At 73.0% G+C, this 56,467-nt stretch carries 53 protein-coding genes and 1 pseudogene (1 of these 54 running past the window's edge); 19 read left to right on the top strand and 35 right to left on the bottom strand.

Annotated elements, in window-relative coordinates:
• Positions 1-190 precede the first annotated feature (190 nt).
• Positions 191-1,105, bottom strand: coding sequence for a GNAT family N-acetyltransferase (locus tag ACGFZ2_RS18575; RefSeq protein WP_393268842.1), 915 nt, complete (start codon positions 1,103-1,105; stop codon positions 191-193).
• A 92-nt stretch (positions 1,106-1,197) separates the two neighbouring features.
• On the opposite strand from ACGFZ2_RS18575, the gene ACGFZ2_RS18570 reads away from it, so the two are divergent.
• Positions 1,198-1,446: a DUF2630 family protein gene (locus tag ACGFZ2_RS18570; protein WP_393268845.1), complete on the top strand. Its 249-nt coding sequence runs from the start codon at positions 1,198-1,200 to the stop codon at positions 1,444-1,446.
• 46 nt (positions 1,447-1,492) lie between these two features.
• Here ACGFZ2_RS18570 and ACGFZ2_RS18565 read toward each other — a convergent pair whose 3' ends face one another.
• The 3 genes and pseudogenes from ACGFZ2_RS18565 to ACGFZ2_RS18555 all read right to left on the bottom strand — a co-directional run bounded on the left by ACGFZ2_RS18565 (position 1,493) and on the right by ACGFZ2_RS18555 (position 3,837).
• On the bottom strand, positions 1,493-2,428 hold the full coding sequence (locus ACGFZ2_RS18565; RefSeq protein WP_393454945.1) for a serine protein kinase RIO: 936 nt from the start codon (positions 2,426-2,428) through the stop codon (positions 1,493-1,495).
• A gap of 288 nt (positions 2,429-2,716) precedes the next feature.
• Positions 2,717-2,902: pseudogene (locus tag ACGFZ2_RS18560) on the bottom strand (HAD hydrolase-like protein); the annotation flags it as partial.
• Positions 2,903-2,967: 65 nt separating this feature from the next.
• A complete protein-coding gene (locus tag ACGFZ2_RS18555; RefSeq protein ID WP_393268850.1) occupies positions 2,968-3,837 on the bottom strand; it encodes a carbon-nitrogen hydrolase family protein in 870 nt (289 codons plus the stop codon).
• Positions 3,838-3,943: 106 nt separating this feature from the next.
• On the opposite strand from ACGFZ2_RS18555, the gene ACGFZ2_RS18550 reads away from it, so the two are divergent.
• From ACGFZ2_RS18550 to mug, 6 genes are all read left to right on the top strand, one after another.
• On the top strand, positions 3,944-4,516 hold the full coding sequence (locus ACGFZ2_RS18550; protein WP_350685345.1) for a helix-turn-helix domain-containing protein: 573 nt from the start codon (positions 3,944-3,946) through the stop codon (positions 4,514-4,516).
• A gap of 149 nt (positions 4,517-4,665) precedes the next feature.
• Positions 4,666-5,571: a TIGR04222 domain-containing membrane protein gene (locus ACGFZ2_RS18545; protein ID WP_393454942.1), complete on the top strand. Its 906-nt coding sequence runs from the start codon at positions 4,666-4,668 to the stop codon at positions 5,569-5,571.
• The gene (locus ACGFZ2_RS18540) at positions 5,568-6,386 is read left to right on the top strand and encodes a DUF692 domain-containing protein (RefSeq protein WP_393454939.1); all 819 of its coding nucleotides are present in this window, start codon (positions 5,568-5,570) and stop codon (positions 6,384-6,386) included. The genes ACGFZ2_RS18545 and ACGFZ2_RS18540 overlap by 4 nt, the downstream gene beginning before the upstream one ends.
• Positions 6,383-6,829, top strand: a complete 447-nt coding sequence (locus ACGFZ2_RS18535; protein ID WP_393268856.1) for a hypothetical protein — start codon at positions 6,383-6,385, stop codon at positions 6,827-6,829. The genes ACGFZ2_RS18540 and ACGFZ2_RS18535 overlap by 4 nt, the downstream gene beginning before the upstream one ends.
• Positions 6,830-6,884: 55 nt before the next feature.
• Positions 6,885-7,652: an SDR family oxidoreductase gene (locus ACGFZ2_RS18530; RefSeq protein ID WP_393268859.1), complete on the top strand. Its 768-nt coding sequence runs from the start codon at positions 6,885-6,887 to the stop codon at positions 7,650-7,652.
• Positions 7,652-8,299 (top strand): G/U mismatch-specific DNA glycosylase, encoded by a 648-nt coding sequence (gene mug, locus ACGFZ2_RS18525; RefSeq protein WP_393454936.1) that lies wholly within the window; start codon positions 7,652-7,654, stop codon positions 8,297-8,299. Before ACGFZ2_RS18530 ends, mug begins: the two co-directional genes overlap by 1 nt.
• 4 nt (positions 8,300-8,303) lie before the next feature.
• On the opposite strand, the gene ACGFZ2_RS18520 is transcribed toward mug, so the two are convergent.
• From ACGFZ2_RS18520 to ACGFZ2_RS18510, 3 genes are all read right to left on the bottom strand, one after another.
• Positions 8,304-10,280, bottom strand: a complete 1,977-nt coding sequence (locus ACGFZ2_RS18520) for an ABC transporter ATP-binding protein (RefSeq protein ID WP_393269046.1) — start codon at positions 10,278-10,280, stop codon at positions 8,304-8,306.
• Between the two features lie 112 nt (positions 10,281-10,392).
• A complete protein-coding gene (locus tag ACGFZ2_RS18515) occupies positions 10,393-11,160 on the bottom strand; it encodes an enoyl-CoA hydratase/isomerase family protein (RefSeq protein ID WP_393454990.1) in 768 nt (255 codons plus the stop codon).
• A gap of 47 nt (positions 11,161-11,207) precedes the next feature.
• The gene (locus ACGFZ2_RS18510; RefSeq protein WP_007462679.1) at positions 11,208-11,435 is read right to left on the bottom strand and encodes a helix-turn-helix domain-containing protein; all 228 of its coding nucleotides are present in this window, start codon (positions 11,433-11,435) and stop codon (positions 11,208-11,210) included.
• Positions 11,436-11,641: 206 nt separating this feature from the next.
• Here ACGFZ2_RS18510 and ACGFZ2_RS18505 point away from each other — a divergent pair, with 206 nt between their 5' ends.
• On the top strand, positions 11,642-12,241 hold the full coding sequence (locus tag ACGFZ2_RS18505; protein ID WP_393268866.1) for a cadmium resistance transporter: 600 nt from the start codon (positions 11,642-11,644) through the stop codon (positions 12,239-12,241).
• Positions 12,242-12,353: 112 nt separating this feature from the next.
• Here ACGFZ2_RS18505 and ACGFZ2_RS18500 read toward each other — a convergent pair whose 3' ends face one another.
• Complete coding sequence (locus ACGFZ2_RS18500) at positions 12,354-13,958, bottom strand: ABC-F family ATP-binding cassette domain-containing protein (RefSeq protein ID WP_393268868.1); 1,605 nt, start codon at positions 13,956-13,958, stop codon at positions 12,354-12,356.
• 244 nt (positions 13,959-14,202) lie between these two features.
• Between ACGFZ2_RS18500 and ACGFZ2_RS18495 the strand changes: the two genes are divergently transcribed.
• Positions 14,203-15,120, top strand: a complete 918-nt coding sequence (locus tag ACGFZ2_RS18495) for a neutral zinc metallopeptidase (protein ID WP_393454987.1) — start codon at positions 14,203-14,205, stop codon at positions 15,118-15,120.
• Between the two features lie 60 nt (positions 15,121-15,180).
• Here the strand turns inward: ACGFZ2_RS18495 and ACGFZ2_RS18490 are convergent, their stop codons facing one another.
• The 11 genes from ACGFZ2_RS18490 to ACGFZ2_RS18440 form a co-directional block, all read right to left on the bottom strand.
• Complete coding sequence (locus tag ACGFZ2_RS18490; RefSeq protein WP_393454933.1) at positions 15,181-15,831, bottom strand: acVLRF1 family peptidyl-tRNA hydrolase; 651 nt, start codon at positions 15,829-15,831, stop codon at positions 15,181-15,183.
• A gap of 34 nt (positions 15,832-15,865) precedes the next feature.
• Positions 15,866-16,492: a LysE family transporter gene (locus ACGFZ2_RS18485; RefSeq protein ID WP_393268872.1), complete on the bottom strand. Its 627-nt coding sequence runs from the start codon at positions 16,490-16,492 to the stop codon at positions 15,866-15,868.
• A gap of 372 nt (positions 16,493-16,864) precedes the next feature.
• Positions 16,865-17,251 carry a hypothetical protein gene (locus tag ACGFZ2_RS18480; RefSeq protein ID WP_393268874.1) on the bottom strand — a complete coding sequence of 129 codons (387 nt, stop codon included), beginning with the start codon at positions 17,249-17,251 and terminating at the stop codon, positions 16,865-16,867.
• Positions 17,252-17,503: 252 nt separating this feature from the next.
• Complete coding sequence (locus ACGFZ2_RS18475; protein WP_357701739.1) at positions 17,504-17,941, bottom strand: metal-sulfur cluster assembly factor; 438 nt, start codon at positions 17,939-17,941, stop codon at positions 17,504-17,506.
• Positions 17,938-18,414, bottom strand: coding sequence for a Fe-S cluster assembly sulfur transfer protein SufU (sufU, locus tag ACGFZ2_RS18470; protein WP_357701737.1), 477 nt, complete (start codon positions 18,412-18,414; stop codon positions 17,938-17,940). The genes ACGFZ2_RS18475 and sufU overlap by 4 nt, the downstream gene beginning before the upstream one ends.
• Entirely contained in the window at positions 18,414-19,718 is a 1,305-nt protein-coding gene (locus ACGFZ2_RS18465; protein ID WP_393454929.1) for a cysteine desulfurase, read from the bottom strand. The genes sufU and ACGFZ2_RS18465 overlap by 1 nt, the downstream gene beginning before the upstream one ends.
• Before the next feature lie 31 nt (positions 19,719-19,749).
• On the bottom strand, positions 19,750-20,523 hold the full coding sequence (sufC, locus tag ACGFZ2_RS18460) for a Fe-S cluster assembly ATPase SufC (RefSeq protein ID WP_350686401.1): 774 nt from the start codon (positions 20,521-20,523) through the stop codon (positions 19,750-19,752).
• Positions 20,523-20,849 carry a non-heme iron oxygenase ferredoxin subunit gene (locus ACGFZ2_RS18455; protein WP_350686402.1) on the bottom strand — a complete coding sequence of 109 codons (327 nt, stop codon included), beginning with the start codon at positions 20,847-20,849 and terminating at the stop codon, positions 20,523-20,525. The genes sufC and ACGFZ2_RS18455 overlap by 1 nt, the downstream gene beginning before the upstream one ends.
• Positions 20,849-22,027, bottom strand: a complete 1,179-nt coding sequence (sufD, locus tag ACGFZ2_RS18450; RefSeq protein ID WP_393268883.1) for a Fe-S cluster assembly protein SufD — start codon at positions 22,025-22,027, stop codon at positions 20,849-20,851. Before sufD ends, ACGFZ2_RS18455 begins: the two co-directional genes overlap by 1 nt.
• Before the next feature lie 79 nt (positions 22,028-22,106).
• Complete coding sequence (gene sufB / locus ACGFZ2_RS18445) at positions 22,107-23,537, bottom strand: Fe-S cluster assembly protein SufB (RefSeq protein ID WP_357465121.1); 1,431 nt, start codon at positions 23,535-23,537, stop codon at positions 22,107-22,109.
• Entirely contained in the window at positions 23,534-24,292 is a 759-nt protein-coding gene (locus ACGFZ2_RS18440; protein WP_393268886.1) for a helix-turn-helix transcriptional regulator, read from the bottom strand. Before ACGFZ2_RS18440 ends, sufB begins: the two co-directional genes overlap by 4 nt.
• A 98-nt stretch (positions 24,293-24,390) precedes the next feature.
• Between ACGFZ2_RS18440 and ACGFZ2_RS18435 the strand changes: the two genes are divergently transcribed.
• Entirely contained in the window at positions 24,391-25,353 is a 963-nt protein-coding gene (locus tag ACGFZ2_RS18435) for a heme A synthase (RefSeq protein ID WP_393454926.1), read from the top strand.
• A 73-nt stretch (positions 25,354-25,426) separates the two neighbouring features.
• Here the strand turns inward: ACGFZ2_RS18435 and ACGFZ2_RS18430 are convergent, their stop codons facing one another.
• The 3 genes from ACGFZ2_RS18430 to ACGFZ2_RS18420 form a co-directional block, all read right to left on the bottom strand.
• Positions 25,427-26,350, bottom strand: a complete 924-nt coding sequence (locus tag ACGFZ2_RS18430; protein WP_393454923.1) for a RimK family alpha-L-glutamate ligase — start codon at positions 26,348-26,350, stop codon at positions 25,427-25,429.
• A 6-nt stretch (positions 26,351-26,356) separates the two neighbouring features.
• Positions 26,357-26,689, bottom strand: a complete 333-nt coding sequence (locus ACGFZ2_RS18425; RefSeq protein WP_393268893.1) for a hypothetical protein — start codon at positions 26,687-26,689, stop codon at positions 26,357-26,359.
• Between the two features lie 319 nt (positions 26,690-27,008).
• Positions 27,009-27,968, bottom strand: a complete 960-nt coding sequence (locus tag ACGFZ2_RS18420; protein ID WP_393454920.1) for a heme o synthase — start codon at positions 27,966-27,968, stop codon at positions 27,009-27,011.
• 263 nt (positions 27,969-28,231) lie between these two features.
• On the opposite strand from ACGFZ2_RS18420, the gene tkt reads away from it, so the two are divergent.
• From tkt to pgl, 6 genes are all read left to right on the top strand, one after another.
• Positions 28,232-30,370 (top strand): transketolase, encoded by a 2,139-nt coding sequence (gene tkt, locus ACGFZ2_RS18415; protein ID WP_393268899.1) that lies wholly within the window; start codon positions 28,232-28,234, stop codon positions 30,368-30,370.
• Between the two features lie 16 nt (positions 30,371-30,386).
• Positions 30,387-31,568, top strand: coding sequence for a transaldolase (gene tal, locus ACGFZ2_RS18410; RefSeq protein ID WP_393454917.1), 1,182 nt, complete (start codon positions 30,387-30,389; stop codon positions 31,566-31,568).
• A 70-nt stretch (positions 31,569-31,638) separates the two neighbouring features.
• Positions 31,639-33,288: a glucose-6-phosphate isomerase gene (locus ACGFZ2_RS18405; protein WP_393268904.1), complete on the top strand. Its 1,650-nt coding sequence runs from the start codon at positions 31,639-31,641 to the stop codon at positions 33,286-33,288.
• An 11-nt stretch (positions 33,289-33,299) separates the two neighbouring features.
• Positions 33,300-34,841, top strand: coding sequence for a glucose-6-phosphate dehydrogenase (gene zwf / locus ACGFZ2_RS18400; protein WP_393268907.1), 1,542 nt, complete (start codon positions 33,300-33,302; stop codon positions 34,839-34,841).
• 31 nt (positions 34,842-34,872) lie between these two features.
• Entirely contained in the window at positions 34,873-35,889 is a 1,017-nt protein-coding gene (locus tag ACGFZ2_RS18395; RefSeq protein ID WP_350709148.1) for a glucose-6-phosphate dehydrogenase assembly protein OpcA, read from the top strand.
• Between the two features lie 67 nt (positions 35,890-35,956).
• A complete protein-coding gene (gene pgl, locus ACGFZ2_RS18390) occupies positions 35,957-36,727 on the top strand; it encodes a 6-phosphogluconolactonase (protein ID WP_393268910.1) in 771 nt (256 codons plus the stop codon).
• Positions 36,728-36,780: 53 nt separating this feature from the next.
• Here the strand turns inward: pgl and ACGFZ2_RS18385 are convergent, their stop codons facing one another.
• The 8 genes from ACGFZ2_RS18385 to rapZ all read right to left on the bottom strand — a co-directional run bounded on the left by ACGFZ2_RS18385 (position 36,781) and on the right by rapZ (position 43,827).
• Positions 36,781-37,134: an RNA polymerase-binding protein RbpA gene (locus tag ACGFZ2_RS18385; RefSeq protein WP_393268912.1), complete on the bottom strand. Its 354-nt coding sequence runs from the start codon at positions 37,132-37,134 to the stop codon at positions 36,781-36,783.
• Between the two features lie 133 nt (positions 37,135-37,267).
• The gene (gene secG, locus ACGFZ2_RS18380; protein ID WP_393268914.1) at positions 37,268-37,531 is read right to left on the bottom strand and encodes a preprotein translocase subunit SecG; all 264 of its coding nucleotides are present in this window, start codon (positions 37,529-37,531) and stop codon (positions 37,268-37,270) included.
• Positions 37,532-37,626: 95 nt separating this feature from the next.
• Positions 37,627-38,418, bottom strand: coding sequence for a triose-phosphate isomerase (tpiA, locus tag ACGFZ2_RS18375; RefSeq protein ID WP_393454914.1), 792 nt, complete (start codon positions 38,416-38,418; stop codon positions 37,627-37,629).
• Positions 38,418-39,617, bottom strand: a complete 1,200-nt coding sequence (locus ACGFZ2_RS18370) for a phosphoglycerate kinase (RefSeq protein WP_393301218.1) — start codon at positions 39,615-39,617, stop codon at positions 38,418-38,420. The genes tpiA and ACGFZ2_RS18370 overlap by 1 nt, the downstream gene beginning before the upstream one ends.
• Positions 39,614-40,618 carry a type I glyceraldehyde-3-phosphate dehydrogenase gene (gene gap / locus ACGFZ2_RS18365; RefSeq protein ID WP_393268919.1) on the bottom strand — a complete coding sequence of 335 codons (1,005 nt, stop codon included), beginning with the start codon at positions 40,616-40,618 and terminating at the stop codon, positions 39,614-39,616. Before gap ends, ACGFZ2_RS18370 begins: the two co-directional genes overlap by 4 nt.
• Before the next feature lie 264 nt (positions 40,619-40,882).
• On the bottom strand, positions 40,883-41,863 hold the full coding sequence (gene whiA / locus ACGFZ2_RS18360) for a DNA-binding protein WhiA (protein ID WP_067304387.1): 981 nt from the start codon (positions 41,861-41,863) through the stop codon (positions 40,883-40,885).
• 54 nt (positions 41,864-41,917) lie between these two features.
• Entirely contained in the window at positions 41,918-42,913 is a 996-nt protein-coding gene (gene yvcK / locus ACGFZ2_RS18355) for a uridine diphosphate-N-acetylglucosamine-binding protein YvcK (RefSeq protein ID WP_393268922.1), read from the bottom strand.
• A complete protein-coding gene (gene rapZ, locus ACGFZ2_RS18350) occupies positions 42,910-43,827 on the bottom strand; it encodes an RNase adapter RapZ (protein ID WP_393268925.1) in 918 nt (305 codons plus the stop codon). The genes yvcK and rapZ overlap by 4 nt, the downstream gene beginning before the upstream one ends.
• 336 nt (positions 43,828-44,163) lie before the next feature.
• On the opposite strand from rapZ, the gene recQ reads away from it, so the two are divergent.
• Entirely contained in the window at positions 44,164-46,002 is a 1,839-nt protein-coding gene (recQ, locus tag ACGFZ2_RS18345; RefSeq protein ID WP_393268928.1) for a DNA helicase RecQ, read from the top strand.
• 135 nt (positions 46,003-46,137) lie between these two features.
• Here recQ and ACGFZ2_RS18340 read toward each other — a convergent pair whose 3' ends face one another.
• Positions 46,138-48,375, bottom strand: coding sequence for a hypothetical protein (locus ACGFZ2_RS18340; RefSeq protein ID WP_393454911.1), 2,238 nt, complete (start codon positions 48,373-48,375; stop codon positions 46,138-46,140).
• Positions 48,376-48,610: 235 nt separating this feature from the next.
• On the opposite strand from ACGFZ2_RS18340, the gene ACGFZ2_RS18335 reads away from it, so the two are divergent.
• Complete coding sequence (locus tag ACGFZ2_RS18335) at positions 48,611-48,778, top strand: hypothetical protein (RefSeq protein WP_393454909.1); 168 nt, start codon at positions 48,611-48,613, stop codon at positions 48,776-48,778.
• A 94-nt stretch (positions 48,779-48,872) separates the two neighbouring features.
• On the opposite strand, the gene uvrC is transcribed toward ACGFZ2_RS18335, so the two are convergent.
• The 4 genes from uvrC to rsgA all read right to left on the bottom strand — a co-directional run bounded on the left by uvrC (position 48,873) and on the right by rsgA (position 56,118).
• Positions 48,873-50,849, bottom strand: coding sequence for an excinuclease ABC subunit UvrC (gene uvrC, locus ACGFZ2_RS18330; RefSeq protein WP_393454906.1), 1,977 nt, complete (start codon positions 50,847-50,849; stop codon positions 48,873-48,875).
• Positions 50,850-51,101: 252 nt separating this feature from the next.
• On the bottom strand, positions 51,102-51,584 hold the full coding sequence (locus tag ACGFZ2_RS18325; RefSeq protein WP_393454903.1) for a Rieske (2Fe-2S) protein: 483 nt from the start codon (positions 51,582-51,584) through the stop codon (positions 51,102-51,104).
• A 149-nt stretch (positions 51,585-51,733) separates the two neighbouring features.
• Positions 51,734-54,673 carry an excinuclease ABC subunit UvrA gene (gene uvrA / locus ACGFZ2_RS18320; RefSeq protein WP_393268939.1) on the bottom strand — a complete coding sequence of 980 codons (2,940 nt, stop codon included), beginning with the start codon at positions 54,671-54,673 and terminating at the stop codon, positions 51,734-51,736.
• Positions 54,674-55,065: 392 nt separating this feature from the next.
• Positions 55,066-56,118, bottom strand: a complete 1,053-nt coding sequence (gene rsgA, locus ACGFZ2_RS18315; protein ID WP_393454900.1) for a ribosome small subunit-dependent GTPase A — start codon at positions 56,116-56,118, stop codon at positions 55,066-55,068.
• A 173-nt stretch (positions 56,119-56,291) separates the two neighbouring features.
• Between rsgA and ACGFZ2_RS18310 the strand changes: the two genes are divergently transcribed.
• A protein-coding gene (locus ACGFZ2_RS18310; RefSeq protein WP_393454897.1) for a maleylpyruvate isomerase family mycothiol-dependent enzyme crosses the window boundary here: on the top strand, positions 56,292-56,467 show its beginning. It continues 541 nt past the right edge of the window; 176 of the gene's 717 nt are visible here — the first part of the coding sequence; it begins with the start codon at positions 56,292-56,294; the stop codon falls past the right edge of the window.

Genomic DNA, 56,467 nt, shown 5'->3' with positions numbered 1-56,467 from the left:
TGCGGCCCGTCGGAACTCCGGTCAGCCATGGCACCCCTCACAGTCACGCTTCGCGGTGACAGACCGTCCTCCGGACGGCTGCCTTACGTCACGATTCGGAGAGCATGCCATCACCCGTTCGGACCCGCCAGAGCCGTACGAGAATTTTGCTCATGGGAATGCTGATCCATGAAGGAATTCGTGTCGGGTGTCACTCCTGGAGCGAGCGCAGGTAACGCCACTCGGCGGCCACCGGGCGGTAGCCGAACCACTCGTTCACCGCGCGCATGGCGTCGTTGCCGGCGTCGTTGACGGTGTACGCCCGTCGGTAGCCGGCCGACCGGGCCGACCGCAGCGACACGTGCTTGACCAGCCGGGCCAGGCCCCGGCCCCGCCACTCGGCGCGGGTGCCCGTCATCCCCGACAGATAGCGGGCGCCGCCGTCGGTCAGCGCGACGCTGAACGCCACCACCACCCCGTCCGCCACGGCCACCGTGGTCAGACCCCGGTCGAGGTCCGGCCGGTCCCAGTACGCGGCCCGCCAGTCGGCATAGCTGATCGCGTCCATCCCCACGTCGCCCGGCTCGTCGGCGGCGGCGGCCAGGTCCGCCTCGTAGAGCGGGCGCGGATCGGGCAGCTCGGCGGCCGTGGTCAGCCGCACCCCGGGCGGCGGCGCGGGCGGCGCCGGCAACGTCGCCGCCAGGTCCAGGCGCAGGATCAGGTTGCGTCGGCCGGGCCGGTAGCCGCGTCCCTCGGCGAAGGAGAGAGCCGCGGGCCCGTCGGCCACCCGCGCGTACGCCCGACGCACGCCGAGCCCGGCGAGCCGCTCCTCGGCGGCGGCGAGCAGCGCCGACCCGACGCCCCGCCCCCGCCGCTCGGGGCGCACGACCAGGTTGACGAAGCCGAGCCCGGGCTCGGCGCTCTCGTGCAGCAGTCCCGTCCGGGCGACGCCGGCGATCCCGTCGCCCGTCTCGGCGACCAGCATCCCGAAGCGCTCCGCCGGCTTGCCGGTCGCCTGCCAGGCGAGCAACGCAGGCGTGACGACCAGGTGGGGCTCGGCGGCGCGGAGCAGGCCGGCCACCGGCGTCGCGTCGCGCGGCCCGGCGGCCCGGACGGTAGGGAGCATGGCTGGGGAACCTACCGCAGCGGGCGGCGCGGCGGGGGGCGGCCGGCGGTGGAATCCGGGCGCGCCCGCACGGCCTGTGCCAGGCTCAGGGCATGGACGACAAGACCATCCTGAACCGGATCTCCGAGCTGGTCGACGAGGAGCACCGGCTGCGCGCCGACGCGCAGGCCAACGAGTCGGGCACCGACGACGACGCCCGCAACCGGCTGCGCGAGCTGGAGGAGTCCCTCGACCAGTGCTGGGACCTGCTGCGCCGGCGGCGGGCCGCCCGGCAGACCCACGGCGACCCGGACGCCCAGGGGATGCGCCCCAAGCCCGAGGTCGAGCGCTACCTGCAGTGACCCGGGCCCCGGGGCGGCCGGGCGTCGGCCGCCCCGGGGCACCCGGTCAGCGGATCCCCGCCTCCCGCAGCAGCAGCGCGGTCAGCGCCGCCGGGTCGGCCTCCCCCGCCGGCAGCCCCCGGGCCGCGAACCAGGTCGCCACCACCCGGACGTCGCGGGCCAGGAACTCCGGCCCCTGCGGGTTGGCCACCACGTCGACCACCTGCGGCAGGTCGATCAGCACCAGGCGCCCCGCGTGCACCAGCAGGTTGTACGGCGACAGGTCGCCGTGCGCGAGGCCGGCGCGGGCGAGCACCACCAGGGCGTCCACCATCTGGTCCCACAGGTCGCGCAGCTCACCGGCCTCCGGCCGCAGCTGGGCCAGCCGGGGCGCGGCCAGCCCCTCGGCCGGGTCCCCGAGGAACTCCAGCATCAGCTCCGTGCCGCGCAGCTGCACTGGGTAGGGGACGGAGATCGTGCCGTACCGGGCGCCGATCTCCCAGAGCCGGGCCAGCGCGGCGAACTCGGCCGCCGCCCACTGCCCGGCGATCATCTCCCGGCCGAACGCGGTCCGCCCGGCCATCGCCCGATTCTCCCGGGACCGGCGGACCCGGCGCCCCTCCAGATAGCCGGCGTCGCGGTGGAAGAGCCGGTGTTGGGCGTCCCGGTAGCGCTTGACGGCCAGCAGGCAGGAACGGTCGGTGCCGGGCACGGCCCGGCGCACCAGGTGGACGTCCGCCTCCTTGCCGGTCTTCAGGACACCGAGCTCGGTGTCCTTCGCGGCCAGCTCGGTGACCAGCCAGTCCGGGTGGGGCTGCGGGCCGTGCACGGCGTCGTCCCAGGAGGACCAGCGCTCCCCCGTGTCGGGGTCCGGCTCGGCGTCGGGGTCGGCGGGGACGGGCTCGGCCGCCCGGCCGCGCTTCAGGAAGAGCGGTTCGTCGTCGTCGAAGCGGCGCTTGCCGCGGGTACGGCGCTCGCGCGCCGGAAGGTCGTGATCGCGCACTGCGGTGGTGATCCCTTGCTCGAGGCTGATGGAGGCAGGTGGATGTGACCTGCGAAGACGGCCATGACCGACCCCCTCTCCTCGACCGGGCGCACGCCCGGGTGCACGATGCGCCGACCATGCTCTCGGCCCGGTGGCGCCCGGTCAACCGAATTACCCGAGCCGCCCGACCCGCGCCCGGGACCGCCCAGACGGCACGGCCGGCCGGCCCGGCGGCACGGCCGGCCGGTCCGCCGCCGCGGTGCCGCAGCCCCGCCGCTCAGCCGCCGGGATGTCTCCGCCGGCCGCTCAGCCGCCGAGCACCACCGCGACGGCGGCGATCAGGCCGTCCACGGTGCGGGTCGGCGCGAAGCGGCGGTCGGCCCAGGTGCGCCCCCGGTGCAGCCAGACGCTGGGCAGGCCGACGGCGGCGGCGCCGCCGATGTCCGCCTCCGGCCCGTCGCCGACCACCCAGGCGCCGCGCAGCGGGCAGGAGCAGCGACAGCCGGGCACCCTACGGGACTCCGGTACTCGCCGACAGGCCCGAGCGGCGGCCTCCGTCAGGCCGGCAGCGACGAACGGGCGCGTCCCTGGTCGGGAAGGCGGTCCAGCAGCATGGAGTGGGCCGCCCGGGTGGCCGCGAGGGCCTCTGGCGCCAGCGCGACGACCAGCACGGCCTCGCCGGTGTCCGCGCCCCGCGCCAGCGGCCGGCCCTCCGGGTCGTAGACCGCGGCGCCACCGTTGAACCGCCACGGGTCCGCGCCGTCGACGGAGTTGGCGAACACCACGTACATCGTGTTGTCCAGCGCGCGGGCGGCGTAGTAGAGGTCGCGGCGGTGCTCGGAGCCGGCCAGGTAGCCGCTCGGGCACAGGTAGCCGTGCGCCCCGTCGGCCGCGGCGGCGCGGCCGTGCTCCGGGAAGCAGCCGTCGTAGCAGATGCCGAGCCCGAGCCGCCAGTCGTCGACGAGCAGGGTGGCGCCCCGGTCGCCGGGGCTGAACAGCTCGCGTTCGCCGCTCCAGAGCTGCTGCTTGTCGTACCCGACGCGGACCACGCCGGCCCGGTCGACCACCAGGGACGAGATGGTCCGCCGCCCGTCCGGGTGCCGGACCGCCGCGCCGACCACCACGGCGGCGCCGCCGTCGCGGGCGGCCTCGCGCAGCGGGTCCAGCCGAGGGTCGGCGACGGTCGCCGTGGCGTCGGCCGCGACGTCGGTGCCGGCCGGGTCGGCCGCGAGCGTCGGCGGGTGGTACGCGGGCAGGAAGAGCTCGGGCAGCACGGTCACCCGCGCACCCCGCTCCGTCGCCCGGCGGACCAGCCGGGCGGCGCTCGCCGCGTTGCCAGCCACGTCTCCGGGGACAGGCTCGGCCTGCACGGCGGCGACGGTCAGCGGGGCGGCGGGGACCGCGACGGCGGCGGGGAGTGGCGTCACGGGCCCGATCCTAGCGGGCGGGCGGAGGCATGATGATCATTCGTGCGCCGCAACCAAGCCGTACGTACGGTTTGCGTGACGGGGGGTGACCTGACACGATCGACCCGTGCCCAGAGTAAGTCAGGACCAGCTCGACGCCCGTCGGCAGGAGATCCTCGCCGCCGCGCGGGCGTGTTTCGCGCGGCACGGCTACGAGGGCGCCACCGTGCGTCGGCTCGAAGAGGCCACCCGGCTGTCCCGGGGCGCGATCTTCCACCACTTCCGCGACAAGGACTCGCTCTTCCTCGCGGTCGCCGAGGACGACGCCGCCGCCATGGTGGAGACGGTCGCCCGCAACGGCCTGGTCCAGGTGATGCGCGACCTGCTGGCCGGCGCGGTCTCCCCCGACACCACCGGCTGGCTCGGCAGCCAGCTGGAGGTCTCCCGGCGGCTGCGGACCGACCCGGCGTTCGCCAAGCGGTGGGCGGAACGATCGGCGGCGGTCGCCGAGGCGACCCGCGAACGGCTGGCCCGCCAGCGGGAGGCGGGCGTGCTCCGCGAGGACGTGCCGATCGACGTGCTGGCCCAGTTCCTCGAACTGGCCTACGACGGCCTGGTGCTGCACCTCGCGATGGGACGCCCCGCCGGCGACCTCGGCCCGGTGCTCGACCTGGTCGAGGAAGCGGTCCGCCGCCGCTGACCGGCCACCCCGGTCGCGGCGCCGCCCCGGGTGTCCGGAGCCGCCACCCGTTCCGTATCGGTCCGGTAACTCGCCCCTCGCGGTCGGTCCGCCCTGGCGGGACTGCTCCACAATGAGGCCGCGATCCCCTCGCACGACAGGAGCAGCAGATGTCTGTCCTCGCCGCACCGGGTGACACCTGGGGCATTCCCGGGCCCGTCTTCCTCCGGGTCTACCTCCTCGCCGCCGCCGTGGTCGTCGTCGGCGCCATCGTCCACCGCATCCGCGTCCTCGCCGGCCCGCCGGCCGGCGACGTCGGCCAGCTCGGCCCGCAACAGGTCGCCTACCTCAACGGTGGGGAGCAGCTGGCGATCTGGGCCTCGCTCGGCGGGCTGCGGAGCAGCGGGGCGATCGGCGTACGGCCGGACCGGCGGCTGACCACCGGCGGCCCGCTGCCGGCCGGGACCACGCCGCTGGACCAGGCGATCCACCTCGCGGCCGGCCGGAACGCGACCACCCGCGCGCTGCACCGCGACGAGTGGGTACGCCGGGCGCTCGACCAGCTCCGGACCAGCCTGGAGCAGCGCGGGCTCGCGCTCACGCAGGCGCGCCGGGCGGCGCTGCGCCAGTGGGCGTTCCTGCTCACCCTCCTGCTGGCGGTCGGCGTGTTCCGGATCTTCGCGGGCCTGTCGAACGACCGCCCGGTGGGTTGGCTCGTGCTGAGCCAGATCCCGCTGATCGTGGTGGCCGTCCTGCTGCACCGGGTGCCCCGGCGGACCCGCGCCGCCACCCGCGAGCTGCGCGGCCTGCGACAGCAGCACACCTACCTCGCGCCCGCGTCCACCCCCGCCTACGCCACCTACGGCGCGGCGGGCGCCGCGATGGGGGTGGCGTTGTTCGGCACCGCGTCACTGTGGGCGATGGACCCCGGCTTCGCCGAGCAGGCCGAGATCCAGCGGCAGGCGGCGAGCGGTGGTGGCGGCTCCTCCGGCTGTGGTGGCGGCAGCTCGTGCGGCGGCGGCGGGGGCGGCGGGGGCGGCTGCGGGGGCGGTTGCGGAGGCGGGTGCGGCGGATGACCGGCCCGCGCGGGGTGGGCATCGGCTGGCGACCGGAGATCGCCGGTTTCGTCGCCGACCTGCCCGGGCTGCGCTTCGTGGAGGTGGTCGCGGAGGGCGTCACCGCGACCGGGCCGCTGCCCGCCGGGCTCGCCGAGCTGCGCGAACGCGGCGTGACCGTCGTGCCGCACGGCGTGCGGCTCTCCCTCGGCGGCGCGGAGCCGGTCGACCCGGCCCGGGTCGCCCACCTGGCCGCGGTGGCGGAACTGGTCGAGGCGCCACTGGTCAGCGAGCACATCGCGTTCGTCCGGGCCGGCGGCGTCGAGGCCGGCCACCTGCTGCCGCTGCCGCGCAGCCGGGAGGCGGTCGACGCGGTCTGCGCCAACGTCGCCCGCGCGCAGGCCGAGCTGCCGGCGCCGATCGCGCTGGAGCCGATCGCCGCCCTGTTCGACTGGCCCGACGACGAGCTCGACGAGGCCGACTTCCTGACCGAGATCCTGGACCGCACCGGCGCGTTCCTGCTGCTCGACGTCGCCAACGTGTACGCCAACGCCCGCAACCGGGGCGGCGACCCGGTCGCGCTGCTCGACCGGCTGCCGTTGGACCGGATCGCCTACCTGCACGTGGCGGGCGGCGCCGACCACGGCGGCTTCTACCACGACACCCACACCGACCCGGTTCCAGCCGCGGTGCTCGACCTGCTGCGCGAGCTGTGCGCCCGGCACCGGCCGCCGGCGCTGCTGCTGGAACGCGACGGGCACTACCCGCCCGCGGCCACGCTGCGCGCCGAGCTGGACGCCCTCGCCGCCGCCTCCGGCTTCCCGGCGGTGACGTGAACGGCGACCTGGCCGCCCGGCAGGCGGAACTGGTGGCGGCGCTGGTGGCCGGCGGCCCGCCCCCATCCGGCTTCGACCCGGCCGCGCTCGCCGCCGCCCGGGCCGCGCTGCTGCGCAAGCGGGCCGGGGACGTGGCCCGGCACTGGCCGCTGCTCGCCGCCGGCCTCGGCACGGACTGGCCGGCGACCTTCGCCCGGTGGGCGGCGGGGCGGCCGACCGCCGGCTCCCTGCGCGACGGCTGGGACCTTGCCCGCGACCTGCGCGACCGGGGCTCGCTGCCGCCGCTGGGCGCGGAGGAGCTGGCCGCCCGGGAGGCCACCGACCGCTACGACGGGCACGGGCCGCCGCGGCCCCGCCGCCTGCCGGGGTGGGGGCGCGCCGGCGGCGCCGTCGCGGTCCAGCTCGCCGGTCGGGTACGCCTGCTGCGCCGCGCGCGCCGCTGACTCGACCCACCGCCCCCGGCTGGCGCATCCGCCCGGGTACGGCAGGATCGACGGTATGGATCTCGGACTGACCGATCGGGTGTACGTACTGACCGGTGCCTCCCGCGGCCTGGGCTACGCGACCGCGGAGTGCCTCGTCGCCGACGGCGCCCGCGTGGTGCTCTCCGCCCGGGACGCCGACGCGGTGGCCGCCGCCGCGCAGCGCCTCGGCGGGCCGGACCGGGCCGTCGGGCTGACCGCCGACCTGACCGACCCGGAGACACCGGAGCGGCTGGTGGGGGCGGCCCGCGAGCACTTCGGGCGCCTCGACGGGGCGCTGGTCTCGGTGGGCGGGCCGCCGCCGGGCAGCGCCGCGTCGGTCACCGACGAGCAGTGGCGCCGGTCCTTCGAGACGGTCTTCCTGGGCACCGTCCGCACGGTGCGTACGGTCGCCGCTGCCCTGGGCGAGGGCGACGGCGGCGCGATCGGGCTGGTCCTGTCGACCTCGGCACGTTCGCCGGTGCCCGGCCTGGGCATCTCCAACGGCCTGCGGCCCGGCCTGGTCGGGATGGCCAAGGACGTCGCCGACGAGTACGGGCCCCGGGGCGTACGGATGGTCGGCCTGCTGCCCGGGCGGATCATGACCGACCGCAACGTCGAGCTGTTCGCCGCCACGGGCGACCCCGAGCGGGCCCGCGCGGAGGCCGAGGCGGGCATCCCGCTGCGCCGCATCGGCGCGCCGGCGGAGTTCGGCCGGGTGGCCGCGTTCGTGCTCTCCCCCGCCGCGAGCTACCTCACCGGGGTCACCGTGCCGGTCGACGGTGGCGCGCTGCGGAGCCTGTAGTGGTCCCGTCGCCCGGCGGACCGGTCGGTGCCGGGGGCACCGGACGGGGTGGCCGCCCCGAACCGACACCCGGCCCCGGGGACGCCGCGCACCGGTATCCGCGACCCACGCGGGAGGAGCTCGCCGCGGCGGTGGACCGCACGATCCCCGATCTCGTCGCACCCGGGCTGGACGTGCTCTTCGTCGGGATCAACCCGGGCCTGTGGTCGGCCGCGACCGGGTGGCACTTCGCGCGGCCCGGCAACCGGTTCTGGCCGGCGCTGCACCGGGGCGGCTTCACGCCCCGGCTGCTGCACCCCGCCGAGCAGGACGAGTTGCCCGGCCTCGGGCTGGGCATCACCAACATGGTCGCGCGGGCCAGCGCCCGGGCCGACGAGCTGACCGCCGCCGAGCTGGTCGAGGGGGCGGAGATCCTCACCGGCAAGGTCGAGCGGTACCGCCCCCGGTGGGTCGCCGTGGTCGGGGTGACCGCTTACCGGATCGGGTTCGCCCGGCCGAAGGCCGCGTTCGGCCCGCAGCCGGAGCCGCTCGCCGGCGCCCGGCTCTGGGTGCTGCCCAACCCCAGCGGCCTGAACGCGCACTTCACTCCCGAGACCCTCGGCGCGGCGTTCGGCGAGCTGCGGGCGGCGGTCGTCGCCACCGGCTGAGGCGTCAGTTGGCCGCGGCCGGCGGCATCGCCTCGTCGGCGACGTAGGACCGCAGCGGCAGACTCACCGGCTCGGGGCCGGTCGCGTCCACGTACGGGGTGGGCGAGTCGGCGACCGCGAACTGGGTGCGGTAGAGCTCGGCATAGAGGCCGCCCACGGCGACCAACTCCTCGTGCCGGCCCCGCTCGACGATCCGACCGTCGTCGAGGACCAGGATCTGGTCGGCGTCGCGGACGGTGGAGAGCCGGTGCGCGATCACGAGCGCCGTACGCCCGGTCAGCGCCACCGACAGCGCCCGCTGCACCGCCGCCTCACTCTCCGAGTCGAGGTGCGCGGTCGCCTCGTCGAGGATCACGATCGACGGGGCCTTGAGCAGCAGCCGGGCGATGGCGATGCGCTGCTTCTCGCCGCCCGAGAAGCGGTAGCCGCGCTCGCCGACGGTGGTGTCCAGCCCGTCCGGCAGGGACCGCACCAGGTCGGCGACCTGCGCGCCGGCCAGCGCCGCCCAGATCTCGTCGTCGGTGGCGTCCGGCTTGGCGTAGCGCAGGTTGTCGGCGATGGTCTCGTGGAACAGGTGCGAATCCTGGGTGACCACGCCGATCTCGTCGCGCAGCGAGTCGAAGGTGGCGTCGCGGACGTCGACCCCGCCGACCAGCACCTGCCCGTCGGTGACGTCGTAGACCCGGGAGATCAGCATGGACAGCGTCGACTTGCCGGCGCCGGAGGGCCCGACCAGCGCCACCATCTGCCCCGGCTCGACGGCGAACGAGACGCCCTTGAGCACCGGCTCGTTGACCGTACGGTCCAGCGCGGCGACCTCCTCCAGCGAGGCCAGCGAGATCTCCGCGGCGCTGGGGTAGCGGAACCGCACGTCGCGGAACTCGACCCGGCCGCTGCCCCGGGGCACCGCGACGGCGTCGGGCTTCTCCTCGATGGCCGGCTTCAGGTCGAGCACCTCGAAGACCCGGTCGAAGGAGACCAGCGCGCTCATCACGTCCACCCGGACGTTGGACAGCGCGGTCAGCGGGCCGTAGAGGCGGGTGAGCAGCAACGCGAGGGTGACCACGGTGCCGGCGCTGACGTTGCCGGTGACCGCGAGCCAGCCGCCGAGGCCGTAGGTGAGCGCCTGGGCCAGCGAGGCGACCAGCAGCATCGCGACGAAGAACGTCCGCGAGTACATCGCGGACTGGATGCCGATGTCGCGGACCCGCTCGGCCCGCCCGGCGAACCGGCGCGCCTCCACCTCGGGCCGCCCGAAGAGCTTCACCAGCAGCGCCCCCGAGACGCCGAAGCGCTCGGTCATCGTCGCGTTCATCTTCGCGTCGAGGTTGTAGGACTCCCGGGTGATCTCGGCGAGCCGCTTGCCGACCCGGCGGGCCGGGATGATGAAGACCGGCAGCAGCACCAGCGACAGCGCCGTGATCTGCCAGGAGAGGGTGAACATCACGGCGGCGGTGAGCACCAGCTGGATGACGTTGCTGACCACGCCGGACAGCGTCGACGTGAACGCCCGCTGGGCGCCGAGCACGTCGTTGTTGAGCCGGCTGACCAGAGCGCCGGTCTGGGTGCGGGTGAAGAACTGCAGCGGCATCCGCTGGACGTGGTCGTAGACCCGGGTGCGCAGGTCGAGGATGATGCCCTCGCCGATGCGGGCCGAATACCACCGCTGGGCCAGAGAGAGCAGCGCGTCGGCCACGGCGAGCGCGGCGATGACCAGGGCCAGCCGCACCACCAGGTTGCCGGCCCCCGAGCCGCCCCGGCTGATCGCGTCGATCACGTCGCCGGCGAGCACCGGGGTGGCGACCCCGATGATCGCGGCCAGCACCACGGTCACCAGGAAGACGACGATGTCGCGGCGGTAGGGCCGCGCGAAGGCCACGATCCGGCGGGCCACGCCGCGCTTGAGCCGGTGCGTGGAGATCTCGTCGCGGCTGCGCATCGACCGGAGCATGCTCCAACCGGCCATGCCGCCACCGGACATCGGGTTGGACACGTTCACCTCCGGGTCGTCGGGTCGACCGCACCGTCAGGTCGATTCTCCCGACGCCTCTGACAACCTCGGTCGTAACCCGGATCTTCCCGAACGGTCCTTACTATTCTCCCCGCCCGGCGAGATCGCGCAGCCGACGCGTCTGCGCCTCGCGCTCGGCCCGCTGCTGCTCGCCGGCGGACCGGCCGGCAGCCCCGGCCAGCAGCGCCTTGATCTCCACCACCGCGTCCCGGTTGTTGGCCAGCAGACCCGCCGTCAGATCGCGCACCGCGGCGTCGAGGGCGGCGTTCGGCACGACCAGGGTGGCCAGACCGATCCGGTCCGCCTCGGCGGCGTCCATCCGCCGGCCGGTGGCGCAGATCTCCAGCGCGCGGGAGTAGCCGACGAGGTCAACCAGGCGCTTGGTGCCGGCGAGATCCGGCACCAGGCCGAGCGTCACCTCGGCCATGGAGAACTTCGCGTCCTCGGCGAGCACCCGCAGGTCACAGGCGAGCGCCAGCTGGAAGCCGGCGCCGATCGCGTGGCCCTGCACGGCGGCGACGGAGACGATGTCGGGCCGGTGCAACCAGGTGAAGCCGCCCTGCAACTCCGCGATGCGGTCCGCACACTCCTGCTCGGGCATGGTGGCGAGCTCGGCGAACGAGCCCGGCCCGGAGGCGCCGGCCACCGTCAGGTCGAGGCCGGCGGAGAACGCCCGCCCCTCGCCACGCACGACCACGACGCGGACGTCGCCGGGCAGGTCGCGCGCGAAGTCGCTCATCGCGCGCCACATCGCCGGGGTCTGGGCGTTGAGCACGTCGGGCCGACACAACGTGACCGTCGCGACCGGCCCTTCGCATTCCAGCCGAACCCCGGTCGCCTCGGCGGTCACCGGACGATCCGGGGCGCGGTGCTGGTGGACGACGTTGGGGGGGCGGGTCACGCCTTCTTGCGGCGCCGGGCGCCGCCGCGCTGCCGCAGCTGCACCCCGGACTCGGTGAGCACCCGGTGGATGAACCCGTAGGAACGGCCGGTCGAGGCCGCGAGCGCGCGGATGCTCTCACCCGAGGTGTACCGCTTTACCAGGTCCTTGGCGAGCGTCTGACGCTCGGCTCCGACGATCCGGCGACCCTTCTCAGTGCTGGTGGCTGTGCCAGTGGCTGCCATGCTGTGTCCTCACGTCCCAGACTGTGCGGTTCGGATACGGTCCCACCTATTAGACCGCCTCGAACGATCATGCGCCAGATATCAACTCTTCGCCAACCGACACGCTATGCGTTGTCATCTTCCCGATAGAGTGATACTCCCGACGGGGCCGGGGTCGACGCCCCGCGCCCGCGCGGCGGCGACGGGCGCTCCGTACCCTGCCTGACGTGACGGACCTCCTCGACACGGCCGCTGGCGCGGCGGTGGTCTTCGCCGCCACCGACATCGACGACATCGTCGTCCTGACGCTGTTCTTCGTCGCCGCCCGCAGCACCGGCCGCCCCCGCACCTGGCAGATCGTGGCCGGGCAGTACCTGGGCATCGGCGCGCTGGCGCTGGCCAGCGCGGTGGTCGCGGCCGGGCTGCTGGTGGTGCCCGATCCGTGGACCGGGCTGCTCGGGCTGCTGCCGATCGCCCTCGGCGTGCGCGCGCTGCTCGACCGGGAAGCCGACGAGGCCCCGGCGGTGGTGGGCTCCACGCTCGGGGTGGCCGGGGTGACGATCGCCAACGGCGCGGACAACATCGCCGTCTACGTGCCGGTGTTCCGCGCCCTCGGGCCGGCCGACAGCGCGGTATTCCTGCTGGTCTTCGTAGTGCTCGTCGCGCTGTGGTGCGCGGCGGGCGCCTGGCTGGGCGGCCACCCGCGGGTGACCGGTGTGGTCGAACGAGCCGGCCACTGGCTCGTCCCGGCCGTGTTCATCGCCATCGGCGTGGTCATCCTGGCCACCTCGAACGTCCTCCCCCACCTCCTAACCCTCCTGCGCTGACCCCCTCGCCGCGAGCCGCGAGCCGCGTTGATCATGAAGTTGTTGCGCTAGGCCCGGCGTGTCGCGACAACAACTTCATGATCGACGCCGTGGGCCGGCGTCGGGCGGTGGGTCAGGCCAGCTCGACGAGTTCGAGCAGGTCGTCGCTCCAGGCGTCCTCGTCGCCGTCGGGGAGCAGGATGGCGCGGTCCGGCTTGAGCGCCATGACCGCGCCAGGGTCGTGGGTGACCAGCACGATCGCGCCCGGGTAGCGGGCGATGGCGTCGAGCACCTGCTCCCGGCTGACCGGGTCGAGGTTGTTCGTCGGCTCGTCGAGCAGCAGCACGTTCGCCCCGGAGCAGACCAGGGTGGCCAGCGCCAGCCGGGTCTTCTCGCCGCCGGAGAGCACCCCGGCCGGCTTGTCCACGTCGTCGCCGGAGAACAGGAACGCGCCGAGGATCTTCCGCAGGTCGGTGTCGGTCTGCTCGATGGCGGCGCTGCGCATGTGCTCCAGGACCGTGCGGTCCACGTCGAGCGTCTCGTGCTCCTGCGCGTAGTAGCCGAGCCGCAGGCCGTGGCCGGCGTGCACCTCGCCGGTGTCCGGCTCCAGCAGGCCGCCGAGCATCCGCAGCAGGGTGGTCTTGCCGGCGCCGTTGAGGCCGAGGATGGCCACCCGGGAGCCCCGGTCCACCGCCACGTTCACGTCGGTGAAGATCTCCAGCGAGCCGTACGACTTCGACAGGCCGGTCGCGGTGAGCGGGGTCTTGCCGCACGGGGCCGGGCTCGGGAAGCGGACCTTCGCCACCTTGTCGGCGACGCGTACCTCCTCCAGGCCGGCGATCAGCTTCTCGGCCCGCCGGGCCATGTTCTGCGCGGCGACGGTCTTGGTGGCCTTGGCCCGCATCTTGTCGGCCTGCGCCATCAGCGCGCCGGCCTTCTTCTCGGCGTTGGCCCGCTCCCGGCGGCGGCGCCGCTCGTCGGTCTCGCGGGCCTCCAGGTACGCCTTCCAGCCGAGGTTGTAGACGTCGACCACCGAGCGGGTGGCGTCGAGGAACCAGACCTTGTTGACCACCGACTCCAGCAGCGAGCCGTCGTGGGAGATCACGATCAGGCCGCCCTTGTGGTTGGCGAGGAAGTTGCGCAGCCAGGTGATCGAGTCGGCGTCGAGGTGGTTGGTCGGCTCGTCGAGCAGCAGGATGCCGCCGCCGTTCTCGCCGGCGTCCCGGAACAGGATCCGGGCCAACTCGATGCGGCGGCGCTGGCCGCCGGAGAGGGTGCCGATGGTCTGGGCGAGCGCCCGGTCCGGCAGGCCGAGGTTGGCGCAGATCCGGGCGGCCTCGGCCTCGGCGGCGTACCCGCCGAGGGAGGCGAACTGGTCCTCCAGCGCGCCGTAGCGGCGGACCAGCCGGTCGTCGGCGCCGTCGGCGAGCTTGGCCTCGATCTCCTTCATCTGGGCCATCAGCACGTCCAGGCCTCGGGCGGAGAGCACCCGGTCGCGGCCGGTGACCTCCAGGTCGCCGGTCCGCGGGTCCTGCGGGAGGTAGCCGATGGCGCTGCGCCGCTCGATCTGGCCGGCGTAGGGCTGCCCCTCGCCGGCGAGCACCTTGAGCGTGGTGGTCTTGCCGGCGCCGTTGCGGCCGACCAGGCCGATCCGGTCACCCGGCTGCACCCGCAGCGTGGTGTCGGACAGCAGGATCCGGGCGCCGGCACGAAGCTCCAGGCCGGTGGCAGTGATCATGTCGGAGGACTCGCTCTCGGGGTCTGGAAGGGCTGACTCAGGGCACGCGAAAGCGCCGGCGGGCACGAGGCCCGTCGGCGCGGGGCGGTTCAGCCTTCGCAGAGCAGCACGTGGCAAGTGTACCGGGCGTCGCCCGACCGCCCCGCCGGATTACCGACCAAGATCATCGGGTACCGAAACGCCGTCCGGACCCGGTCCGGTACCGCAACCACCAAAACGGATCAAAACGGTGATCGGGGTAGACATGGAGCTGAACGAGAACGCGCGGATCGACACCAGCCAGGTGGACGACCGGCGAGGATCCGGCGGGGGCGGCGGGCTGGGCGGCATCCCGATCCCGATCGGCGGCGGCCGGGGCGGCATCGTCGGCCTCGTCATCGCCGTGCTCGTCGCCCTCGTCGGTGGCGGCTTCGGCCTGAACGCCGCCACCAACGGCGGCGGGGACCCGCAGGGCGACAACACGTCGCTGGAGCAGAAGTGCTCGGCCGACGACGCGCTCCAGCAGCTCGACTGCCGCAACGCGCTCTACGTCAACTCCATCCAGGCGTACTGGCAGAAGGCCCTGCCCGAGGCGTTCGGCGAGCAGTACCGCCCGTCCCGGACGGTCTTCTTCAGCCAGGGCGTCAACACCGCCTGCGGGCAGGCCGACTCCGGCGTCGGCCCGTTCTACTGCCCCGCCGACGACCTGGTCTACATCGACCTCACCTTCTACCGGGTGCTCGCCCAGCAGCTCGGGGCCTCCGGCGAATTCGCCCAGCCGTACGTGCTCGCCCACGAGTACGGCCACCACGTGCAGGACCTGCTCGGCACCGAGGCCCAGATGCGTCGCCAGCAGCAGCGCGACCCGGACAGCGCCAACGCGCTCTCGGTCAAGCTGGAACTCCAGGCCGACTGCTACGCCGGCGCCTGGGCGAAGAACGCCACCGGCACCGCCGACTCCAGCGGCCAGAAGATCTTCACCAGCATCAGCGAGCAGGACATCCAGCAGGCCGTCGACACCGCCGAGAAGATCGGCGACGACGCCATCTCCGAGCGGGCGAACCGGCCGGTGAACCCCGACGAGTTCACCCACGGCTCCTCCGAGCAGCGCAGGCAGTGGTTCACCCGCGGTTACTCCACCGGTGACCCGAAGTCGTGCGACACCTTCAGCGGGGCGCTGTGAGCCCGTCACCCGCCCCGCAACGGGGTCCCGCGTCGCCACGGCGGCAAGCGGGGCCCCGGTTCAGTTGACGGGATCGCGGACCAGGATCCGGACCGCGCGGGCCGCCACGATCGCGCCGACCAGCACGGCGTGCCGGGGCTCGGGCACGTCCAGCAGCCGCTCCGCGCGCAGCGCGGCCAGCGGGGCGAGCCGCCGGTCCGCCAGCACGGTGTCCACCGCCCGCCGGTCGCCGCCGCAGACCAGCGCGCTCAGGGACGACGCCTCCGGCAACAGCAGCCGTACGGCCAACTCGGTCGCGTCGCCCAGCGCCGCATTCGCCTGGTTGTCGCGCCGCCGGGCGAAGCGCTGCTGGGACCACCCCCCGGCGGCGGTGCGGCCCTGCACGTACCGGGTGTCCACCTTCGACACCGTCAGCTCCTCGCCCGCCGCGACGCCCACCGCCACCGCGCCCTTGCGGGCCAGCAGCAGGCCGATCCGGCGGGGCGTGGCCGCGGCGGCCACGAAACCGGGCACGTCCGGGGCGGCCGGCGCGCCGGGCGGGGTGTGCAGCTCGGCGGTCGCGCCGTCCGGGGCGGCGAGCAGCAGCCCGTACGCCTGAATGGTGGTGGTGGGCACGCCGTGCCGGTCGGCGAAGCCCTCGACCCAGCGGGCGACCCGGCCGGGGCCGACCTCGACCCAACGGCCACCCCCGGCTGCGGGTCGGCTGCTCATGCGCCCGAACCTACGGCACCGGGCCGCCGGCGGCTCAGTCGGGCAGCAGCATCGCGACGGCCAGCGCGGCGATGATCGCGCTGGAGAGCAGCGCGGTCACCAGCCGCCCGCGCGTCCCGGCGAGTGCCCGGCCGACCAGGGTGCCACCGCCGGCGATGAGCAGTTGCCAGCTCGCCGAGGCGACGAACGCGCCGAGCACGAAGAGCGCGGCGGCCCGTGGATCCGGGTCGGCGGCGTCGGCCCGGCCCAGCACGAGCGCCGCGAAGTACACCACCGTCGCGGGGTTCAGCAGGGTCAGCGCGAGCACGCCGGCGAACGCCCGGGGCGGGGTGTCCAGGCCTCGACGGGCACCGGTCGTCCCGGTCGCGGTGCGGGGGCGTAGGGCACGCCAGGCGCCGTGGCCGGCGAGGGCGAGCAGCACGACGGCGGCGGCCAGCCGCAGCGGCCCGGCGACCGGGGCGACCAGGCCGGCGACCGCGGCCCCGCCGAGGGCCGCCACGGCGGCGTAGAGCCCGTCCGCGGCGGCCACTCCGAGCGCGGCGGCGGCGCCGACCCGGAACGACGTGCGGGCGCTGAGCCCGAGGATGAGGATCGCGATCGCACCGACCGGAACGGCGACGCCGTAGCCGGCGACCAGACCGGCCAGGAACGCGCCGGTCACGACGGCCGGCGGCGGGTCGAGGCGCGGCCGGGCACCGTCCGCTGTCGCCGCACGGCGGTGGCCGCGGCAACGGGAGGGCTCAGCACCGGGTACGTCTCGATCACGCCCCGATCCTGCTTCCCTACCCCACCCGCCGCCACCCATTTCCCGGCACCTCGCCGGCTGCGACGAACGCCGGCCGTGGGCGACACGCCAGCCGCTAACTGGCGGTCAAGCTCCTGATCAGGCCAAACGTCTCCCGCCGGGCCGGCGCCGGCAGCAGCAGACGGACAAGTCGCCTCAAAGGCACACAAGCCCGTCAGGGCATGGGTCACGTCCACTGCTGCCAGCCATCAACCCATCACGTACGGGCCGACCCGTCCAGCCTCACAGTCAGGCCAGCCGGTGCGCCGCGACGGTGTTCGAGCAGTCGGCGATGGTGGTTGGCTCCGAGACACTGAGGGCGTCCAACCGGGACCACCCGTTGACTCCGGTGGTGGTGTTACGGAGGTAGATCCAGAGCGCGTTGGTGTAGGTGGCGCAGTGGACGTCGATCCCCTGACTCGGGTAGCCGAGCCCGCGACTGCCGCAGTCGATGTGCGGATAGGCCCGGATGTTGGTCCCGTTCCCGAACGAGATGGCACCCCCGCTGTACAGATCCGGGTGGGTGCCGTGCCCGCTGCAGTGGGCACTGGCCGGGCTGGCGGGCAGCAACGCCAGCGCCGAGCCACTCGTGACGAGCGCCAGCGCGGACGCGATGGAGAGCAACCGAGATCGCATGTGCCGTCTCCTCCAGATAGATGGTGACAACTATCGATAGAGGATGTCACGCGGATCGCACCCTGGCGTCGCTCCGCCGGAACGCGGCAGGGTAGAAGAGAAGGCCGTCCCCGCACGCGCCGGGCCATCCGCGGCTGTGGGACACCCGCGCCGTCGTCGGCGAGCTGGCCGCCGTCGTCCGTCGACAGGAACGCGTCGAGCGCGCCGCCCGGGAGGGGCGGCGCGCTCGACGGGGACCGACGCTGGGCCGGGTCAGACGTTGAAGCCGAGGGAGCGGAGCTGGTCGCGCCCCTCGTCGGTGATCTTGTCCGGGCCCCACGGCGGGAGCCACACCCAGTTGATCCGAATGTCGTCGACCAAGCCGCCGCCGGGGCCGGTGGTCAGCGCCTGGCGGGCCTGGTCCTCGATCACGTCGGTCAGCGGGCAGGCCGCCGACGTCAGCGTCATGTCCAGCGTGGCGACGTTGTCGTCGCCGACGTGCACGCCGTACACCAGGCCGAGGTCGACCACGTTGATGCCCAGCTCGGGGTCGACGACGTCCTTCATCGCCTCCTCGATGTCGGCGACGGCGGCCCGGGCACCCGCGGCCTTGCCGCCGTCACCCGCGGCCGGCGCGGCGGCGTCCGTGGCCGGCGTCGCCGTGCCCTCGGTCGCCGGCGTCGCCGCGGTGGCGGTGTCCTCGCTACTCATGCCTTAACCTCCGAAGGGCTCACGCCCACGCCGGCGCGTGCCGCGGCGTCCTTGAACGCCATCCACGGCAACAGCGCGCACTTCACCCGGGCGGGGTAGCGGGCGACGCCCGCGAACGCGACCCCGTCACCGAGCACGTCCTCGTCCGGCGTGACCTGACCACGGCCGGACATCAACTCGACGAACGCCTCGTGCACCCGGAACGCCTCACCCGCGCCCCGCCCGACCAGCAGCTCGTGCAACACGCTCGCCGACGCCTGGCTGATCGAGCAGCCCATGCCGTCGTACGAGACGTCGTGCAGCACGTCGCCGTCGGTCGCCACCCGGACCGTGACCTCGTCGCCGCAGGTCGGGTTGACGTGGTGCGCCTCGGCGACCCGGGCGCCCGGGTCGTCCGCGTCGCGCAGACCACGGCCGTGCGGGTGCTTGTAGTGGTCCAGGATGATCTCCTGGTAGAGCTGGTCGAGCTGCATCAGTCGAACACCTTCCGCGCCTGCTCCAGGCCCGCCACCAGGGCGTCGATCTCCTCGGTGGTGGTGTAGAGGTAGAACGAGGCCCGCGTCATGGCCGGCACGCCGAACCGGGTGCACACCGGCCGGGCACAGTGGTGGCCCACCCGCACCTGCACGCCGAGCGAGTCGAGCACCTGCCCGACGTCGTGCGGGTGGATGTCGCCGAGGGCGAACGAGATGGTGCCGCCCCGGCCCACCGGCACGGTCGGCCCGAAGATCCGCAGGCCGCGCACCGTGGCGAGGGCGTCCAGCGCGTACGCCGTCAGCTCCTTCTCGTGCCACTGGATGGCCCGCATCCCGATGCCGGTGAGGTAGTCGACGGCGGCGCCGAGCGCGACCGCCTCGGCGATCGGCGGGGTGCCCGCCTCGAACCGGGCCGGCGGCGCGGCGAACGTCGAGCGCGCCATCGACACCGTCTCGATCATCGACCCGCCGCCGAGCACCGGCGGCATCGCCGCCAGCAGCTCGGCCCGGCCCCAGAGCACCCCGATGCCGGTCGGGCCGCACATCTTGTGCCCGGTGAACACGACGAAGTCGGCGTCGTAGTCGACCACGTCCATCGGCATGTGCGGCACCGACTGGGAGCAGTCGAGCAGCAGCAGCGCCCCCACCTCGCGGACCCGCTCGGTGATCCGCGCGGTGGCGTTGACGGTGCCGAGGATGTTGGACATGTGCACCAGGGAGACGATCTTCGTCCGCTCGGTGACCAGGTCCGCCAGCCCCGACTCGTCCAGGCGCCCGTGGTCGGTGACCGGGAACCAGCGCAGCGTCGCGCCGGTCCGCTCGCAGAGCAGCTGCCACGGGACGATGTTCGAGTGGTGCTCCATCTCGGAGATCACCACCTCGTCACCGGGGCCGAGCCGGAACCGCGGGTCGGCGTCGGGCCGCAGCGAGGCGTTGGAGAAGGCGTACGCGACGATGTTGATCGCCTCGGTGGAGTTCTTGGTGAACACCACCTCGTCCACGCTCGGCGCGTTGACGAACGCGGCGACCTTCGCCCGCGCGCCCTCGTACGCCTCGGTGGCCTCCGTGCCCAGCGTGTGCACCGAGCGGGAGACGTTGGCGTTGTGCATCGCGTAGTGCTCGGCGAGCACGTCGAGCACCTGCCGCGGCTTGTGCGAGGTGTTGGCGCTGTCGAGATAGACCAGCCGGTGCCCGTTGACCTCCCGGTCCAGGATCGGAAAGTCGGCGCGCACCTTCGCCACGTCGAAACGCGGCACGTCGTCGTACTGCGGCATCCCCGGCGGGATCGCGATGGTAGTCATGTCGACCGGCCCACCCATTCTCCGAGAGGAATCAGGCCCGCGCCGAACCGGCCCCGGCGACGTACCGCTCGTAGCCCTCTTCCTCGAGCTTGTCGGCCAGCTCCGGGCCGCCCTGCTCGACGATCCGGCCGGCCACGAACACGTGCACGAAGTCCGGCTTGATGTAGCGCAGGATCCGGGTGTAGTGGGTGATCAGCAGCAGGCCGGTGTCGCCGGTGTCGCGGACCCGGTTCACGCCCTCGCTGACCACGCGCAGCGCGTCGACGTCGAGGCCGGAGTCGGTCTCGTCGAGGATGGCCATCTTCGGCTTGAGCAGCTCCAGCTGCACGATCTCGTGCCGCTTCTTCTCACCGCCGGAGAAGCCCTCGTTCACGTTGCGCTGGGCGAACGCCGGGTCCATCTGGAGGCGCTCCATGGCCCCGCGCAGCTCGCCGCCCCAGGTGCGCAGCTTCGGCGCCTCGCCGTCGATGGCGGTCTTGGCGGTACGCAGGAAGTTCGCCACCGAGACGCCGGGCACCTCGACCGGGTACTGCATGGCCAGGAAGAGGCCGGCGCGGGCCCGCTCGTCGACGGACATGGCCAGCACGTCCTCGCCGTCGAGGGTCACCGAGCCGCCGGTGATCTCGTACTTGGGGTGGCCGGCGATCGAGTAGGCCAGGGTGGACTTGCCCGAGCCGTTCGGCCCCATGATCGCGTGGGTCTCGCCCGAGCGGACGGTCAGGTCGACACCGGCCAGGATCGGCTTGAGCTCACCCTCGGGCAGCTTGACCGACACCTTCAGGTCGCGGATCTCCAGGGTGCTCATTATCGGGTCACTCCATTGCTCGGCGTGAGGCTGACGTAGATGTCGCCGTCGCGGACTTCGACGGGATAGACGGGAACGGGTTCGGTGGCGGGCAGCCCGGTCGGCTCGCCGGTCCTCAGGTCGAAACGGGAACCGTGCAGCCAACATTCCAGCGTGCAGCCGGAGACCTCCCCCTCGGAGAGGGCGACCGCGGCGTGCGAGCACTCGTCGTAGACGGCGTAGAAGGCGTCGTCCTCGCCGTGCACGATCGCGATCTGCGTGCCGTCGACGTCCGCGGCGATCGCGGTGCCCTTCGGCACGTCCTCGGTCGAGCAGATCTTGATCATCAGGCGCCGGCCTTACTCAGCCGGGCCTCGATCGCGTCGCCGAGCCGCTCGCGCAGCTCCTCGACCGGGATCTTGTTGATCAGCTCGGCGAAGAAGCCGCGGACCACCAGGCGCCGCGCCTCGGCCTCCGGGATGCCCCGCGCCATCAGGTAGAACAGCTGCTCGTCGTCGAAGCGGCCGGTCGCGCTCGCGTGGCCGGCGCCGGCGATCTCGCCGGTCTCGATCTCCAGGTTGGGTACGGAGTCCGCCCGCGCGCCGTCGGTCAGCAGCAGGTTCCGGTTGATCTCGTACGTTTCGGTGCCGGTCGCCTCGGCGCGGATCAGCACGTCGCCCACCCAGACGGTACGCGCGCTCTCGCCCTGCAGGGCGCCCCGGTAGCCGACGTAGCTGCGGCAGTCCGGCACGCTGTGGTCGACCAGCTGGCGGTGCTCCAGGTGCTGCCCCGAGTCGGCGAAGTAGAGGCCGTACAGCTCGGCCTCGCCGCCCCGGTCGGTGTACTCCACCGAGGTGTACTGCCGGACCAGGTCGCCACCGAGGGAGACCTGGACGTGGACCACCCTGGCGTCCCGACCCAGCTTCACCTTCAGGTGCTGGGCCTGCACGGCGTCGTCGGCCCAGTCGGCGACGGTGACCAGGGTCAGCTTCGCCCCGTCGGCCACCGCCACCTCGACGTTGTCGGCCAGCGTCGCCGAACCGACGTGCTCCAGCACCAGGGTCACCTCGGCGAACCGGCCGACCTCGACGAAGGTGTGCCCGAAGGCGACCCCCTCGGCGCCGTCGCCGACCACCCGCAGGGCCACCGGGTCGGCGACCACGGCGTCGCGGGCGACCTGGACCAGCAGCGCCTGCCCGGCCCCGCCGTAGGCCAGCGCGCTGACCCGGTCGACGGGGGTGAGCACGCTGCCCACCCGGGGGTCGTCGGAGCCGATCCGCTCGACGGTCACGCCCTCGGGCAGGTCGCCGTACTCGTGGCGGACCGTGCCGGTGGCGGCCTGCGCCTCCGACGGCTCCAGCTCGGCGCGTCTGGAGCCGTCGCCCCCGACCAGCCCGCGGAGCCGCTTGAGCGGGGTGAAGCGCCACTCCTCCTCCAGGCCCGTAAGGGCCGGGAAGTCGGCGACGTCGTACGAGCGGAGCGCCTGCGACTTGGTGCTGGGCGGCGCGGAAGCCTGGGTAGTCATCTCTTCCTTGGTCTGTTTCGCGACGACGGTCTCTGGTGCGGGGGCGGCGGGCCGGCGGACCGGCCCGCCCGGGTCGGCGTCAGCCGACCGCGCCCTCCATCTGCAGCTCGATCAGGCGGTTGAGCTCCAGGGCGTACTCCATCGGGAGCTCCTTGGCGATCGGCTCGATGAAGCCGCGCACGATCATCGCCATCGCCTCGTCCTCGCTCAGGCCCCGGCTCATCAGGTAGAAGAGCTGGTCCTCGCTGACCTTGGAGACGGTGGCCTCGTGCCCCATCGACACGTCGTCCTCACGGATGTCGACGTACGGGTAGGTGTCGGAGCGGGAGATGGTGTCGACGAGCAGCGCGTCGCACTTGACCGTGCTGCGGCTGTTGGTCGAGCCCTCCAGCACCTGCACCAGGCCGCGGTACGAGGTGCGGCCGCCGCCCCGGGCGATCGACTTGGAGACGATGGTGGAGGAGGTGTGCGGCGCGGCGTGCACCATCTTGGCGCCGGCGTCCTGGTGCTGGCCCTCGCCGGCCATGGCCACCGAGAGCACCTCGCCCTTGGCGTGCTCGCCGGTCATGTAGACCGCCGGGTACTTCATGGTGACCTTGGAGCCGATGTTGCCGTCGATCCACTCCATGGTCGCGCCCTCGTGGCACACGGCGCGCTTGGTGACCAGGTTGTAGACGTTGTTCGACCAGTTCTGGATGGTCGTGTAGCGGCACCGGGCGTTCTTCTTGACGATGATCTCCACCACGGCGCTGTGCAGCGAGTCCGAGGAGTAGATCGGCGCGGTGCAGCCCTCGACGTAGTGCACGTACGCACCCTCGTCGACGATGATCAGCGTCCGCTCGAACTGGCCCATGTTCTCCGTGTTGATCCGGAAGTAGGCCTGCAACGGGATCTCCACGTGCACGCCCTTCGGCACGTAGATGAACGAGCCGCCGGACCAGACGGAGGTGTTCAGCGCGGCGAACTTGTTGTCGCCGACCGGGATGACGGTGCCGAAGTACTCCTTGAACAGGTCCTCGTGCTCCTTGAGGGCGGTGTCGGTGTCGAGGAAGACGACGCCCTGCTCCTCCAGGTCCTCACGGATCTTGTGGTAGACGACCTCGGACTCGTACTGCGCCGCGACGCCCGCGATCAGCCGCTGCTTCTCCGCCTCGGGGATGCCCAGCTTGTCGTAGGTGTTCTTGATGTCCTCGGGCAGGTCCTCCCAGCTGGTGGCCTGCTTCTCGGTGGACCGGACGAAGTACTTGATGTTGTCGAAGTCGATCCCGGTGAGGTCGGCGCCCCAGGCCGGCATGGGCTTGCGGCCGAACAGCCGCAGGCCCTTCAGCCGCAGGTCGAGCATCCAGGCCGGCTCGTTCTTCTTGGCCGAGATGTCCCGCACCACCGCCTCGTTGAGGCCGCGCTGGGCCACCGCCCCGGCGACGTCGGGGTCGGCCCAGCCGTACTCGTAGCGACCCAGGGCGGCGAGCTGCTCTTCCTGGGTCAGGGGCTGGACGATCTGCTCGGTCATCTATCTGTCCTCACAGTGGTGACGGTCTTACCGGACTGGGCGCGCCCCGGCTGGGCGGGAATGTGCGTCGTGCACACCCCGTCGCCGTGCGCGATGGTGGCCAGGCGCTGCACGTGGGTGCCGACCAGGCGGGAGATCACCGCGGTCTCGGCCTCGCACAGCTGGGGGAACTCGGCGGCCACGTGCGCCACCGGGCAGTGGTGCTGACAGAGCTGGCCGCCGGAGGCGATCGTGGACGCGTTGGCAGCGTAGCCCTCGGCGGTCAGCGCCCCGGCGAGCGCCTCGGCCCGCGCGAGGGGGTCGTCGCCGGCGTCCTCCATGGCGGCCCGGCAGCGGGCCTCCAGGGCGGCGACCTGGTCGGCGGCGAACGCCTCGACCGCCTCGGCGCCGCCGTTGCGCGAGATCCAGCGCAGCGCGGCGGTGGCCATGTTGTCGTAGTGGTGGGTGCCGCAGCGGACCCGGGCCGCGTCGGTCAGCAGGAACACCTTCGCCGGGCGGCCCCGGCCCCGGTGACCGCGGACCGTCTGGTCGCGGGCGACCACGTCACCGTCGGCGAGCATCGCGTCGAGGTGCCGCCGGATCGCGGCCGGGCTGAGCCCGAGCGCCGAGCCGAGCTGCGCGGCGGTGGTCGCCCCCCGCTCCAGCAGCAGGTGGGTGACCCGGTCCCGGGTGGAAAGGTCGCCGGCGGACACGGACTGACCGGCGGCCGGGGCGGCCGCCGGCTGGTGCCCGGAGAGCGCCGCCGCGTTTTTCACAACGCCCACGTTACGTAATTCGTCGAGGGGCCGCAAACCCGGGTCCCGGTGATCCGAACCACCGTGCCGGCGGAGTCGCACGAACCTCGATCACTACGGTGCGTAGGATTTGCGCCGTGACTCCATCCGTCCGGTTCCCGGTCTCCACCGCCCTGCTGCGCCGTCTCGCGCTCGCCTCGATCATCGCGAACGTGGGCATCGTCGTCACCGGCGGGGCGGTCCGGCTCACCCAGTCCGGCCTCGGCTGCCCCACCTGGCCCCGGTGCACGGACGAGTCGTACGTGGCAACCGCCGAGATGGGCATCAACGGGGCGATCGAGTTCGGCAACCGCCTGCTCACCTTCGCGGTCGGCGTCATCGCGCTGGCGGTGCTGGTGGCCGTGCTGCTGCAACGCCCCCGACGTCGGGAGCTGCTCCCCCTCGCGGTCGCGGTGCTCTTCGGCATCCCGGCCCAGGCGGTCGTCGGCGGCATCACCGTGCTCACCGACCTCAACCCGTGGGTGGTGGGCCTGCACTTCCTCGCCTCGATGCTCGTGATCGCGGCCGCGTACGCGCTGTGGCGGCGGATCGGGGACCCGGTCGGCCCGGCGGTGGCCGTGGTGCCGGCGCCGCTGCGGACCCTGGCGGTGATCACCACCGTGGTCAGCGCGGCGGTCTTGGTGATCGGCACCTGGGTGACCGGCAGCGGCCCGCACGCGGGCGACCACGGCGCGGCCCGCAACGGCCTCGACCCGGAGTCGATCGCCCAGGTGCACGCCGACAGCGTCTTCCTGCTGATCGGCCTCTCGGTGGCGCTGGTCTTCGCGTTCCGCGCGGTCGGCGCGGAACGCGCCGCACGGGCCGCCCTGGTGTTGGTCGCGGTGGAGCTGGGTCAGGGCCTGATCGGCTTCGTGCAGTACTTCACCAACCTGCCCGCGCTGCTGGTGGGCGCGCACATGCTCGGCTCCTGCCTGGTGCTGCTGGCCACCCTCTCGGTCCAGTGGGCCACCCGCGAGCGCCGTTCCGTCGCGCCGGCGCCGGACCCCTCCCCCGCCGAGGACGCCGTCCCCGTCGCCGCCTGACGGGCGCCAGGCGGCGACGTCCGCCGGCCCGGGCGCCGGGCGGTCCGCACCGTGGCGACCGCCCGGCGTCGGGTCAGCGTGGTGGGCGGCCCAGGTGGGTCAGGATCGCGCCGGCCAGGCGGTCGGCGGCGCCCTCGGCGTACCCGAGGAAGAGCGACGGCTCGGTGAGCTCCAGCTCGACCAGGATCGAGGCGCCGTCCGGGCCGGGGATCAGGTCGACCCGGGCGTAGAGCAGCCGCTCCGGCCCGCCGGGCACCGCCGCGAGGGCCCGCTCCGCCACCGCCAACTGCTCCGGGGTGGCCGTCCGCGGCGTGATCTCCTCGGGCTTGTAGAGGCCCTCCACGCCCAGGTCCGGCCCGGTGAGCATGGGGCCCTTGCGGATCGCGTGACTGAACGCCAGGCCATCCGGGCCGGCCAGGAAGAGCAGCGCCGTCTCACCGGCGGTGTCGACGGCGGCCAGGTACGGCTGGACCATGGTCACGCGGCCGGCCGCCGCGAGCCGCCGCACGTGCGCGGCGGCCAGTTCCCGGTGCTCCGGATCGGCCAGGTCGTACCGGCCGGTGTCCTGGCTGCCCGCGCTGATCGACGGTTTGAGCACGTACTCGCCGGAGTCGGCGGGCGGCTGCCAGCTCTCCCCCGGCTCCACCCAGGTCGTGGGGACGGTCGGCACGCCCGCGGCGGAGAGCTCGGCGAGGTACCGCTTGTCGGTGTTCCAGCGGACCACGTCGGCCGGGTTGGCCAGGGCCGGGACGGCGGCCGCCCAGGCGACGAACTCGTCGCGGCGGGGCATGTAGTCCCACGGTGAGCGGAGCACGGCCAGGTCGTAGCCGGCCCAGTCGGCGGTGTGGTCGTCCCAGACCACCGGTTCGGCGGTCACGCCGCGGCGCGCGAGCGGGTCGAGCACCAGCCGGTCGTCGGCTTCGAGGGCGGGCAGTTCGGCACAGGTGACGAGAGCGACCCGAGGTTCCCCCCGGGTCGACTGGTGGTGGTTGGTCAATTTATGTCAACGGGCCATCGAGCGCCGGGCCATCGACCGCCAGAGGTCGTTGCTGGGACGCATCTGGTCCATGAGTTCACGCTCCCAGGCGTTCTCGACGGTGACGCCCGCCTTCGCGCAGGCCTCCCGCGCGACGACGGTGTCGTCCGCGAACTGGTCGCCCCACACCCCGTCCTCGCCCACGAGGACGATGCGTGCGCCGCGCTTGCCGACGTACTCGATGACCGCCTTCGCCCCGCCGTGTCCGGCGGCGAACGACTTGATGCCCGCGACCAGGCCCTGGGGGGCCTGTTCGGCGGTCTGCTCGGCCGTCAGCGTCGTATCGGAACCATCTGCCATGACGCGAAGCGTAAGCAGACTTCCATCCGGGCGGGCGAGAACCATGAAGCTTTTGTGATGCCAATTACCTGAAGGTTTAAGGAAGACCACAGGCGAATCGCCCGATTTTATCCGGACTTACCACCGCAAAACTCCGCCGCGAACCGGGGCGGTCTGGGGCATGACGAACCGTTCGGACCGATGCCCGCGCTGTCACGGATGTAACAAGAAACCCGGACAAGGCATACACGATGCTCATTTTCCCGCACGATACGCCCCGCACCCCGGCCGCCGCCAGCGAGGGCACTCGCCGGCCCGGGTGCGCGGTGACCGCCCGGGGTCAGATCAGCGCGTCGAGCGCGACGGCGGCGAAGAGGATCGTCAGGTAGGTCGTCGACCAGTGGAACAGCCGCATCGGCTTGACGGCCTGGCCCCGCGAGACCCGCCGGGCCAGCCGGTGCGCCTCCACCAGGAAGATGCCGCCGACCACCAGGGTGGGCACGCCGTAGATCGCGCTCATCCCCAGCGGCCACACCGCCAGCGAGGAGGCCACGGTGAGCCACGCGAAAATGATGATCTCGGCGTTGACCCGGCGGGCGGAGGCCACCACCGGCAGCATCGGGATGCCGGCCCGGGCGTAGTCGTCCTTGTACTTCATCGCCAGCGGGTAGAAGTGCGGCATCTGCCAGAAGAAGACCACCGCGAACAGCGCCCACGCGGCGGGCGCCAGCGACCCGGTCACCGCCGCCCAGCCGATCAGCACCGGCGCCGCTCCGCAGGCGCCGCCCCAGAACGTGTTGGCCGTCGTGGTGCGCTTGAGCCAGAGGGTGTAGACGAGGTCGTAGTAGGCGATCGCGGCCAGGGTGAGACCGGCGGCCAGCAGGTTGGTGAACGCCGCCATCAGCGCGACCGACACCACCGCCAGCACCAGCCCGAAGATCAGCGCGTTACGCGGCGACACGGTGTGTGCCGGCAGCGGGCGGCGCTTGGTGCGCCGCATCAGCTCGTCGATGTCCCGGTCGATGTAGCAGTTGATGACGCTGGCCGCGCCCGCGGCGAGCGAGCCGCCGACCAGCACCACGGCCATCAGCCAGAGCGACGGCATGCCGCCGTCCGCGAGCATCATCGCCGGCACGGTGGTGACCAGGAGCAGCTCCACGATCCGCGGCTTGGTCAGCGTCACGTACGCCGAGACCACCGCGCGGACGTCCCGGCGACCCACCCCCGGGGCCTCCGCCCCCGCGCGCACCGGCGGCTGCCCGGCAGAGTTGCTGACGGGGCGCTCGGTGATCATGCTCACGGATTGCCACCTTCCGGCGTCGGCAGGGGAGGTCGGATCGGTCGGACCCGACTCGGGCCACACACCGCACCACAGACTACGCGCTGTCGTTTTGGCTGCCCGGGCGACCCGACAACGGTGCGGGCCGTCACACCTCCGATCGAACCACCGATCCTCCCGGACGCGCCCAGACCTGCATGCAGAGATCCCCGGGCGGACGTTTAGGACCGCTCGATAGGGTCATCGGTGAGGGTTCCGCCCATCTGCCGAGGAGCACAACCATCGTGGCTGCCAACCGACCCGAGCACCCCGCACTGAACTGGTCCGACCTCGACCGCCGGGCCGTCGACACCGTCCGCGTGCTGGCCATGGACGCCGTGGAGAAATCCGGCAACGGCCACCCGGGCACCGCGATGAGCCTCGCGCCCGCTGCCTACCTGCTCTTCAACCGGGTCATGCGGCACAACCCGGCCGACCCGAACTGGCCCGGCCGGGACCGGTTCGTGCTCTCGGCGGGCCACTCCAGCCTCACCCTCTACATCCAGCTCTTCCTCGCCGGCTACCCGCTCAGCCTCGACGACCTCAAGTCGCTGCGGCAGTGGGGCTCGCTCACCCCGGGCCACCCCGAGCACGGCCACACCCCGGGCGTCGAGACCACCACCGGCCCGCTCGGCCAGGGCCTCGGCAACGCGGTCGGCATGGCGATGGCCGCCCGCCGCGAGCGTGGCCTGTTCGACCCGGAGGGCGAGCCGGGCGCGTCGGTCTTCGACCACGACATCTGGTGCATCGCCTCCGACGGCGACATCGAGGAGGGCATCAGCCACGAGGCCAGCGCGCTCGCCGGGCACCAGCAGCTCGGCAACCTCACGGTGATCTACGACGACAACGAGATCTCGATCGAGGACGACACCCGGATCGCCATGAGCGAGGACGTCGCGGCCCGCTACGAGGCGTACGGCTGGCACGTGCAGACGGTCGACTGGCGCACCGGCGACGCCGACCAGGGCGACTACCACGAGGACGTGGAGGCCCTGCACCGGGCGCTGCTGGCGGCGAAGGCCGAGACCGGCCGCCCCTCCTTCATCGCGCTGCGCACCATCATCGGCTGGCCCGCGCCCAACAAGAAGAACACCGGCAAGATCCACGGCTCCGCGCTCGGCGGCGACGAGGTGGCCGCCACCAAGCAGATCCTCGGCTTCGACCCGGCGCAGTCCTTCGAGGTCGACGAGGAGGTGCTCGCGCACGCCCGCCTGGTGATGGAGCGGGGCGCCCGCGCCCAGCAGGAGTGGACCGCGGCGTTCGACGGCTGGTCGAAGGCCAACCCGGAGCGCCGGGCGCTCTACGACCGGATGGCCGGCCGGGCGCTGCCGGACGGCTGGGCCGAGGCCCTGCCCGAGTTCCCGGCCGACGCCAAGGGCATCGCCACCCGGGCCGCCTCCGGCAAGGTCCTGGAGGCGCTCGCCCCGGTGCTGCCCGAGCTGTGGGGCGGCTCGGCCGACCTGGCCGAGAGCAACAACACCACCATGAAGGGCGAGCCGTCCTTCATCCCGGCCGCCTGGGCCACCAAGGAGTTCCCGGGCCACGAGTACGGCCGCACGCTGCACTTCGGCATCCGCGAGCACGCCATGGGCGCGATCCTCAACGGCATCGCCCTGCACGGCGGCACCCGCCCGTACGGCGGCACCTTCCTGGTGTTCAGCGACTACATGCGCCCCTCTGTCCGGCTCGCCGCGCTGATGAAGCTGCCGGTGGTCTACGTCTGGACGCACGACTCGATCGGCCTCGGCGAGGACGGCCCCACGCACCAGCCGGTGGAGCACCTGACCGCGCTGCGCGCCATCCCCGGCCTGGACGTGGTCCGCCCGGCCGACGCCAACGAGACCGCCTGGGCCTGGCGGTGCGCGCTGGAGCACACCGACCGGCCGACCGCGCTGGCGCTCAGCCGCCAGGCGCTGCCGACCTTCGACCGGTCGACGCTGGCCGGCGCCGAGGGCGTGGCGAAGGGCGGCTACGTGCTCGCCGAGGCGTCCACCGGCAAGCCGCAGGTGATCCTCGTCGGCACCGGTTCCGAGGTGCAGCTCTGCCTGACCGCGCGGGAGCGGCTGGAGGCCGACGGCACCCCCACCCGGGTCGTCTCGATGCCCTGCCAGGAGTGGTTCGCCGAGCAGGACGAGGCGTACCGGGAGTCGGTGCTGCCACGCGGGGTAAAGGCACGGGTGAGCGTGGAGGCGGGCATCGCCATGTCCTGGCGGCACCTCGTCGGCGACTGCGGCGAGAGCGTCAGCCTGGAGCACTACGGCGCCAGCGCCCCGCACTCCATGCTCTTCGAGCAGTTCGGGTTCACCCCCGACCGGATCGTGGCCGCCGCGCACGCGGCGCTCACCCGGGTGGGCGAGATCACCGGTTTCACGACCGGCAACTGAGGGGAGCGTGGACGACATGACGAAGGACAGGCTGGGCGAGCTCAGCGCCGCGGGTGTGGCGATCTGGCTCGACGATCTTTCCCGGACGCGGCTCAGCTCCGGCGGGCTGGACCAGTTGCGCCGCGAGAAGCACCTGGTCGGGGTGACCTCCAACCCGACCATCTTCGCGAAGGCGCTGAGCGACGCGGACGAGTACGACTGGCAACTGAAGGACCTCGCCATCCGTGGGGTGGACGTCGAGGAGGCCGTCCGCCTGCTCACCACGTACGACGTACGGTGGGCCTGTGACGTGATGCGGCCGGCGCACGACGCGACCGCAGGGGTGGACGGCCGGGTCTCCATCGAGGTGGACCCGCGGCTGGCCCACGAGACCGAGAAGACCGTCGCCGAGGCCGGGGCGCTGTGGTGGCTGATCGACCGCCCCAACCTCTTCATCAAGATCCCGGCCACCGAGGCGGGCCTGCCGGCGATCACCGCCACCCTGGCCCAGGGGATCAGCGTCAACGTCACGCTGATCTTCGGGCTGGACCGCTACTCCCAGGTGATGGACGCGTTCCTGGCCGGCCTGGAGCAGGCGAAGGCAAACGGCCACGACCTGTCCAAGATCGGGTCCGTGGCGTCGTTCTTCGTCTCCCGCGTCGACACCGAGGTCGACAAGCGGCTGGAGAAGATCGGCTCCGCCGAGGCCAAGGCGCTGCGCGGCAAGGCCGCCATCGCCAACGCCAAGCTGGCCTACGAGCGCTACGGCGCGGTCTTCTCCTCCGACCGCTGGCAGGCCCTCGCCGACGCGGGCGCACACCCGCAGCGGCCGCTGTGGGCGTCCACCTCCACCAAGAACCCGGACTACCGGGACGTCATCTACGTGGAGGAGCTGGTCGCGCCCGGCACCGTCAACACCATGCCGGAGCCGGTCATCCACGCGTACGCCGACCACGGCGAGACCCGCGGTGACACCATCACCGGCTCGTACGACGAGGCCCGCAAGGTCTTCGCGGACCTGGAGTCGGTCGGGGTCGACATGGCCGACGTGATCGCCACCCTGGAGCGCGAGGGCGTGGAGAAGTTCGAGGCCAGCTGGCTGGAGCTGCTCGACGGCGTGCGCAAGTCGCTGGCCGCCGCGGGCAAGGGCACCGGCCACCCGGGCGACGCCGCGAAGGGCAACGCGCGGGCCGCGCAGCAGGCGGGAGGCAACGCGTGAGCGAGCGAACCATCAGGTACAGCGGCGTGGCGCCTCGCGCCGCCGCCGCCGAGCGGAGCGAGGTGGCGGCGTGAGCGACCTGCTCGCCGGGCCTGTCGAGGCGGCCGCCGGGCTCGCCGTGCACGGGGCCGACACCGTCGACAAGTCGGCCCCCGCCTCCACCCGCGACGCGCTGGTCCGCGCCGGCGTGCCGGGCAGGCTGGCGGAGAAGGACCCGGCCCTGTGGGGCCCGGACGCCGAGGCCGAGGCGAAGATCCGCCTCGGCTGGGTGGACACCCACCGGCGCAGCCGCGAGCTGCTCCCCCAGCTCGCCGAGCTGAAGGCGGAGCTGGCCGACCTGGACCACGTGGTGCTCGCCGGCATGGGCGGCTCGTCGCTGGCCCCGGAGGTCATCGCGCGCACCCTCGGCAAGCAGCTGACCGTGCTCGACACCACCGACCCGGGGCAGGTCCGGGCGGCGCTGGCCGACCGGCTGGAGCGCACCGTGGTCGTGGTGGCCAGCAAGTCGGGCTCGACGGTGGAGACCGACAGCCACCGCCGGGCCTACTGGCAGGCGTTCCTGGACGCCGGGATGACCGAGGCGGAGGCCGGCCGGCACTTCGTCATCGTCACCGACCCCGGTTCGCCGCTGGAGGCCACCGCCGCCGAGATGGGCGCCTTCACCGTGCTGGCCGACCCGAACGTGGGCGGCCGCTACTCGGCGCTGACCGCGTTCGGGCTGGTCCCGTCGGCGCTGGCCGGCGTCGAGGTGGCCGAACTTCTCGACGAGGCGGACGCGCTGTCCCGGTCGCTGGGCGGCGACCGGGACAACCCGGGCCTGGCCCTGGGCGCCGCCCTCGGGGCGGCGGCCACCATGGGCCGGGACAAGATCGCCCTGATCTCCGACGGCACCGGCATCGACGGCCTCGGCGACTGGGCGGAGCAGCTGATCGCCGAGTCCACCGGCAAGTCCGGCGTCGGCATCCTCCCGGTCGTCGTGGAGTCCCCGGAGAGCCCCGGTGCCGGCGGCGCCGACGTGCTCACCGTGACCTACGGCGGCGCGCTGGCCACCGGCGCCGTCCCGGGCGGCGGCACCGGCCCGGACGTGGCGGTCAACGGCCCGCTCGGCGCGCAGTTCCTGGCCTGGGAGTACGCCACCGCGATCGCCGGCGTGGTGCTCGGCATCGACCCGTTCAACCAGCCCAACGTCACCGAGTCCAAGGAGAACACCAACAAGATCCTCGCCTCGGGTCCGCCGGCGGAGACGCCGTCGTTCACCTCGGGCGCGATCGAGGTGTACGCGCCGCAGGGCGCCCCGGGCGACCTGGCCGGCGTGCTCCGCTGGCTGGTCGACGGGCTGGGCGGCGACGGTTACCTCGCGGTGATGGCGTACCTCGACCGGTTCGCCGACGCCGACGCGGCCCGGCTGCGGCCGCTGCTGGCCGGGGCCTCCGGGCGGCCGGTCACCTTCGGCTGGGGGCCGCGGTTCCTGCACTCCACCGGCCAGTACCACAAGGGCGGCCCGCAGGTCGGCAGCTACCTCCAGCTCACCGGCGCGGTCGCCGACGACCTGCCGGTGCCCGGCAAGCCGTACACCTTCGGGGAGTTGCAGGCGGCACAGGCCGCCGGCGACCGGCAGGCCCTGGCCGGGCGGGAGCGCCCCCTGGTGCGGCTGCACCTGACCGACCGGTCCGCGGGCGTGACCCAGCTGCTCGATGCGGTCGGGGCGCTGCGGGCGTGACGATGAGGACCATGGACGATGCGGAGCGAGGAGGCGGCGTGAACCCGCTACGCGACCCGCAGGACCGCCGGCTGCCGAGGATCCCGGAGCCGTGCGCCCTGGTGATCTTCGGCGTCACCGGCGACCTCGCCCGCAAGAAGCTCCTTCCGGCGGTGTACGACCTGGCGAACCGGGGGCTGCTGCCCCCGGGCTTCGTCGTCCTGGGTTTCGCCCGTCGGGACTGGGGCGACGGCGACTTCGAGTCGCTGGCCCACGAGGCCGCCAAGAAGCACGCCCGCACCCCCTGGCGGGAGGAGGTGTGGGCGCGGCTGGTCGGCAACATCAAGTTCGTGGGCGGCGCGTTCGACGACGACGCGGCGTTCGACCACCTCGCCGCCACCCTCGACGAGCTGCGCCAGACGCACGGCATCCCGGGCAACGCCGCCTTCTACTTCTCCATCCCCCCGGCGGCGTTCCCGGTGGTGCTCAAGCAGCTGGCCCGCACGGGAATGGCCGACAACGCCAAGTCCGGCGGCTGGCGCCGGGTGGTGGTGGAGAAGCCGTTCGGGCACGACCTGCCCTCGGCGAAGGCGCTCAACGACCTGGTCGACGACGTCTTCACCCGCAAGGACGTCTTCCGCATCGACCACTACCTGGGCAAGGAGACCGTCCAGAACATCCTCGCCCTGCGGTTCGCCAACAACCTGTTCGAGCCGCTGTGGAACTCCAAGTACGTCGACTCGGTGCAGATCACCATGGCCGAGGACGTCGGCATCGGCACCCGCGCCGGCTTCTACGATTCGGCCGGCGCGGCCCGGGACGTGCTCCAGAACCACCTGCTCCAGCTGCTGGCGCTGGTGGCGATGGAGGAGCCGACGAGCTTCGACGCGGACGAGATCCGCACCGAGAAGCTCAAGGTGCTGCGGGCGATCACCCTGCCGAAGGACATCGCGGAGGGCACCGTCCGCGGCCAGTACCTGCCCGGCTGGGTGGGCGGCCAGCGCGCGGTCGGCTACCTGGACGAGGAGGGCGTCCCGGAGGACTCGACCACCGAGACGTACGTGGCGGTCCGGCTCGGCATCCAGAACCGCCGTTGGGCGGAGGTGCCGTTCTACATCCGTGCCGGCAAGCGGCTCCCGCGCCGCGTCACCGAGGTCGCCATCATGTTCAAGAAGGCGCCGCACCTGCCGTTCAACGCCGCCGACATGGAGTCGCTGGGCAACAACCAGCTCGTCATCCGGGTGCAGCCCGACGAGGGCGTGGTGCTCAAGTTCGGCTCCAAGGTGCCCGGCACCACGATGGAGGTCCGCGACATCGCGATGGACTTCCAGTACGGCGAGGCGTTCACCGAGTCCAGCCCCGAGGCGTACGAGCGGCTGGTGCTGGACGTGCTCATCGGTGACCGCACCCTCTTCCCGGATGCTGCCGAGGTCGAGCAGAGCTGGCAGGTGGTGGACCCGCTGGAGCACGCGTGGGCGGGCACGAAGCCGGAGCCGTACCGGGCCGGTGAGTGGGGGCCCCGCGCCGCCGACGAGATGCTGGCCCGCGAGGGTCGGGCCTGGCGCAGAGCGTGAGCAAGCCCAGCGAGTCAACCAGGAGGCTCCAGTGATCGGCCTGTGGGACACCACCGGCAACGAGGTGGTCAAGGCGCTCGCCGCCGAACGGCGCAGCGCCGGCGGGGTGGCCAGCGGCATGGCGCTCACCCTGATCGTGGTGGTGGACGAGAAGCGGGTGCGCGAGGCGGAGGCGGCGGCCACGATAGCGGCCGCCGCCCACCCCTGCCGGCTGGTGGTGGTGGTCCGCTCCGACGTCGAGCGGGAGCGCAACCGCCTCGACGCGGAGATCGTCGTCGGCGGCCGGCTCGGCCCCTGCGAGGCGGTGGTCACCCGGATGTACGGGCGGCTCGCCCTGCACGCCGAGTCGGTGGTGATGCCGCTGCTGGTGCCGGACGTTCCGGTGGTGACGTGGTGGCACGGCGAGCCGCCGGCCGAGATCGCCACCGACTTCCTCGGCGTCGTGGCCGACCGGCGGATCACCGACGCCGCGCAGGCCGCCGACCCGGTCGAGGCGCTGCGCCAGCGGGCCCGGGACTACGCGCCGGGCGACACGGACCTGGCGTGGACCCGGATCACCCCGTGGCGCACGCTGGTGGCCGGGGCGTTCGACACCACCCAGGCGCGGGTGACCGAGGCGACCGTGGTCGCCCCGGCCTCCGACCCCACCGCCGCGCTGATGCGGGGCTGGCTGGCCGCCCGGCTCGGCATCGACCCGGTGTGGCAGCGTACCGACGAATTCCCGCGCATGCGGGAGGTGCAGCTGCGCTGCGCCAACGGCGACGAGCTGACGCTGACCCGGGAGGACAGCGTGGCGACGTTCCGGCGTACCGGCCAGGAGGACCGGCACCTGCCACTCGTCCGCCGGCCGCTCGGCGACGAGCTGGCCGAGGAGCTGCGCCGGCTCGACGCCGACCAGGTGTACGCGGAGGCGCTGGGCACCACGGCCGGCCTGACCGGCCTGGACCAGCGCCCGGCGCAGCGGGTGCACGTCTGGAAGGACCCGGCCACCGCGCAGCGGGCCGAGGCGGGGGTGACCGCGCACGCGGGAACGAGCGCCCAGCACTGAGCGCCCGACTGCCGGGCGCACGAGGAACACCGACCGCGCGGCGGCCGGAGAAACGAAGGCACATCAGATGAGTGAGGCGAGTGTCGCCGTCCACGCCGACGCCGACCTGCTGGCCCAGGCGGTGGCCGCCCGGTTGGTGGTCAAGCTGCTCGACGCGCAGGCCGAGCGGGGCCAGGCGTCGGTGGTGCTGACCGGCGGGCGGATAGCCGCGGCGGTGCACCGGGCGGTGGCGGCGCTGCCGGCCCGCGACGCCGTGGACTGGTCCCGGGTGGACGTCTGGTGGGGCGACGAGCGGTTCCTGCCCGCCGGCGACCCGGAGCGCAACGAGACGCAGGCCCGGGCGACCCTGCTGGACGTGGTGCCGCTGGACCCGGCCCGGGTCCACCCGATGCCCGCCTCCGACGGGCCGGCCGGGCCGGATCCGGAGGAGGCGGCCGCCCGCTACGCCGAGGAGCTGGCCCGGGCGGCGCGTCCCGGCCACGCCGCGCTCCCCCACTTCGACGTGCTGATGCTGGGCGTCGGCGAGGACGGGCACGTGGCGTCGGTGTTCCCGGAGCACCCGGTGCACCACGACACCCGGCCGGTCAGCGCCGTCCGGGGCAGCCCGAAGCCCCCGCCGGTGCGGACCACCCTGACCCTCCCGGCGATCAACACCGCCGAGGAGGTCTGGTTGGTGGCCAGCGGCGCCGACAAGTCCCGGGCGGTCGGCATGGCGCTGGCCGGGGCGGGGCCGGTGCAACTGCCGGCGGCCGGTGTGCAGGGTACGGGCCGTACGCTCTGGCTGCTGGACCGGGCGGCGGCGGCCGACGTGCCGACCCGCCTGCGCAGCCTGCGCTGAGCGTGTAAGGAAGGGCCCCTTGTTAAGGCTATGCGTTAACAAGGGGCCCTTCCTTACAGCGCGGCGGGGCGGCCTCGGCGGCGACGCAGGTCGGCGAGGGCCTCGGCCAGGATGGCCTCCCCCTCCTCGGCGCTGCGCCGCTCCTTCACGTACGCCAGGTGGGTCTTGTAGGGCTCCGGCCGGGCCCGGCCCGGCGGGTTCTGCGCGTCCTGCCCGGCGGGGAGGCCGCACCGCGGGCAGTCCCACACCTCCGGGGCCTCGGCGTCGGCGGCGATGCGGATCTCGGTGTGGTGGTCGTTGCGGCACCAGTAGGTGACCGCCCGGCACGGGACCGGCTGGTAGCGCTCGGCGCGGCGTTCGGGGGCGGACCCGATGCGGGTGCCCCGGATGACGTTGCCACTCGGCACGGCTGCTCGCTCCTGTCGTCGGGAGGGGTACCGCCGCGGAGGGGGCGGCGGGCGACGCGGTGCAGCGGGTGAAACGGACTGCGCGCGGCCCGTCAGTGACGGACCGCGCGCAGATTGTACGACCAGACGGCGCTCAGACGACGCCGCTGGTCGTCTGGAGGCGCAGCCAGAGCCCGAGCCCGACGATGCAGGCGAACCAGACGATGCCCACCAGGACGGTGTAGCGGTCGAGGTTCTTCTCCGCCACCGACGACCCGGCGAGGCTGGAGCTGACGCCGCCACCGAACATGCTCGACAACCCGCCGCCCTTACCGCGGTGCAGCAGGATCAGCATGGTCAGCAGGATGCTCGTGATGACCAGCAACACGATCAACGTGTATGCGAACCAGATCGGCATGGCTGGGGTCAGTCCTCTCGTTACGATCCTCGCCCGGGCAGATCGGGCACGGTGGCACCGACCGACGGACGGGCGGAGTCAAGGATAGCGAGCGATCAGCGGGCGATGTGCTCCGGGAACCGGCAGATCTTCGCGAACTCCTCGGCGTCCAGGCTCGCGCCGCCCACCAGCGCCCCGTCGACGTCCGGCTTGGCCATGATCGCCGCGACGTTGGAGGACTTGACGGAGCCGCCGTAGAGGACCCGGACCTGGTCGGCGGTGTCCTGGCCGAAGGACTCGGCCAGCCGCTGGCGGACCGCCTCGCACACCTCCTGCGCGTCCTCCGGGGTGGCCGTCTTGCCCGTGCCGATCGCCCAGACCGGCTCGTACGCCACCACGACCTTCGCCACCTGCTCGGCGGTCAGCCCCTTCAGGGCCCCGTCGAGCTGGTCGCTGCAGTGCGCCACGTGGGTGCCCCGGTCCCGGACGTCGAGCCCCTCCCCCACGCAGAGGATCGGGGTGAGCCCGTGGGTCAGCGCCGCCTGCACCTTGGCGTTGACGATCGCGTCGGCCTCGTGGTGGTAGGCGCGCCGCTCCGAGTGCCCGACCACCACGTACGTGCAGCCCAGCTTGGCCAGCATCGGGCCGGAGATGTCGCCGGTGTAGGCCCCCGACGCGTGCGGCGACAGGTCCTGCGCGCCGTAGCCGAGCAGCAGCTTGTCGCCGTCGACGGCGGTCTGCACCGTACGCAGGTCGGTGAACGGCGGCAGCACCACCGTCTCCACGTCGGTGAGCTGCTTCTCGGTCAGGCTGGCCGCCAGCTTCTGCACCAGCAGGTTGGCCTCGAGGTGGTTGAGGTTCATCTTCCAGTTGCCGGCCATCAGGGGCCGGCGGGTGGCGCTCGCCATCAGTTCTCCAGAGCCGCGATGCCGGGGAGGGTCTTGCCCTCCAGGTATTCCAAAGAGGCGCCACCACCGGTGGAGATGTGCCCGAAAGCGGACTCGTCCAGCCCCAGCGCGCGGACCGCCGCCGCCGAGTCACCGCCACCGACCACGGTGAACGCGTCGGCCTTCGCGATCGCCTCGGCGACCCCGCGCGTGCCGTGGGCGAACGCCGGCATCTCGAACACGCCCATCGGGCCGTTCCAGAAGATCGTCCGCGCGCCCTTGAGGGCGGCGGCGAACCCGGCGACCGTCTCCGGCCCGATGTCGAGACCCACCCGCTTGCTGGGAATGCCGTCGGCCGGCACGGTGTCGTGCGCGGCGTCCGGGGCGAACGCGTCCGCCGCCACCACGTCGACCGGGAGCAGGATCTTGTTCCCGGAGCGCTCCAGCAGGTTGCGGCAGGTCTCCACCATCTCCTCCTCCAGCAGCGAGGAGCCCACCTCGTGGCCCTGCGCCTTCAGGAAGGTGAAGCACATCCCGCCGCCGATGAGCAGCCGGTCGACCGTCGGCAGCAGCGCCTCGATCACGGCGAGCTTGTCGGAGACCTTCGAGCCGCCGAGCACCACCACGTACGGCCGCTCCGGCTCGCCGGTGAGCTTCGAGAGGACCTCCACCTCGCGCAGCACCAGCCGGCCGGCGACGTGCGGCAGCCGCGCCGGCACGTCGTGGACGCTGGCGTGCTTGCGGTGCACGGCACCGAACGCGTCGTCGACGTACGCGTCGCCGAGGGCGGCGAGCTGGTCGGCGAAAGCGCCCCGCTCGGCGTCGTCCTTGCTGGTCTCGCCCTTGTTGAAGCGCAGGTTCTCCAGCAGCGCCACCTCGCCGTCGGCCAGCGCCTCCACGGCGGCGCGGGCGGACTCGCCGACGGTGTCGGTGGCGAAGTGCACCCGCGACCCGAGCAGCTCGCCGAGCCGCCCGGCGACCGGACGGAGGCTGAACTGCGGGTCAGGAGCGCCCTTCGGGCGGCCCAGGTGCGAGCAGACGACCACCTTCGCGCCGGCCTCGACAAGCGCGCCCAGCGTCGGCAGGACGGCCCGGATGCGGCCGTCGTCCGTGATGTCACCGGTCTGCTTGTCGAGCGGGACGTTCAGGTCGGCGCGCACCAGCACGCGCCGACCCGACACCCCCTCGGCGAGCAGGTCGTCGAGGGTACGGATGCTCACAGCGACTGACCCACCAGCTTGACCAGGTCGACCAGGCGGTTGGAGTAGCCCCACTCGTTGTCGTACCAGCCGACGACCTTGACCTGGTTGCCGACGACCTTGGTCAGCGGCGCATCGAAGATGCACGACGCCGGGTCGGTGACGATGTCGGCGGAGACGATCGGGTCCTCGTTGTAGACCAGGATGCCCTTGAGCGGGCCCTCGGCGGCGGCCTTCAGCGCGGCGTTGACCTCGTCCACCGTGGTCTCCCGGTTGACGTTGACCGTGAGGTCGGTGGTCGAACCGGTCGGGATCGGCACCCGCAGCGCGTAGCCGTCCAGCTTGCCCTTCAGCTCCGGCAGCACCAGGCCGATCGCCTTCGCCGCGCCGGTCGAGGTCGGCACGATGTTCAGCGCGGCGGCGCGGGCACGACGCAGGTCCTTGTGCGGCGCGTCCTGGAGGTTCTGGTCCTGCGTGTACGCGTGGATCGTCGTCATCAGGCCGTGCTGGATGCCGAACGTGTCGTGCAGGACCTTCGCCATGGGGGCGAGGCAGTTGGTGGTGCACGAGGCGTTGGAGATGATGGTGTGCTTGGCCGGGTCGTACTGGTCGTGGTTCACGCCCATGACGACCGTGACGTCCTCGTTCTTCGCCGGGGCGGAGATGATGACCTTCTTGGCGCCGCCGTCGACGTGCGCCTTGGCCTTGGTGGCGTCGGTGAAGAAGCCGGTGGACTCGATGACCACGTCCGCGCCGACCTCGCCCCACGGCAGCTTCGCCGGGTCCTTCTCGGCGTACGCCTTGATGGTCTTGCCGCCCACGGTGATCTCGTCGGCGGTGGCCTTCACCTCGTGCGGGAGACGACCCAGGATGCTGTCGTACTTGAGCAGGTGGGCGAGCGTCGCGTTGTCGGTCAGGTCGTTGACCGCCACGACCTCGACGTCAGCGCCGGACGCCAGCACTGCCCGGAAGAAGTTGCGGCCGATCCGGCCGAAGCCGTTGATGCCAACCCGGATGGTCACAGGTCCCATCTCCTTGCGTTCTGGTCCGCCGGCGTCAGACCCGGGCCGGCGGAGGTGTGTGCGCCGACCGTTGGAGCCGGCCGTTGACGGTTCATCTCGGCCACCCCGCCGCGGTCTCGAAGGACCTGACCGCCCGAGGCGGTGTGCACGGCGAGGAGTGCCTGTGCCGGCCCCCTTGCCGTACGCAGCGACCCTATCCGAGCGTGCGGCGCCGTGCAGCGCCGGGTGGTGATCCCACTGGCGCCGCCGACCCTCACCGTCCTATCAGACCACGAGCATGTCGGGCGTGACGGCCGCTTCCGTATCCGGGATGCCCAGGTCCCGGGCCCGCTTGTCCGCCAGCGCCAACAGCCGGCGGATCCGGCCGGCGATGGCGTCCTTGGTCAGCGGGGGGTCGGCCAGCGCGCCCAACTCCTCCAGCGACGCCTGCCGGTGCTCCAGGCGCAGCTGACCGGCCGAGGTCAGGTGGTTCGGGGCGTCGTCGGCGAGGATCTCCAGCGCCCGGGTGACCCGGGCGGCGGCGGCCACCGCGGCGCGCGCCGAGCGGCGCAGGTTGGCGTCGTCGAAGTTGGCCAGCCGGTTCGCCGTGGCCCGGACCTCGCGGCGGACCCGGCGCTCCTCCCAGGCCAGCACGCTGGAGTGCGCGCCGATGCGGGTGAGCAGCGCGGCGATCGCGTCGCCGTCCTTGACCACCACCCGGTCCACCCCGCGCACCTCGCGGTTCTTGGCGGTGATGCCGATCCGGCGGGCCGCGCCGACCAGGGCCAGCGCCGACTCGGGGCCGGGGCAGGTGATCTCCAGCGCGCTGGAGCGGCCGGGCTCGGTCAGCGAGCCGTGCGCCATGAACGCGCCCCGCCAGGCCGACACCGCGCAGCAGACGTTCGCGGCGACGACGTGCGGTGGCAGGCCCCGCACCGGGCGGCCCCGGACGTCGAGCAGCCCCGTCTGCCGCGCGAGGGCCTCGCCGTCCTTGACCACCCGCACGATGAAGTGGCTGCCCTTGCGCAGGCCGCCGGAGGCCAGCACGTGGATCTCGCTGGGGTAGCCGTAGACCTCGGCGATCTCCCGCCGCAGCCGCCGGGCCACCGCCCCGGTGTCGAGTTCGGCCTCCACCACCACCCGACCGGAGACGATGTGCAGCCCGCCGGCGAAGCGCAGCAGCGCCGCCATCTCCGCCCGCCGACAGCAGGGCTTGGGCACGTCGACCCGACTCAGCTCGTCCTTGACCGCAGCCGTCATCGCCATTGTGCGTCCCCTCACGGACCTGTTCCGGCGTGTCGCCGGAGATTACGTACGTGTCTAACGATCGGCGCCCAGGACAGGCACCAGTGCGGCGCCCAGGGCGGCCGGATCATGACGGGGAGTGCCGTCGGTGACCGCGACGGGAGCGAGGACCAGGCGGGCACCCAGCGATTCTGCCGCACGTTCGACCGGTTCGGGGTCACCCGCCGCCTTGGAATCGGCGACCACATGGTCGACCTTCAGCTCCGGCAGGTACCAGCGCAACGCGGCCAGGTGGTCGGCCAGGGAGAGCCCGAGCGTCTCCTTCTCCGACGCGAGGTTCAGCGTCACCAACCGCCGCGCGGGGCTGGCGACGACGGCGGCGGCCAACTCCGGCACCAGCAGGTGCGGCAGCACGCTCGTGTACCAGCTGCCGGGCCCGAAGATCAGCCAGTCCGCCGCGCCGATCGCGGCGACCGCCTGCGGGCAGGCCCGCGGGGCGCCCGGGGTCAGCCGCAGCGACTCCACCCGGCCGGTGGTCACCGCGACCTGGTGCTGGCCGGTGACCGTACGCACCTCGTCCGGCCGGGTCGGGTCGGCGCCGCGCACCCGCGCCTCGATGTCCACCGGCTCGCAGGACATCGGCAGCACCCGGCCCACCGCGCCGAGCATCGCGCCGGCGTGTTCCAGGGCGGCCACCGGGTCGCCGAGCAGCTCCATCAGCCCGCAGAGCACGAGGTTTCCCACCGCGTGCCCGGCCAGCCCGTCGCCCCGCCCAGGGGCCGGGTCCTCGGAGCCCGGCGGCGGCACCTCGGCGAAGCGGTGCTGGAACAGGCCGGCGCTGCGCCGGGTGGCGGGGTGGTCCCCGGCGAGCGCCACCAGCGCCTGCCGCAGGTCGCCCGGGGGCAGGCCGCCCCGCTCGGCGCGCAGCCGGCCGCTGGAGCCGCCGTCGTCGCCGACGGTGACCACCGCCGTGATGTCCAGGTCCAGCTCGGGGGCGCAACGGCGCAACGCGCGCAGCGAGGCGGACAGGCCGTGCCCGCCGCCGAAGGCGACCACCCGCGTCGCCGTCACTCGCGCCCCAGGTCGCGGTGCTGGGCGTTGGCGGCCAGGCCGGACTGACGCAGCCGGGCCGCCAACTCCTCGGCGATGGCCACGCTGCGGTGCTTGCCGCCGGTGCAGCCGACCGCGACGGTCAGGTAGCGCTTGCCCTCCCGCTCGAAGCCGGCGGTGGTGGCGTTGACCAGGTCGGCGTACGAGGCGACGAAGGCGTCCGCGCCCTCCTGCCCCAGCACGTACGAGCTGACCGCCTCCTCCCGGCCGGTGTGCTCGCGCAGCTCGGGCACCCAGTACGGGTTGGGTAGGAAACGGGCGTCGAGCACGAAGTCGGCGTCCGGCGGCAGGCCGTACTTGAAGCCGAAGGAGAGCACGGTGACCCGCAGCCGGCGGGTGTCCTCGCCGCCGAACAACTCCTCGATGCGGCGGCGGAGCTGGTTGACGTTCAGGTGGCTGGTGTCGATGATCACGTCGGCCTGGTCGCGGGCCTCCTCCAGCAGGCCGCGCTCGACCGCGATGCCGTCGGCGAGCCGCCCGTCGCCCTGCAACGGGTGCGACCGGCGGACGCTCTCGAACCGCCGGATCAGCACCTCGTCGTCCGCGTCGACGAACACCACCCGGGGCGAGAAGCCGCGCTCCTTCAGCTCCCGGATCGCCCCCGCCAGGTCCGTGGAGAAGGCGCGGGAGCGCACGTCCAGCACCATTGCCGTGCGCCGGGCCGCCCCGCCGGCCTTGAACGCCAGCTCCGCCATGTCGAGCATGAGCGCCTGGGGCAGGTTGTCCACCACGTAGAAGCCGACGTTCTCCAGCGCCCGGGCGACCGTGCTGCGACCACCACCGGAGAGGCCGGTGACCACCACCAGGGTGGTGTCCGACTCCGTCGGTGTCGGGTCCTCGGCGACCCGAGCCTCGGGTGTCCGCGCCTCGTTCACTGCCTGCTCCCCACGGGTGGCGCGGTCGGGTGTGACCGCGACTGGTCGATCTGCGACTCTATCCCTCGTCAGCGCGCCCGTGCCGACAGCGGTCAGGCGCGTACGCGCGAAGGCACGGCCGGGCAGCCGTGCCACCACGGGCCCGGGCCCCGCCGACGGCACGGCGATCTTGCAGGTGCCGCCCCGGCATATCGGGCCTATCGCGCAATCCGAGGGCATAAAGTGCAAGATCGCGGCGCCGTCGGCCGGATGGCACCGCTACCCCATGACGCCGTCGTGGCGCGGCGCGTGCGCTCGGGTGCGCCGGGTGTCGGGGGCGGTTCGTAGAATCCCCGGATGGCTTCCCCCACCGACCTGCGCACCTCCGACGCCCTGGAGACGCTGCGCCGGGTGTTCGGCTACGACGCCTTCCGCGGCTTCCAGCAGGAGGTGATCGACCACGTGGTGGCCGGCGGCGACGCGCTGGTGCTGATGCCGACCGGTGGCGGCAAGTCGCTGTGCTACCAGATCCCGGCGCTGGTGCGCGACGGCGTGGCGGTGGTGGTCTCGCCGCTGATCGCGCTGATGCAGGACCAGGTCGACGCGCTGACCGCGGTCGGCGTGCGGGCCGGCTTCCTCAACTCGACGCAGGACCTCGACGCCCGCCGCGCGGTGGAGCGGGCGTTCGTCGGCGGCGAGCTGGACCTGCTCTACCTCGCCCCGGAGGCGCTGGGCACCCGCCCGGTGCAGCAGCTGCTCGACCGGGGCCGGATCGGCCTGTTCGCCATCGACGAGGCGCACTGCGTGTCGCAGTGGGGGCACGACTTCCGCCCCGACTACCTCGCCCTGTCGATGCTGCACGAACGCTGGCCGGACGTGCCCCGGATCGCGCTCACGGCCACCGCGACCAGCGCGACCCGCGCCGAGATCGCCACCCGGCTGAAGCTCACCGACGCCCGGCACTTCGTGGCCAGCTTCGACCGGCCCAACATCCAGTACCGGATCGTGCCCAAGCGCGAGCCCCGCAAGCAGCTGCTGGGCCTGCTGCGCGACGAACACCCCGGCGACGCCGGCATCGTCTACTGCCTGTCCCGCGCCTCCGTGGACAAGACGGCGGAGTTCCTCACCGCCAACGGCATCGCCGCGCTGCCCTACCACGCCGGCCTGGACGCGGCGACCCGCGCGCGAAACCAGCAGCGCTTCCTGCGCGAGGACGGCCTGGTGATGGTGGCGACCATCGCCTTCGGCATGGGCATCGACAAGCCCGACGTCCGCTTCGTCGCCCACCTCGACCTGCCCAAGTCCGTCGAGGGCTACTACCAGGAGACCGGCCGCGCCGGGCGGGACGGGCTGCCGTCGACCGCCTGGCTGGCGTACGGGCTGCAGGACGTGGTGCAGCAGCGCAAGATGATCGAGACCTCGGAGGGCGACCTCGCCCACCGGCGCAACCTCGCCGCCCACCTCGACGCGATGCTGGCGCTCTGCGAGACGGTCCGCTGCCGCCGCGCCCAACTGCTCGACTACTTCGGCGAGCAGGCCACGGCCGCCTGCGGCAACTGCGATACCTGCCTCGACCCGCCGGAGTCGTGGGACGGCACCGTCGCGGCGCAGAAGCTGCTCTCCACGGTGTTCCGGCTCGACCGGGAACGCAACCAGCGCTTCGGCGCGGGGCACTGCGTCGACATCCTGCTCGGCCGCACGACCGACAAGGTCACCCAGTACGGCCACGACTCGCTGACCGTGTTCGGCATCGGCGGCGAGCTGCGCGAGGCCGAGTGGCGCGGCGTGGTGCGCCAGCTCCTGGCCGAGGGGCTGCTGGCGGTCGAGGGCGACTACGGCACGCTGGCCCTGACCGAGGCCAGCGCGGAGGTGCTGGGCCGCCGCCGCACGGTGATGATGCGGCGCGAGCCGGAGCGGGTCGCCTCGCCCCGGGCGGCCAAGCCACGCGGGGCGGCCACCGTCGTGGCCGACCTGTCCCCGGCGGCCGCCGGGGTCTTCGAGCGGCTGCGCGCCTGGCGCGCCGCCACCGCCAAGGAGCAGGGCGTGCCGGCGTACGTGATCTTCCACGACGCCACGCTGCGACAGATCGCCACCGACGCGCCGGCGTCCCTGGCGGAGCTGTCCCAGGTCAGCGGCGTCGGCGAGAACAAGCTCGCCAAGTACGGCGAGCAGATCCTGGCCGTCCTGGCCGAGTGACCGGCGGCCGGTCGAGCCACCGGCTACTCGACCGTGGCTGCCGGCGACGGGTTCGCCGGGCGCGACGATCGGGTCGGGAGGCAGAACCTCCCGACCCGATCGCGGTTGGTCGCCGGAGCGGCCCGGCGGTCCGGATCAGCCGGCGGAGTCTGCCTCAGGGCTGAGGCGGAACACCTCGTCGGAACGGGTGTAGTACAACGTGTGCCCGTCACGGGCGAAGGTGTAGTTGGTGATCCCGTTGGCCAACCTCCGTGGCTCCAGTGTCGTCGGATCGATCTGGAAGAGGTTGCCCCGGCTCAACGCGTACAGGGTGCCGTCCTCGGCGAACTCGAGGTCCGCGCTGACCCAGACGGCGGCCCCCTGCCACAGGTACGGGGTGAGCTGGGTCTTGCGCAGCACCTGGCCGGTGGCCGGGTCCAGCTCGTACAACCGACCCATGTCGATCGCCCAGAGGTTGCCGTTCGGGGCGACGGTCAGGGCGGTCACGGCCTCGACCTCCGGGCTGAGCGTGATCTCCCACAGCTTGGCGTCGCGGGTGGTGTCCCAGGCGAAGATCTTCGCGGTCCGGTCCGTCGGCGTGGAGCCCAGCCCACCGTGGACGGAGGTGCCGGCGAAGAGCACCTGGCCCGCCGCGGCCAGCGACACGATACTGTGGCCCGGAACGACATCCCGGTGCGTGACAAGCTCCCCGGTCTGCGGGTCGTACAGGCCGAGCACCCCGCCGAGCTTGCCGTAGGAGGGGACGGTGCCGAAGGCCACCCGGTCACCCACGGACGCCCAGGCGAACGGCCGGTCCTGCTCGAGGTGCTCCAGGGCGCCGATGTGCTCGGGGTTGGTGGTGCCGTCCCACTGCCGGGTCGGGTCGTACCGGTACAGGTTGGCCCGGGTGTACGTCCCGAGGTAGAGGTCGCCGTCGTGGGCCAGCATCCCCTCGACCTGCCCGACGTGCCCGCGCGGCAGCTGCTCGGTGGTCCCCGTTGCCGGGTCGTACGCGGAGACCCCCTCGTACATGTAACCGCCGGTGTAGATCCGACCGTCGGGTCCCCGGCCGATCGACTGGATCTTGATTGGTGCCGTCTCCACATCGGCCTGGCGGATGTCGTGCTTTCCGGTCACCGGGTTGTAGAGGGCCAGCTCGCCGGTCTGGTACATGAACGCGAGCGTGTTGCCCGGGAAGTCCGCGCTGCCCAGGTGCACCCAGCCGAAGTCCCGCGCCGGTTTGAGGTTCTTCATGCCCGTCCCCCGCACCTGGCCGGATGTGAGGTTGTAGGCACGCAGTTCACCGGCCGCGTCGATGTAGTAGACGTCCCGTCGCGGCCCGGGCTCCGACACGCTGCCGAACGAGGTCGGCCCGAGATCGGTGGCCCACTCACCTCGCTTCAGGTCGTAGGCGAGCAGGTGGTTGCCCGGGGTGACCCGGGCGAACATCGTGTCGCCCCGGATGTCGAGGAAGTAGACGAACTCGTTGTCGCGGTGCTCGGCGGGGAGTTCGATGGTGCGCCGGGTTCCGGTGCCGGGATCGAGCACGACGATGCGCGGCTTCGAGCTGCCGAGGCCAGCGTAGACGAGTCCGTCGGCGACGGCGACGCTGCGCACGTACGCCTCGTCCGAGACGCTGCCGTAGCTGGTGAAGTCACCGGTGGCGGGGTTGAAGCTGAACACCTCACCCTTCGGGTAGGTGCCACCCCAGACGATGCCGTTCTCGTCGACCTCCAGGTCCCACAGGTACAGGGCGTTCGGGGTGGCCCGGCCCAGCGACTCCAGCTTCGCCGTCGACGGCGACCAGCGGTAGAGCGCCCCGTCGTTGTAGGCACCGACGTAGACCGAGCCGTCGCCGCCGGTGATGACCGTCCATGATCCCTGTGCGCCAGCGGGCAGGGAGACCGCGTGCCTGAGATCGCCGGACGCTACGTCGATCACCTCGAACCGGGCGGGCGTACCCGTGGTGACGGCGTATATCTCCTCGCGACCGTCGGGCCCCACGCCGTACGCGGTGTCGAGGATGTTGGCGGCCACCACCGGGTGCCCGATGGAGGTCTCGGTCCGCGGCACAGCGCGCCGGAACGTGACGTCGTCCCAGGTGACGCTGGTGACATCGGCGGTGGACGAGTAGAGCAGGATCCGGGCGGTGGCCGTCCCCGCGGGGGTTGTCGCGGTCACCCCTTCCCAGGCCCAGGCGGTCGGGTCGCCGTAGTAGATGCGGTGCGTGCTGCTGGACAGCTGCCGCCCCGCCGCGTCGTAGTAGTAGACGACGATCGACGGAATGCCGCGCTTGACGAGCACCCAGGCCCCGAAGTCGTACCTCTGGTCAGCGATCACCGGCACCGGGTCGCTGAGCAGGCCAAACTGGCCGGTGTTGCTGGGATCCTCCATGGACAGCGCCTGCGACCCGCCGCGCGTCGGCGATGCGACAACGCTGAAGCCGCCCGTCCCGTATCTTTGGGTCCAGCCCGGAATTGCAGTGGCCGAGGCAGGATCCTCGAATCCACCATTCCGCACGACCGAGTCCACGGTCAGCGGCTGGGCCGGCGCAGCGGCGAGAGCCCCGCTACCCGTTGACGCCATGAGGACACCGGCCGCTATGGCCAGGTGCAGTTTCCGCATCGGTATGAGCAAGTCGACCTCCGTGGAGCGGTGGCGGAAGGAGGATTCGCGGCTTGTCGACGGTTTCCTGCCCACCATCAAGGGGCCGCATTACGGCCTTGACCGTATATCGAACGTGTCGGATGTCAATACCCTGGCGCAGTCGGACGCGGCGGCGGCTCGGTGGGCGTGAGCCGGTGGCCGTACCGCCGGCAGCTCGGGGCCCGGAGGAAGGCGAGGGCCCGGAAGGGCCGGCCGGCACGGAGCAGAGGCGTCTGGACTGGCGGTCAGGACCGCGCGGGCGGCTCACCGCCGCCGAGGGCGGCGAGGATCGCCTCGGCGGTGCGCCGACCGACGCCGGGCACCTCGGTGATCTCCTCGACGGTGGCGGCGGAGAGCCGCTTGAGTGAGCCGAAGTGCCGCAGCAGCGCCTTGCGCCGCACCTCGCCCAGGCCGGGGACCCTGTCCAGCGCCGACTCGGTCATCCGCTTCGAGCGCCGCTGCCGGTGGAAGGTGATGGCGAAGCGGTGGGCCTCGTCGCGCACCCGTTGCAGCAGGTAGAGCCCCTCGGACGTGCGCGGCAGGATGACCGGGAACTCGTCGTCGGGCAGCCAGACCTCCTCCAGCCGCTTCGCCAGGCCACAGAGCGCCACGTCGTCGACGCCCAGCTCCGCGAGGGCCTGGGCCGCCGCCGCGACCTGGGGCGCGCCGCCGTCGACCACCACCAGCTGCGGCGGGTACGCGAACTTGCGCGGCCGGCCGGTGGTCGGGTCGATCAGGGTGCCGACCCGCGGCTCGTCGGGCCCGGCCTGCCCGGCCGGGGCGTCGGGGTCGTCGGCCGGCTCGACGCCCACCTCGCCGGTCTCGGCGCGGGCGTCGAGATAGCGGGCGAAGCGGCGGCGCAGCACCTCCGACATGGCGGAGAGGTCGTCGGTGGCGCCACGGATGATGAACCGTCGGTATTCGCTCTTGCGGGGCAGCCCGTCCTCGAAGACGACCATGCTGGCCACCACGTCGGTGCCCTGCATCTGTGAGATGTCGAAGCACTCGATGCGCAGCGGCGAGGTGCGCATGTCGAGCGCCTCGCTGATCTCGTCGAGGGCCTTGCTCCGGGTGGTCAGATCGCCGGCGCGGCGCAGCTTGTGCCGCGCGAGCGCGTCCTTGGCGTTGCGCTCGACCGTCTCCAGCAGGGACCGCTTGTCGCCGCGCTGCGGCACCCGCAGCGTCACCCTGCTGCCCCGGTGGCTGGAGAGCCAGTCGGCCAGCGCGACGGCGTCGGCGGGCAGCTCCGGCACGAGCAGCTCGCGCGGCACGTCGGCCTCGCCCTGCTCGCCGCCGTAGACCTGGGTGCAGAAGTGGTGCACCAGGTCGCCCGTGGTCAGGTCCTCCGTCTTCTCCACCACCCAGCCGCGCTGGCCCCGGACCCGGCCGTCGCGGACGTGGAACACCTGGACGGCCGCCTCCAGGGGGTCGTCGGCGAACGCGACCACGTCGGCGTCGGTGCCGTCGCCGAGCACCACCGTCTGCTTCTCCATCGCCCGGCGCAACGCGGCGATGTCGTCGCGCAGCCGGGCCGCCCGCTCGAACTCCAACTGCTCGCTGGCCTCGGTCATCTCCCGTTCCAGCTTGCGGACCATCGTGTCGGTGCGGCCGGCCATGAACTCGCAGAAACCGTCGACGATCTCGCGGTGCCGCTCCGGGGTGACGCTGCCGACGCACGGCGCCGAGCACTTGCCGATGTAGCCCAGCAGGCAGGGGCGGCCGACCTGGCCGGCGCGCTTGAACACCCCGGCGGAGCAGGTGCGGGCCGGGAAGACCCGCAGCAGCAGGTCGAGCGTCTCGCGGATCGCCCACGCGTGCGAGTAGGGCCCGAAGTAGCGCACCCCCTTGCGCTTGGCGCCCCGCATCACCTGCAGACGCGGGAACTCCTCGTCGAGGGTGACCGCCAGGTAGGGGTACGACTTGTCGTCGCGGTAGCGGACGTTGAAGCGCGGGTCGTACTGCTTGATCCAGGTGTATTCGAGCTGGAGCGCCTCGACCTCGGTGCCGACCGTGACCCAGTCGACCGACTCGGCGGTGGTGACCATCTGCTGGGTGCGCTGGTGCAGGCCCCACAGGTCCGCGAAGTAGGAGTTGAGGCGGCTGCGCAGGTTCTTCGCCTTGCCGACGTAGATCACCCGGCCGGTGCCGTCGCGGAACCGGTAGACCCCCGGTGACTCCGGGATCGTGCCGGGCGCGGGACGGTAGGTCGAGGGGTCAGCCACGGCAGCAAGCCTAGTCCGCACCCCCGACAGCCCCCGTCAGGAGCGCGGCGCCGCCCTGCCCGCCCTGCCCTGGTGGACGACCCGCCGGCGGCGCGGCCGGCATCCTGGTGCTGGAGCGGTTCCTGCCGCCGGCCGCCCTCCGGGGAGCCCCGGCCAGCCGGCCGGCGGACGACGGCGACGGCGACGGCGGACGCCACGACGGGATGACGACGGCCGACGACCCGGTGGGGTCGCCGGCCGCGGTGCGTCCGGTCAGGCCAGCGAGATCTGGTCGCCCGTGACCTTGATGTTCTTCGGTGGGAGGGGCTTGGTGGCCGGGCCGCCCTTCACCGAGCCGTCCTCGATGGAGAACTTGCTGAAGTGGCAGGTGCAGTTGATGGTGCCGCCGTCGACGTTGGTCACCGGGCAGCCCTGGTGCGTGCAGATCGAGTCGAAGGCCTTGAAATCACCGGCGGTCGGCTGCGTGATCACCACGCCCTGGGCGGGGTATACGGCGCCGCCGCCGACCGGGATGTCGGCGGTGCGGGCCAACGACTGCGCACCCGCGCGGTCACCGCCGCCGGCGTCGCCGCTGCTGGGCACCGCCGGGCCGCCGCTGGTCGGAGCCGCGCCGCCGCCGGAGTCGTCGCTGCCGCAGGCAGCCAGGACCACCGCAGCGCCGACCGCGCCGGCGCCCGTGAGAAGGGCACGCCGGGTCTGCGTCGCCGGCCCGGTCAGCTCCTGCTCGTCACTCATGCCTTGCCTCTCTCTCGGCTGCCGCCGCCCAGTGATGATCCGCGGCCATGCTCGGGTACACGCAACACTGTGCCCGACGGTTCACCCGGTCGGCGAGTGCCAGGCTGGCCAGACGGGCCCGGCGGCCCGCCCGGATGGGTGCCGGCGCCTCAGCGGGCCCCGGCCGGGACCTTCCGCGCGCGGGACTTCGCGCCGTTGGCCTTGGCCGCCCGGGAGGTGGCCGCCGCCGCACCCTTGGCCTCGCCGTCGAGCCTGAGCACCTGCCGCAGGAACTGCCCGGTGTGGCTCTCGGGCACCTCGGCGACCTCCTCGGGGGTGCCGGTGGCGAGCACCGTGCCGCCCCGGTGACCGCCCTCGGGGCCCATGTCGATCAGCCAGTCGGCCGACTTGATCACGTCGAGGTTGTGCTCGATCGTGATCACCGTGTTGCCCTTGTCGACCAGCCCCTCCAGCACCATCAGCAGCTTGCGGATGTCCTCGAAGTGCAGGCCGGTGGTCGGCTCGTCGAGGACGTAGACCGTCCGGCCGGTGGAGCGCTTCTGCAGCTCCGAGGCGAGCTTGACCCGCTGCGCCTCGCCGCCGGACAGCGTCGGCGCGGGCTGGCCGAGCCGGACGTAGCCCAGGCCGACGTCCACCAGCGTCCTGAGGTGCCGGTGGATGGCCGGGATGGCGGAGAAGAACTCCGCCGCCTCCTCGATCGGCATCTCCAACACGTCCGAGACGGTCTTGCCCTTGTAGTGGACCTCCAGGGTCTCCCGGTTGTAGCGGGCGCCCTTGCAGACCTCGCACGGGACGTACACGTCGGGCAGGAAGTTCATCTCGATCTTGATCGTGCCGTCGCCGGAACACGCCTCACAGCGTCCGCCCTTGACGTTGAACGAGAACCGGCCCGGACCGTACCCCCGGACCTTGGCCTCGGTGGTCTCCGCGAAGAGCTTGCGGACGTGGTCCCAGACCCCGGTGTAGGTGGCCGGGTTGGACCGCGGCGTCCGCCCGATCGGCGACTGGTCGACACCGACCACCTTGTCGACGTGCTCCAGCCCGGAGACCCGGGTGTGCCGGCCGGGAACCAGCCGCGCGCCGTTGATCTGGTTGGCCAGCACCGCGTAGAGGATGTCGTTGACCAGCGTGGACTTGCCGGAGCCGCTGACCCCGGTGACCGCGATGAGCTGACCCAGCGGGAACGACACGGTCAGGTTGCGCAGGTTGTGCTCGCGCGCGCCGTGCACGACCAGCTCCCGGCCGGGGGTCTGCGGGCGACGCTGCTGCGGCGTCGGAATGGACCGGCGGCCGGACAGGTACGCCCCGGTCACCGATTCCGGGTTCTCCAGCAGCGCCGGCACCGAGCCGCTGTGCACGATCTTGCCGCCGTGCTCGCCGGCGCCCGGGCCGATGTCGACGATCCAGTCGGCGGTGCGGATGGTGTCCTCGTCGTGCTCGACCACGATCAGCGTGTTGCCCAGGCCCCGCAGCCGGACCAGGGTCTCGATGAGCCGGTGGTTGTCCCGCTGGTGCAGCCCGATCGACGGCTCGTCGAGCACGTAGAGCACCCCGACCAGGCCGGAGCCGATCTGGGTGGCCAGCCGGATGCGCTGCGCCTCGCCACCGGAGAGGGTGCCGGCCGGGCGGTCCAGGGAGAGGTAGTCCAGGCCGACGTCGAGCAGGAACTTCAGCCGGGCGTTGATCTCCTTGAGCACCCGCTCGGCGATCATCTTCTGCCGGTCGGTCAGCTCGATGCCGGCGAGCAGGTCGGCGGCCTCGCCGACCGACAGGTTGCAGACCTCGGCGATGCTCTTGCCGGCCAGGGTCACCGCGAGCACCTCGGGCTTGAGCCGGGCGCCGCCGCAGGCCGCGCACGGCACGTCCCGCATGTAGCCCTCGTACTTCTCGCGCGACCACTCCGACTCGGTGTCGGTGTGCCGGCGCTCGATCCACTGCACCACGCCCTCGAAGCCGGTGTAGTAGGAGCGCTCTCGGCCGAACTTGTTGCGGTAGCGCACGTGCACCTGGTCGTCGGAGCCGTGCAGGATCGTCTTCTGCGCCCGGGACGGCAGGGCTCGCCACGGGGTGTCGACGTCGAAGTGCTCGGCCTCGCCGAGGGCCTCCAGCAGGCGGAGGAAGTATTCCAGGTTGTGCCCGGTCGACCAGGGCTGGATGGCGCCCTCGCGCAGGCTGCGCTCGGGGTCGGGGACGAGCAGCTCCGGGTCGACCTCCTTCTTGGTGCCGATGCCGGTGCACTCGGGGCACGCGCCGTAGGGCGCGTTGAAGGAGAAGACCCGGGGCTCCAGGTCCTCGATGGCGAGCGGGTGGTCGTTGGGGCAGGCCAGGTGCTCGGAGTAGCGCCGCTCGCGCTCCGGGTCGCCCTCGGCCAGGTCGACGAAGTCGAGCAGCACGAGGCCGTTGGAGAGGCCCAGGGCGGCCTCGACCGAGTCGGTCAGCCGCTGCTTGGCGCTCGGCTTGACGGCGAGCCGGTCGATCACCACCTCGATGGTGTGCTTCTCCTGCTTCTTCAGCTTCGGCGGCTCGGTCAGCGGGTGCACCACGCCGTCGACCCGGGCCCGTGCGTAGCCCTTGGCCTGGAGCTCGGCGAAGAGGTCGACGTACTCGCCCTTGCGGCCGCGCACCACCGGCGCGAGCACCATGAACCGGGTGCCCTCGGCCATGGCGAGGACCCGGTCGACGATCTGCTGCGGGGTCTGCCGGGAGATCCGCTCGCCGCAGACCGGGCAGTGCGGCTCGCCGATGCGGGCGAACAGCAGCCGGAGGTAGTCGTAGACCTCCGTGATGGTGCCCACCGTCGAGCGCGGGTTACGCGAGGTGGACTTCTGGTCGATGGAGACGGCCGGGCTGAGGCCCTCGATGAAGTCGACGTCCGGCTTGTCCATCTGGCCGAGGAACTGCCGCGCGTACGACGACAGCGACTCGACGTAGCGGCGCTGCCCCTCGGCGAAGATCGTGTCGAAGGCCAGGCTCGACTTGCCCGACCCGGAGAGCCCGGTGAAGACGATCAGGGCATCCCGGGGCAGGTCGAGACTGACGTCACGCAGGTTGTGCTCGCGCGCGCCACGGATGATCAGTCGGTCGGCCACTGTCCGTGTACTCCCGGGTGAAGAAGATGAGGAGGAAATGTCCGCTCTGAGACTGGTCTGAGCGGTTGTCTGCGCACAGGAAAGGCGCCCCGGCAACTCTAGCCCCGAGGTACGACACTTTTCCCCGCCGGCACATTCCCCCAGCTCAGCCCGGTCGGCCGCGCCGCCGGCCACCCCCTGGCACGGGCCGAGCGCCCGCGCCGAGCGCCCGCGCCGAGCGCCCACGCCGAACGCCCACGCCGAACGCCCACGCCGAACGCCCGCGCCGAACGCCCGCGCCGAACGCCCGCGCCGAACGCCCGCGCCGAACGCCCGCGCCGAACGCCCGCGCCGAACGCCCGCGGCCGGTCGAGCGCCATGCGCCGACCGGCCGCTGTCGCGCGACGACCCCGTCAGGGGCGGGCGGCCCGCCGGCGGGCGGAGCGCCAGCCGCCGCGCCGCTCGGCGGCCAGCCGCGCCTCGCGCCGCCGGCTCTCGTACGCCACCTCCCGCTGCAACCGGCGCCAGCTCTCCCAGCGCCGCGCCGGCAGCTCGCCGTTCTCCAGCGCCTCGCGCACCGCGCAGCCGGGCTCCCCGTCGTGCCCGCAGTCGGCGTACCGGCAGCCGGTGGCCAGCTCGGCGATGTCGGCGAACGCCCGGTCCAGCCCCGCCGAGCCGTCCAGCAGGCCCACGGCCCGTACCCCCGGGGTGTCCAGCACCGCCCCGCCGCCGGGCACCGGGACCAACGCCCGCCACGTGGTGGTGTGCCGGCCCTTGCCGTCGACGCGCCGGATCGCCTGGGTGGGCATCACCACGGCCCCGGCCAGCGCGTTGACCAGGCTCGACTTGCCGGCACCGGACGGGCCGAGCAGGCCGAGCGTGCGGCCGGGCGCCACCTCGGCGCGCAGCGGCTCCAGCCCGGTGCCGCGCTCGGCGCTGACGGCCAGCACCGGCACCCCGGGGGCGACGGCGGTGAGCTGGCGTGCCACCGCCTGCGGGTCGGCCGCCAGGTCGGCCTTGGTGAGCACCACCAGCGGCCGGGCGCCCGACTCGTGCGCCAGGGACAGCAGCCGCTCGATCCGGCCGGTGTCCGGTTCCGGGTGCACCGGCTCCACCACCGCGGCGGCGTCCAGGTTGGCGGCCAGCACCTGGCCGCTGGCGTCCTTGCCGGCGGTCCGCCGGACCAGGGCGGTGCGCCGCGGCAGCACCGCCTCCACGGTCACGTTGCGGTCCGGCCAGGTGCCCAGCAGCACCCAGTCGCCGGCGCAGGGCAGGCGGGTCAGGTCCCGGGCGGCGGCGGCCAGGACCGCCCCGCCCAGGGTGGCGCGGACCGGGCCGTCCGCACAGAGCACGGTGCAGACGCCCCGGTCCACCCGGGCCACCCGGCCCGGGCGGTGGTCGTTGCGCCGTCGTACGTGTGCCGCCCGGTCGGCGTCCCAGCCGAGGGCGGTGATATCGATGGTCATGGCATTCCTTGTCGGTGTCGGAGCGGGTGGTGCACGCGTGCTGCGACCGGCAACGTCACCACCTCCTCCCCGACTTCCGGTGCCGCGTCCGACGCCGACGGTAGGGCGCGCGACGACGCGCCGAAAGCGATTTCCCCGGCGACTCGGGGCGGCCCGACGGTTAGGGTCGGTACGTGACCACTGATCCACTCCTGCTGACCGGCGAGGTGGACGCGGCCACGGACCGCCTGCTGCGGACCGCGGCCACCTTCGACGATGCGGACGTCGCCGCCGCCTCCCTGCTGCCCGGCTGGACCCGCGGGCACGTGCTGGCACACCTGGCCCGCAACGCCGACGGATTCGTCAACCT

The sequence above is a fragment of the Micromonospora sp. NPDC048063 genome, from assembly GCF_043202855.1.
Taxonomy (GTDB): domain Bacteria; phylum Actinomycetota; class Actinomycetes; order Mycobacteriales; family Micromonosporaceae; genus Micromonospora.
Note: the sequence above shows the minus strand (reverse complement) of the source record. Positions and strands in the feature narration are given on the sequence as shown.

Excerpts from the sequence above, each read along its gene's own strand:
- tpiA (WP_393454914.1), bottom strand. The coding sequence starts at position 38,418 with ATGGCGAGCGCCACCCGCCGGCCCCTGATGGCCGGCAACTGGAAGATG.
- ACGFZ2_RS18570 (WP_393268845.1), top strand. The coding sequence starts at position 1,198 with ATGGACGACAAGACCATCCTGAACCGGATCTCCGAGCTGGTCGACGAG.
- zwf (WP_393268907.1), top strand. The coding sequence starts at position 33,300 with ATGGACGATGCGGAGCGAGGAGGCGGCGTGAACCCGCTACGCGACCCG.
- ACGFZ2_RS18335 (WP_393454909.1), top strand. The coding sequence starts at position 48,611 with ATGAGCAAGTCGACCTCCGTGGAGCGGTGGCGGAAGGAGGATTCGCGG.
- ACGFZ2_RS18325 (WP_393454903.1), bottom strand. The coding sequence starts at position 51,584 with ATGAGTGACGAGCAGGAGCTGACCGGGCCGGCGACGCAGACCCGGCGT.
- secG (WP_393268914.1), bottom strand. The coding sequence starts at position 37,531 with ATGCCGATCTGGTTCGCATACACGTTGATCGTGTTGCTGGTCATCACG.
- ACGFZ2_RS18520 (WP_393269046.1), bottom strand. The coding sequence starts at position 10,280 with ATGTCCGGTGGCGGCATGGCCGGTTGGAGCATGCTCCGGTCGATGCGC.
- ACGFZ2_RS18465 (WP_393454929.1), bottom strand. The coding sequence starts at position 19,718 with ATGACTACCATCGCGATCCCGCCGGGGATGCCGCAGTACGACGACGTG.
- recQ (WP_393268928.1), top strand. The coding sequence starts at position 44,164 with ATGGCTTCCCCCACCGACCTGCGCACCTCCGACGCCCTGGAGACGCTG.
- sufD (WP_393268883.1), bottom strand. The coding sequence starts at position 22,027 with ATGACTACCCAGGCTTCCGCGCCGCCCAGCACCAAGTCGCAGGCGCTC.
- ACGFZ2_RS18510 (WP_007462679.1), bottom strand. The coding sequence starts at position 11,435 with ATGGCAGCCACTGGCACAGCCACCAGCACTGAGAAGGGTCGCCGGATC.
- ACGFZ2_RS18480 (WP_393268874.1), bottom strand. The coding sequence starts at position 17,251 with ATGCGATCTCGGTTGCTCTCCATCGCGTCCGCGCTGGCGCTCGTCACG.
- sufB (WP_357465121.1), bottom strand. The coding sequence starts at position 23,537 with ATGACCGAGCAGATCGTCCAGCCCCTGACCCAGGAAGAGCAGCTCGCC.
- sufC (WP_350686401.1), bottom strand. The coding sequence starts at position 20,523 with ATGAGCACCCTGGAGATCCGCGACCTGAAGGTGTCGGTCAAGCTGCCC.
- ACGFZ2_RS18545 (WP_393454942.1), top strand. The coding sequence starts at position 4,666 with ATGTCTGTCCTCGCCGCACCGGGTGACACCTGGGGCATTCCCGGGCCC.
- pgl (WP_393268910.1), top strand. The coding sequence starts at position 35,957 with ATGAGTGAGGCGAGTGTCGCCGTCCACGCCGACGCCGACCTGCTGGCC.
- ACGFZ2_RS18495 (WP_393454987.1), top strand. The coding sequence starts at position 14,203 with ATGGAGCTGAACGAGAACGCGCGGATCGACACCAGCCAGGTGGACGAC.
- sufU (WP_357701737.1), bottom strand. The coding sequence starts at position 18,414 with ATGCAGCTCGACCAGCTCTACCAGGAGATCATCCTGGACCACTACAAG.
- ACGFZ2_RS18575 (WP_393268842.1), bottom strand. The coding sequence starts at position 1,105 with ATGCTCCCTACCGTCCGGGCCGCCGGGCCGCGCGACGCGACGCCGGTG.
- ACGFZ2_RS18540 (WP_393454939.1), top strand. The coding sequence starts at position 5,568 with ATGACCGGCCCGCGCGGGGTGGGCATCGGCTGGCGACCGGAGATCGCC.
- rsgA (WP_393454900.1), bottom strand. The coding sequence starts at position 56,118 with ATGACCATCGATATCACCGCCCTCGGCTGGGACGCCGACCGGGCGGCA.
- tal (WP_393454917.1), top strand. The coding sequence starts at position 30,387 with ATGACGAAGGACAGGCTGGGCGAGCTCAGCGCCGCGGGTGTGGCGATC.
- ACGFZ2_RS18425 (WP_393268893.1), bottom strand. The coding sequence starts at position 26,689 with ATGGCAGATGGTTCCGATACGACGCTGACGGCCGAGCAGACCGCCGAA.
- ACGFZ2_RS18530 (WP_393268859.1), top strand. The coding sequence starts at position 6,885 with ATGGATCTCGGACTGACCGATCGGGTGTACGTACTGACCGGTGCCTCC.
- ACGFZ2_RS18455 (WP_350686402.1), bottom strand. The coding sequence starts at position 20,849 with ATGATCAAGATCTGCTCGACCGAGGACGTGCCGAAGGGCACCGCGATC.
- ACGFZ2_RS18340 (WP_393454911.1), bottom strand. The coding sequence starts at position 48,375 with ATGGAGGATCCCAGCAACACCGGCCAGTTTGGCCTGCTCAGCGACCCG.
- whiA (WP_067304387.1), bottom strand. The coding sequence starts at position 41,863 with ATGGCGATGACGGCTGCGGTCAAGGACGAGCTGAGTCGGGTCGACGTG.
- ACGFZ2_RS18490 (WP_393454933.1), bottom strand. The coding sequence starts at position 15,831 with ATGAGCAGCCGACCCGCAGCCGGGGGTGGCCGTTGGGTCGAGGTCGGC.
- ACGFZ2_RS18475 (WP_357701739.1), bottom strand. The coding sequence starts at position 17,941 with ATGAGTAGCGAGGACACCGCCACCGCGGCGACGCCGGCGACCGAGGGC.
- ACGFZ2_RS18500 (WP_393268868.1), bottom strand. The coding sequence starts at position 13,958 with ATGATCACTGCCACCGGCCTGGAGCTTCGTGCCGGCGCCCGGATCCTG.